The sequence below is a fragment of the Clostridium amazonense genome (assembly GCF_056431285.1).
Map to the genome: position 1 here is coordinate 402,997 of NZ_JBWKMH010000010.1, position 57,671 is coordinate 460,667.

Genomic DNA, 57,671 nt, shown 5'->3' on the forward strand with positions numbered 1-57,671 from the left:
ATAAATTGAGTCATTTAAAGTAGAAATTTTTTTATAATAATCACCATCTAATTCAGTAATAAAATAATCATTGCAGTTGTAAATAAGAGCTAAATTTCTTTTGATATCATGAATAATAAAATATTGATTACTAAATCGAGAAACAAAATGTTTAGATAATAAAACTAATATATTATTATCTGGTTCAATAGAAGCATAAAACTTATTAGTTTCGAATTCTTTAAATCGAACAAAGCCAGTAAATTTATGAGCTTCTAATTGAACAGATTTTGAAATTTTAGAAGCATCTAGAATAAAAGAGTTATTTAAGTACATATCTACGTCAGATTTAAATTTAAAGGCTAATCTAATATAATTATATAAAATCCAATATTTGTTTTTATTATTACTTAGAAAAACATTAAAAATATTTTTTAATGTTTGATTTGTAAAATTTTTTTCCATGGAAATATATACTTTTGAAGATTTTTTGATATCAGTAGTTATTTCTAAAGGGATATCAATTAAATTATTGGTATAACTTTCTTTTATAGATATACTATCAGGCTTTATTTCGTTATAATAGGATTCATAAATGCAGGTAAGAAAACCCTCAAAAGTATTATCAAAAACATATACATACATAAATTAATCACCTACCAATTAAATTTGTCCTGTTATTACTTTAATTTTGTCTTCTTTAGATGGTATTGGAGATCCAAAGAGTGAAAGTTGTTCAAAATTTAAATTACTATTTTTAGTACTATCTTTTTCTAAAATTAATTTCTTTTCAATTTTTTCTCTCTCCATATCAATTTCACCATAATATTTTCCTTTACAGGTTATGAAGTATTTAGCTCTTTTCAAAACTATACCTAGTTTTTTTAAGTCTTCAAAAGAAAGAAAAGACACTTTTCGTGTAAGAACAATTCGTTTTGCAGATTTCAAGCCTATTCCAGGAACTCTAAGAAGCAGTTCATATGGTGCAGTATTTATTTCAACAGGAAACAATGTTAAATTATTAAGGGCATAGAATGTTTTAGGATCTAACTTTTCATGAAAGTTTGGATTATCTTCATTAAGAATTTCATTAGATTTAAATCCATAAAATCTCATAAGCCAATCTGCTTGATAAAGTCTATTTTCACGAAGAATAGGTGGATTATCTATATTAGGAAGATTACCACCATGATTTACAGGAACATACGCAGAGTAATAAACTCTTTTTAAATCATATCCTTTATATAAACTTTCACAAAGTTTTAGAATGCTTAAATCATTATCGTTAGTTGCACCAACTATTAATTGAGTACTTTGACCACCAGGAACAAAGTTTGGTGCTGATTTGAAAATTTTTTTATTTTCTTTAGAATGAATTATTCCATTTTTTATAAAAGACATAGGTTTTAATATGCTGTCTTTATTTTTTTGTGGTGCCAAAAGTTTTAATCCATTAGATGAAGGAAGCTCTATATTAACACTCATCCTATCAGCATACATACCGGCTTCTTCAATAAGTCTATTGTCTGCACCAGGTATAGCTTTAACATGAATATAACCATTAAATTTATATTGAAGTCTCAATGTTTTTATAACTTTTAAAAGAAGTTCCATAGTATAATCAACATTTTGTATAATAGCAGAGCTTAAAAATAAGCCTTCAATGTAGTTTCTTTTATAAAAATTTATAGTTAAATCTACCACTTCTTCTGGCGTAAAAAATGCTCTTGGAACATCATTACTTATTTTATTTATGCAATATTTACAGTCATAAATACAGTAATTAGTAAGAAGAATTTTTAAAAGTGATACGCAACGACCATCAGGAGTAAAAGTATGACAAATACCATTTGAACTACAGTTTCCAATGCCACCGTTAGCATTTTTACGATTACTACCACTTGAAGAACATGATACATCATATTTTGCGGCATCACTTAAAATCTCAAGCTTTTTAAAAATATCCATTGAATCACCTCCAAAAATAAATTTTCTCAAATTTCATTTATATTATTATACAATAAATTATTAAATATAAATCCAAAAGAGTTACAATTTTAAATTTTAATTTATATATTTGTAAGATTACAATTACAATTTTAACATTTAGATCAGATTAATTTATACTAATTAAAATGTGAATAAATAGATTATATGGTTTATGTTTAAAAAAGAGTGATATCATTTAAGTAGTTAGATATGATTCCAAATTATTTATACTTTCATATTTGGAAGGAATTAAGAAAATGGGGGTCTATATTATGAAAAAAATAAGAATGTTATTTAAGTATTTTATATGGCAAGACATTGAAAAGTCACATTTTTTACTTAGAATATTGAATTTAATATTTGCTATATTCTTGAGCTTTTGCACATTAGCATTATTACATGGAATTAATATAAATATAGTTTTTAAAATAGTTATAGGAATTTATCTAATACTAAATTTTATGTCATTTTGGTCAGCTTATTATTTAATTGAAAGAAAAAGTGAATCTGCTAGTTTTATATTTATTATTTTAAAAGGTACTTGTATACTTTTTTCATTTATAATACTTTTAAAGTATGTTTTAAAAAAGGATATTTTAGATTAAAATATGTTTGCAATTTGCAAAAAAAATAATTATGATATTATAATTAACTTAGGATACTACTTAAAATTAAGAAAGAGAGGAAAGTATGAGAGTTGAATATATATCATATATGGATAAATTACCAATAGATATTTCATTAGTAAATGTTAAAGAATATCCAATACATTGGCATAAATCTTTAGAAATTTTGTTTGTTTTAAAAGGTAAAATAAATGTTACTATCGAGTCAGATACTTATGAAGTTGAAGAAAAAGAAATAGAAATAATAAATTCAGAAGAAGCACATAGAATTTTTTGTGATAATGATGAAGATAATGAAGTACTAATATTTCATATTGATTTAAAGTTTTTTGAACAATTTTATGAGGATATGGAAAATATATTTTTTTATGTTAATTCATCTGATGAAGGAGCTCAAAATGAAGAAAATTATGAAGTGATTAGAAGATATTTGTCTATAGTAATTTGTGAATTAGTTCAGAAACAAGATGATTACGATGAAATTATAGAAGATACACTAATAGAACTTTTATATCACCTTATAAATAATTTTCATTATCTAATGTATGAAAAAGAAGAAATTAAGGATAATGATGAGCAATTACAAAGATATCATAGGATAGCAAAATATATATATAACAATTATAATAATAAAATAAGTCTTCAAGATATAGCTCAAAAAGAATTTTTGAGTACACATTATCTTTCACATGAAATAAAAAATACAATGGGTCTTAGTTTTAAGGATTTTGTAAATTTAGTTAGGGTGGAAGAATCTATAAAATTACTTTTAGATACTGATATGACTATATCTGATATATCAGAAGAAGTAGGATTTTCACATAGTAGATATTATAATAAACATTTTAAAAAGCATTATAACTTAACACCAAAACAATATAGAAAAACTTATAAAATAGATGATAAAGACTTAGAAAAAATTAAAAAGATAGAAACGTTAGAAATAAATAAAGAAACATTAGAAATTATATCTGATTATTTAGAGGACTATGAAAGATATGATTATGAAGAAAAAATTATAAGATTAAATATAGATATGGAAAAAAATGAAGGAGTTTTTGAACATAATTATAAAGAAGTAATATATTTAGGATATGGATATGATTTGTTAAAGGAAAATTGTAGGAATTATATAAAGGATATTCAAGCAAATATAGGATTTGAATATGGAAAAATGACTAAGATGTTTTCAAAACATTTGGGTATATTTGAGAATAGCGAATTTATAAACTTTATGTATCTAAAACAAATCATGGATTTTATTTTAGATTTAGATTTAAGACCATTTATAGTTATAGAAAAAGAAAATTTTGAGGATGATAATTTGCTTTATATGTTAAAGTATTTTATTAAATATTTTACAGAAGAATATGGTTGGTATGAATTTAAAAAGTGGAAATTTCAATTTCATAATTCCATAAATGAAAGTTTAAAAGAAAAAATCATTGAATTATTTACGGTTCAATATAGTTTACAAATAGAAGAAACACCATACATTGAACACACAAGTATTAATCCTATATATGATACATCTTATATGCTGCCATATATAATTAATAAGGCGATAAAGAAGGAAGATGGTATTCTTATGAAGGTTGTAGATGTAGTGCAAAAGGAAACTAGCTTTCATAGTCAATTATTTATGGGAGATAGAGGGATATTTAATGGGTTTGGAATAAGAAAACCATCATACTTTGCATATTATCTTTTAAATTTATTAGGAGATACTTTAATAGCATATGGAGAAGGATACATTGTAACAGCAATGGGAGATGATTATCAAATTCTTTTATATACTTATAGTGAAGAATTAGAAAGCCTAGTTGATATTAAGGAATTCAACAAAAAAAGAGGAAGTAAAAATGTTAGTGAAAAGAAATTCTTCCTTAATATAACTAATCTTTATGACGACTATAGAATGACTTTTTATGAGATAGGTGAAAGAAAGGGATCAGCCTTTAATTATTGGTTAAAGCTTGGAAAACCTAATCTTATAGAAGAAGATGAGATTGAACTTTTAAGTAAAGCTGCATTTCCAAAAATAAAATTTAGTTATGCAAAAAAAGCAAATGTATTTCATATTGCACCTAAGATAGATGGGTATGGAGCAACACTAATTTTACTAAGAAAAGTACAAAAGCACCCTTTTTAATGTGCTTTTGTACTTTTTTTAAATATAAAATTTAACCCAATGTCCTTAAAAATGTACATTTTATACAGCTTTTTAGTGAGTGTAAGTATTATTTTGAACATATATAATAGTAGTATAAGATATATAAGATAAAAAAATGTGAAAATAAGTACAAAATAGATTTTAATATTCACATATGGCAAGAAGATATAAAATGCCAAAGTATATCGTAGCAATTTAGATACGAGGTGTATAAAGATGGGGTTAGATAACAAAATATTCTCGGAAGGAAAAATAAGTAGAATATTATTTAAGTTTGCAGTACCCGCAATAATATCATTATTTGTTTCAGAATTATATAATATGGTAGATACTTTCTTTGTAGGAAGAGCAGTTGGTGCAAATGCAATAGGGGGACTTACGATAGCCTTCCCAGTGCAAAGGCTATTAATATCAATAGGGTTATTAATAGCAGTAGGTACATCAACAGCAGTAGCTAGATGTTTAGGTGAAGAAAATTATGATAAATTAAAAGAAAATATAAATAACGCATTTGTTTTAACTATAATATTACTTAGTGTAATTCCAACTATAATATTCATATTTAAAAATCCTATAATAACTAAATTAGGTGCAAGTGATGTAATTTATCCTTATGCTGAAAAATATATAAGTATAATATTAATTGGTGGTATATTCCAAGCATTAACAGTTGTGGCTTGTTATATAATGACAGCTTTAGGAAATACTAAAATAACTTTAATAGCAACATCAATTGGTGCAATTTGTAATATAATAATTGATGCTATATTAGTAAATGTATTGTCAATGGGAGTAGCAGGAGCTGCTATAGCAACTGTTGTATCACAATTTATAAGTTTTATATTTATGGTTTATAAATTTAAAGAAGTAAAAAATACATTAAAGCTTAAATTTGAATTTAAGCTAAGAATTGAAATAGTAAAATCCATAGTAGCAATAGGGTTTTCTACATTCATAATAGAAATATCAGATGCTATAGTATCTGCATTATTAAATAACTTATTAGTTTCTAGTGGTGGTGGCGATAACGCAATTATAATGGTTGGAGTTGTTACAAGAGTTTCAATGTTCTTGTATATAACAGTAATAGGAATAAGTTCAGCTATGCAGCCGATTGCAGCTTATAATTATGGAGCTAGAAATTATAAGAGACTAAAAGAAATAGTAAAACAATCAGTTAAGGGAGCAACAATAACAGCAACTATTTTATGGGTAATAATGATGGTATTTACAAGACCTATAATTGGAAGTTTTTTAAGAGAAAAAGCATTATTAGAAGAGACAGTTGTTGCATTTAGATTATGTATAGCAATTTTCCCAGTACTAGGATTATATTATGTGTCTATATATTTTTATCAATCAATAGAAGAAGCAAAATCAAGTTTTATTTTATCAATATATAGACAACTTATATTATTTATACCAATAGTTGTGGTTTTAGTAAAAATCATAGGAATCAGAGGGGCATTTATAACATTCCCAATAACAGATATAATATCATCTATTACAGGATTTTATTATATAAGAAAAGCTATGGCTATATTAGAATCAGAAAAAAATGCTTACTTAAAAGAACAAGAAGTAAATGGATTAAAATTTTCATAATAAATAATATGTGAAACTTATATTAAAAATGTAGCTTAAAAGCACAAAATTCCTTTGCAAGATTTTTAGTAACTAGCACCTACTAAAAATTAATAATATAAGTATTCACATTTAAAATAAAAATTATGGATTATCTCTAAAATAGAGATAATCCTATTTTTTATGTTCCATAAACTTATAATGCATTTAAAATTGGAACACTATGCAAACTGTGCTAAAATTATTATAAGATAACAAAATGACTTTAAGAGGTGGGGAAATGAACTTAATTGTAGCAATAGATAAAAATTATGGTATTGGATATAAAGGTGAACTTTTAGTTAGCATAGAAGAAGATTTAAAAAACTTTAAAGAAAAGACAATAGATAAGGTTGTAGTCATGGGGCGAAATACTAAGGAATCTTTGCCTAATGGTAAGCCATTAAAGAATAGAGTAAATATAGTATTAACTAAGGATAAAAATTACAGTGCAGAGGGATTTATTGTGTTAAATTCAAAAAAACAGTTATTTGAAAAAATAAAAAAGTATAATAGTGATGATATATTTTTTATAGGCGGGGAAAGTATTTATAATGAATTTCAAAAAAACTGTAAGTATGCATATGTGACTAAAATAGAAAATTGCTATAATAGTGATAAAAAGTTTTTTTGTATAGATAATGATGAAAATTGGATTCAAATTGAGAAAGGCAAAAGTAAAGTTTCAGACAAATGTAAGGCAGTATTTAGTTTCAATTTATATAAAAATAGAAATGTTGAAAATATATAAATGGTTTATCAATTTAATAGTGGAGGATATTTCATGAGTTGGGAAGAAAAAAGAGATTTTGTTGCAAAAAATAATTTAAAGCAAACTTCAAAGAGTTGTGATAGAAGAATAGTGGAAGAAGTCAATGTTAAGAGTGGATTTTCGGTTAGAGATGAATTTGCAAAAGATAGAGATCGAATAATATTTTCAAGAGCCTTTAGACGACTTGAGCATAAAACTCAAATATATACTCATCAAAAAGGAGATCATTATAGAACAAGGCTTACACATACATTAGAAGTTACTCAAATAGCTAGAAAAATAGCAAGAAATTTAAATCTTAATGAGGCACTAGCAGAAGCTATTGCATTAGGTCATGATATAGGTCATACTCCATTTGGACACCAAGGAGAGAGAACACTTGATGAAATAATGATTGGAAAAGATACATTAAGTGATAGAATATATCCATCTATAGATTATGGTGGATTTAAACATAATTTTCATTCTCTTAAAATATTAGATGAATTAGAAGTTAAGTTTAAAAATATACAAGGTATGAATTTGACATGGCAAGTCATGGAGGGAATTCTGAAGCACACTAAAACAAAACGAAATGGGAGCACTTGGCAGATTAAGAGATTTATACAAGATGAAAATTTTCTTAATAACACAATGGATGTACCTTACTCTGTGACATTAGAAGGTCAAATTGTAAATGTAAGTGATGAGATAGCTCAAAGGCAACATGATATAGATGATGGATTAAAAGATAATGCGTTAAATATAAATTATAGTTCTATAGCTATTAAAATATATAAGAAGGTAATTGAAATATTAAAGGATTGTGAAAAGAATAAAAATATAAAGTATATATCTGAAGAAAGTATAGAATCATTAAGTACATTAAAAGACCATATAAAGGAAAATTTATCATTAGATAAAATACATGAAAGCATAATCGCACTTAAAGATTTTGATGACATGAAAAGTTCTGTAGATATTTTAGAAAATATATATAACAATAAATTTGATGACGAGTTTGGAGAGAATAAATATATAGCAGATTATAGTGAAATTTTTAAAATAAATCAATTAACTAGGGATGTTATAGATTTCTTTATAACTGATGTAACAACGAACTCAATGAATAATATTTTAATTAAAGGTGTGAAGTCCAAACATTTAGTCAATAATAGAGTATATTTTAAAAATAAAATTATAGACTTTTCAACTTATGGTAAAGAATTAGATGATGCAATTGAAGAATATATAAAAGTGAAAATATTGAATTCATACAATGTAAATAGGTTTGATGGAAATTCAAGATATATAATCAAACAATTATTTAAAGCATATTATGCAAATCCAAGACAAATGCCTAATCATAATCTTGAAAGATTACAAAATAGCATAAAGAAAGTATGTGAAGAATTATATAGTATTCAGATGTTTATTGATGGTAAGTATGTAAATATTAAAGATATAAGTTTCAATAATGATAAAAAAAGTATCATACAAGAATATACAAATTTACTAAAGTTAAAATTAAATAAAATAAACCTAATAGGATATAACAAAAAAGTTGTAGATAGTACTGAAATTCTTTCAAAACTATCTAAATTTAATATTGAAAATAGGAAAATTGAAGATTTAACTGAAGAAGAAAAATTTTTATATGCAATAAGGGAAATAAGATATTATTATTTATCTACTATATGTACTTATATAGCTGGAATGACAGATAATTATGCAATAGATGAATTCAAAAAACTTTATAGTGGAACTGGACAATAATTTATGTAAGAATCCAAGTTGAAATTTTAAGTTATTCAAATATTAAATGAGAACACTATTAGTAAACGAGACAGGAATTATTTAAAACGCTATTCATAAAAATTTCAAAGAAACTCTAATTAATTTAATTGAAAATGGAAAATTGAAAGTTGAAAATGAATGTAAAAGTTAGATTTCAAATTTTAAAGAATGATTTTTTATTAGATTTGCAAAGCAAATTAGTTGAAAACAATATAAAAACGTAGTTTTTAAGCATTTCTATTTTTAGATATTAGGAACGAAGTGAGTAATATCTACCATAACTTTTCACTTTTCATTCTTAACTCTTACTTGATTCCAAATATAAAAATAGAAATAAACTGTAAGCTAAATAATATCATTTGATAAAGATGTTATTTAAACTTCGAACTTGGAACCCTATATATAATTAAATTGTTAAATTCATGTTATAAATTTTAATAAAAGATGAAATGTATAGAATTTTATTTTATAATAAAATTCTATATGTTAAAGTCAAAAACAAAATTTAAAAATTTATAAGATAAAATAAATTTTTAAATTGAATAAGGAGTGTTAAAATGGAAACATTTTTTAATTTTTTGAAAGGAATGGTTATTGGAATAGCAAATATCATTCCTGGAGTTAGTGGTGGAACTATGGCGGTTGTATTAGATATATATGACAACTTAATTTCATCCATAAGTGATTTTTTAAAAGATTGGAAGAAAAATTTAAGGTTTTTACTTCCTATAGTTTTAGGTGCAGGAGCTGGAATACTTCTATTTAGCAAGTTGCTAAAAAACTTATTAGATAATTATCCAATACCTACAAGCTTTTTCTTTATAGGTCTTATAGTTGGAAGTATACCACTAATAGCTAAAAAGGCAAATGAAACTAAGTTTAAAAAGGTTAATTTAATACCATTCTTTATAACATTTATTTTCTTAATATCATTATCTATAATAGCACCACCAGAAATGAATGAAACAATAATAAGAGAATTATCAGTTGGGGCATTTATTAAACTTACATTAGCAGGTGCTATAGGTGCAGGGGCAATGATAATGCCTGGGATAAGTGGTTCATTTATATTATTATTAATAGGACTATACACAACAACAATTACAGCAGTAGCAGAATTTAACGTACCAATACTAATACCCATAGGAATTGGTGTATTATTAGGATTAGTATTTATAACAAAACTTATAGATAAATTATTAAAAAAATATCCTGGTCCTACATATTTTGGAATACTAGGACTTGTTATTGGATCAATTTTTTCTATATATAAAGGAATAACTTTTGATTTACAAGGAATAGTATCCATTGTTGTATTAATATTAGGAATGCTGTTAGCATACTTTCTTGGTGGAGAAAAAAAGAAATAATAAAAAAAACCTAGCTAAAAATTAGCTAGGCTTTTTTATTAAAAAAGTTAAGTTAAATAAGAAAATTAAATTAATAAAAAGTTATAAGTATAATTTTTATAAAAAAGTTACTTTCAAAATAGATGTTAAATTCAAGAAAAAATATAGGGTAATTTTTACTTGTAAATAAAAAATAATTCATGAAAGCAACTAAAATAGGGCAAATTAACTAAATAATATTTACAAGAATATTATAGCATTAATAGTAGAGGCAAAAATTAAGAAAATTTGAACAATTACAAAAGTGATGTAAATAAATTATTAAAAATATATACTAATTATTAAAAATATGAAATCTATAGAAATAATTAGATAAAAATTTAAAATATATTTCCAGTATAAAAAATTTTTTTATGAAAAATGAATAAAAACATATATGTTTTTCATAAAATAAGAAAAATTAAACAAGGAGGAGTTAATAATGAAAGAAATCATGAAGGTTATAACTACAGTTATGCATATCTTTATAGTTGGTACATTCGTTTCTGGAAAAGACTTAGCTCTTTCAATTGAAGAAGAAAATAAAAATGATTTAACATAAATGCAATATGAATTCAAATTTGAAAGGTGAGATAATATAGATAAAATATAGTAATTCAAATTAATAAGTTTTAAGAGAATGAAAATACAAAAATATAAAGATATGTAAATGGTGATTTGCTTTAGTGTAAATCACCATTTTTAAAATTATATGTTAATATATAACATATAATTGATTTTTATTTTGAAAATTTTATGGGGGTTTTTATGAAGAAATATTCAAGATTTCAAATTATAGCTGAGGATAAAATAGGAATAACTTTAAAAATTTTAGAGAAAATATACATAGAAAATATAAATTTAATATCATTAGAAGTATTTCCTAATAAATTGTATATAAAGATTGAAAAAATTGATAGTGATATTAAATTAAATTTAATAAAAAGCATAGAGAAATTACCAGAGATAAAAAAAATTGAAGAAATTGAGCTTTTAAATCATGAGGAGAATGAAAAAAGATTATTAGCTATAATAGATGCTGTAGATGATGGGATATTAGCTGTAGATAAAAATTATAAAATTGAATTATTTAATAGATATTGTGAGAGTGTATTTCATTATAAGAAAGAGAATGTTGAAGGAAAAGATTTTAGAAAATACATAACAAGCAATGAAAAATTATTAAATTTATTAAAAAGTGGTAGAGAATATACAAATGTAAAATTGAGTAGTGAAAATGAAAATGGAATAAATGAATATATAGCAACGGGTAGAGCTATAAAGGATGATGATGATAATGTGGTTGGAGCAGTATGCTCTATAAGAAATATGAAAAATGCAATAGAGATGGCAAATATAGTTTCAAATACAAAAGATGATGCATTTAAAGAAATAGTAGGGTCAAGCAAGGTTATAGAAAAAACAAAATCTATAGTTGAACTTATTTCGAAGGGAAATTCTACAGTTTTAATAAGAGGTGAAAGTGGAACTGGAAAAGAGCTATTTGCAAAAGCTATACACAATTTAAGTAATAGAAGTAAAAAACCATTTATAGTTGTTAATTGTGCAGCATTCCCAGAAAATTTAATTGAAAGCGAATTATTTGGTTATGAAAAGGGCAGCTTTACAGGTGCATTAAATAATGGAAAAGAAGGGCTTATTCAAAAAGCTAATGGTGGTACATTATTCTTAGATGAAATTGGAGAAATATCTCAGATGTTACAAGTTAAATTATTGAGATTTTTACAAGAAGGAAAAATAAGAAAAATAGGTGGATGTGATGAAAAATTAGTTGATGTTAGAATAATATGTGCAACTAATAGAAATTTAGAGGAAATGATAAAGGCAAATGAATTTAGAGAAGATTTATATTATAGATTAAATGTAATTCCATTAATTATACCACCACTAAGAGAGAGAAAAGAAGATATTCCTCAAATGGTTCAATATTTTATAAGTAAATTTAATAATAAATTAGATAAAAACATATGTTCTATAGAAAATGAATTTATAAATGAATTATTAAAATATGATTGGCCAGGCAATATAAGAGAGTTAAAAAATGTTATAGAGAGAGCAATGAATCTTTGTGGAAAAGATTCATTAAGCACAGAGTATTTAATGTGGGATTATGAATTTAAAAATCATAGCTTTGAAGTGAATTTTAAAGGAGATGAAATAAAATTAAAAAAAGTAGTTGAAATTGCAGAAAAAAGCGCCATAATAGATGCACTAAAAAATCATAATTCAATAAGGGCAACTGCAAAATCATTAGGGGTAACACATACTACTATAATAAATAAGATAAAGAAATATAATATAGAATGGCAATAAAAAATTCCACTGTAAAAAAATGTTACCGGTAAGTGGAAATAAAAAATTCCATGTTAAAAAGTTAGAATGTATTTAATAATAATTTTTAAATTACTTTTAAATTATGCTTTAGTATAATTACTTAAAGAATATATATATAATTTAAAATATGACTTATGCCCTATATGAATTAGCAAATAAAAATATCGTAATGGCATATTTATTGCTTTAAATATTAGTAGAGTACAAAACATACAAGTACTTTTAATTTGCAATTTAGTATAAATTTATTAATTTAATTATAGGGGGATTTGTTATGAGTAGTGGAAATTTACAAAATAAAGGTTTTGCAACAAAGGCTATACATGGAGGAAATAGAAAAAATGAGTTTGGAGCATTAGCAACTCCAATATATCAAACTTCAACATTTGTATTTGATAATGCAGAACAAGGTGGTAGACGATTTGCATTAGAAGAAGATGGATATATATATAGCAGACTTGGAAATCCAACTAATACAGTGTTAGAAGAAAAGCTAGCATTATTAGAAGGTGGAGAAGCTGCTATGTCAATGAGCTCAGGTATAGGTGCAATTACATCAGCAATATGGGCTGCAGTAGAAGCTGGAGATCATATTGTAGCAGCTAAAACATTATATGGATGCACATTTGCGTTTTTAAATCATGGAATAACTAAATTTGGAGTAGAAGTGACTTTTGTAGATGCAACAAATCCTGAAAATATAAAAAATGCTATGAAGGATAATACAAAAGTTGTTTATATAGAAACTCCAGCTAATCCTAATTTAGCTATAGTTGATATAGAAGAAGCAGCTAAAATTGCTCATGAAAGAGAAAATTGTATATTAATGGTTGATAACACATTTTCAACTCCATATATACAAAGACCATTAGAATTAGGAGCCGACGTTGTTATACATTCAGGAACTAAATTTTTAAATGGACATGGAGATGTTATTTGTGGATTTGTAATTGGAAATCAAGAATATATAAATAAGGTAAGATTATTTGGTGTTAAAGATATGACTGGTGCAGCAATGAGTCCATTTGATGCATACTTAGTAATAAGAGGAATGAAAACATTACCTATAAGAATGGAGAAACACTGTGAAAATGCCATGAAGGTTGCAGAATTCTTAGAAACACACAAGGCTGTAGAAAGAGTATATTATCCAGGATTAAAATCATTTGACCAATATGATATAGCTAAGAAACAAATGTCATTACCAGGAGCAATTATATCATTTGAAATAAAAGGTGGATTAGAAGAAGGTAAAAAAGTTATAAACAACACAGAACTTTGCACATTAGCAGTTAGTTTAGGGGATGCTGAAACATTAATTCAACATCCAGCATCAATGACTCATTCACCATATACTGAGGAAGAAAGATTAGAAGCTGGTATAAGTGATAACTTGGTGAGATTAGCTGTAGGACTTGAAAATGTAGAAGATATTATAGAGGATTTAGATAAAGCACTTAATACAATAATTTAACTTAAAAACTTCATTTAAGGTTTGAGTATGAATTAGCCCAATTAAAATTAATATTAATATAAAAAGAACTAAGCTAAAATTTTATGTAAGCTTAGTTCTTTCTTTTAAACAAGTTCAAATGATTCTTTAAACTTTTTATTCTTTATAATAAGTGCTATAAAAAGAATTAAAAGTATGATGCCTTTTAAAATACTACTAATTGTTATTGTCCACCAAACACCATTTAAACCTAGTATAGAAGGTTTTGATAATATTGCTGAAAATGGAACTCTAAGTCCTGTTAAAACTATGCTTATTATAGCTGGCAATGTAGTACGACCAAGGCCATTGAAGGCTCCAGATGTTGTTATCTCAATGCACATAAAAAGTTGGGAAATTCCTAAAATTTCTAAGTATGTTACCCCAAGATTTAATGCTTCTGGTTCATTTATAAATATCTTAAATAGTGGAGTAGCACCTAAAACCAATAGTAATGTAGCAAAAATTCCAATGATACTAACAACACTTAATGCAATTTTATAGCCAGATATAATACGATTATATTTTTTAGCACCATAGTTTTGTCCTATAAAGGCGCTTATTGCAGTAGAAAAACCACCTGCTGTCATCCATGATATGGCCTCTATTTGAGAACCAACTTTTTGAACTGCTATTGCAGTATCTCCATGGAAAGCAATTATACGACCAATCATCATAGAAAATGAACAAAATAAACCATTTTGTAATGCAACTGGAAAGCTTAGTTTTACTATTTTATTAACGTGAGAAGTTTCTATTTTAGAGATTATATTAAATTCAAATAAATGCAAATTTTGCTTTTTTATATGAATTAAAAATAAAATAGTAACAACTAATTGAGCAGAAATAGTTGCAAGTGCAGCACCTAAAACTCCTAAGGATGGTATAGGACCAAATCCAAAAATTAATATTGGGTCAAAAATCATATTAAATATAAGACCTACAGTATTAATTCTAAAAGGAATTTTGCTATCACCAAGTCCATTAAATAAACCAGTTAATATAGGGTTTATAAAATTAAAAACCATACCAAGTGAAATAACTAGTAGATATGTTTCAGCCATGTTTACTACTTCAGGACTATTAAGTTTAAAGAAACCTATAAATTGTTCTTTAAATATCACTAATACTAATGTATAAACTAAAGATAATATAATTCCGAACTGAATGGCGCTTTTAGCATAAAGTTTTGCATCAGTTAGATCTTTTCTACCATAAGATTGAGAAACACAAATTTCAGCACCACTTTTAGAAAGCATCATAAGTGATTGTCCTAGCCAATTAAAAAAACTAGCAGTTCCAACAGCGGCAACAGCTAAGCTTCCCATTCTTCCAATCCATAGCATATCAGTTAGATTATAAGCCATTTGAATGAATGATGTACCCATGATAGGTAGAGCTAGAGTAATCAGAGATTTTAGAATTTTATCATTAGTTAAATCTACTTTCCTATTCAAGGTTAACACCTCCTAAAATTTTGTAAAAAAATAAACTGAAAATATTTAGATTTGCATAAAAATAACGATAAAATAATTATGAATACTTATGAAGTATAACATAAAAAAAAACAACATAAAAGAAGTGAGAGTTACAAAAGTTACAGTATATATTAGAACTAAAATGGTACATATATAAATTAATTTGTGTAAAAATTTAAAAAATTATAAATTTTAAGACGCAACAATGGAATTTATAGATATGTAATGTAAAATTATATTAATGTCAATTAATTGGAGGGGAAATATATGATTGGTAAAGGAAAAAAATTATTAGATGAAATTGAAAAAAACAGAGAAAAAATAGAGGAACTTAAAATAGAAAATGAAATATTGAATGCTATTAATGATAATGTATCCAGCTCATTTTATGTAAAAGATTTAAACGATAAGGTGATTTATTGGTCTAAAGGAATGAAAGATATAACAGGTTTAGATAAGGATGAAGTAAAAAGAGATATAAATGATTTAAGAGATATTAATGGGAATAGATTAAGTAATAAAATAATATCAACTAAATTATACAATAATAACAGAAAGTTTATAGGTGTATTAGAAGAAGTTAAAGGTTGTATAGATGTAGATGAAATAATGGGTTTAGTAGAAAAAAACTCTATGAGATTAGGCGAGTTTTCTAATGATATAGAAAGTTCTATAAAAGCAGTAGCTGAAATTTATGATAAAATAGAAGATAAATCAAGTAGAATTTTACAAGAATCAAAAGATGGATTAATTACTGCAAAAGATGTGTATGAAAAAACAGAAAATTGCACAAAATTTGGTAATGAAGTAAAAACTAATATAGAATCAATAAATTCATCAATGAAGTTATCAGTAGATAAAATTAATGACTTAAAAGGAAAATCAGAACTTATTGTAGATATAGTTACTACAATTCAAGGAATAGCATCTCAAACTAATTTATTAGCTTTAAATGCGTCAATTGAAGCAGCTAGGGCTGGAGAGTCAGGGAGAGGATTTGCTGTAGTTGCAGAGGAAATTAGAAAGCTTGCAGAGGGAACACAGGAGTCAACCAAAGAAATTAAAGAAACAATAGATGCTATAATAGATATTGTAAAAATTACTGTTGAATTTATAGAAAGAACTGATAATGATCTTTTAGCTGGGGTTAATGGTGTTAATAAATTACTAGAGTTTGTTAAAGGAATTGAAGTAGCATCTAATAGTATGTTGAGTTCTATGGAGAAAATAGAGAAACTTTCAATGGAAAGCTCAAATATAACAACAGATAAAAGTAAATCAGTTGTTGAAATAGTTTCTATGAGTGAAAGTTTAAATGAAGTAGTTGCAGATGTTAATAATAGTATAAGAAGTGAAATCCTTAATATAAAATAACTTTTGCATAATATATATAATACTGTATAATTTTATATATATTTATTTTAAAGGTAGGTAATAATGATATGGAGTATACAAAAAATATAGATAAAGCACTTAAAGGATTAGAGAAGGGTGCATTTTTAACAGTAAAAAATGGAGATAAAGTCAATACTATGACTATTGGATGGGGACAAATAGGATATCAATGGAAGAAACCAGTATTCACAGTAATGGTAAGAAAAAGTAGATACACTTATGAATTGTTAGAAAATGCAAAAGAATTTACTGTAAGTATACCAGTTGAAGGAAATGAAGAAATAAAAACTGCTTTAAAAGTTTGTGGAACAAAATCTGGTAGAGAATGTGATAAAATAAAAGAGTGTAAATTGAAATTAGAGGATGGAAAAAGTATAAAAACTCCTATAATAGCAAATTGTGAATTACAATATGAGTGTAGAATTTTATGTAAACATGAATTAGTTTCAGCAGAACTAAATGAAGAGATAGATAGTACAATGTATTCAAATAGTGATTATCATGTATTTTATTATGGAGAAATTGTAAATGCTTATGAAAAATAGTATTTAAGTAATTAATATTATAGTATATAATATTAATTAGATTCATATAATATTATATCATAAGGGAGTAGTTGGCAGCTTATGCTGGTTCAAGGTCAACATACTGGTTTGTATAGATTAGTCTGTACACCTGGTCTTGAATTAAATAATGAGACTTATGTATGATGCAAAGTTTTTTGTATTATACATAAGTCTCATTATTTATTATAAGGCAGATAAAAACAAAATAAATTCTAAAATTTTGGTACATGTTATCTTTTAGACACTGAATTAAGTTGCTATTTCAAAAATGTATTTAAACTTAAATATTATTTAAATTGGAGGAGAAGATTTTGAGTATTTTATCAATTTTATTAACGGCATTAGCTTTAGCTATGGATGCATTTGCAGTATCTTTAAGTATTGGAATGAATTCAAAAAATGAAAAAGCAAAAATAGGCTTAAGAATAGGTTTATATTTTGGTATATTTCAAGGCGTTATGCCATTAATTGGATGGGCTTTAGGGAGAAGTTTCACAAACTACATAGTTAAATTTGATCATTGGATTGCATTCATACTTTTATCAGTTATAGGTGGGAAAATGATTTATGAAGCAATTAAAGAAGAGAAAGAAGTTGTAAATGATTTAGGTGTAAAAATGATGTTATTGTTATCTATTGCTACAAGTATAGATGCATTAGCTGTAGGGGTTAGTTTTGCATTTTTAAACGTAAATATATGGTTGGCTGTAAGCTTAATAGGTATAGTAACATTAGTAATGTGCTTTATTGGGGTTATAATGGGAACTAAATTAGGTGATATATTTGGACGAAAAGCAGAAATTGTAGGTGGATGTATTCTAATACTAATAGGTTTAAAGATTTTATTAGAACATACAGGAATAATAGACTTAGTTTTATAGTGGAAAGAAGAGGAAAGAGTTCCTCTTCTTTTTATTTATATTTAGATATAATTTATGTATATTAAATAAAAATACAAAATATATAAATTTAAACTTGTGATACAAAATATGTAACATAATAAAAATCAATATATATATTAATAATGAGTAGTAATTAGAATATGGAGTATTTATATGAGTTATACAACAGAAAGACAACCGCAAGGAAACATAAAGTGTTATGAAAATTTATTAAGAGAAATTTTAATTGCAGAACTAGTTGCTATTAATGATTATAGTGCAACTATTGCAGAGAGTGACATGAAAGAATTAAACCATGTAATTGAGCATATTTTGGGAGAAGAAAAAGAACATTACGGAATGATTTTGCACCTTTTGAGAAAAATTGATGCTGAAGAATATGAATCTTATAAAAAAGTTGTAAAAGAATCAGATTTTCAAAATAAATCAGTAAAGAACGAAAAAATATATGAAAAGAAAGATAGAAAAATGATTTTAAAACACATAAGGGATAATATAAAAGGTGAATTAGAAGCTATAATACTTTATGAGGAACTTATTACTGAAATACCAGAAAAAGAAGGAAGAAATATATTGCATAAAATAATTATTGAAGAAAAAGAACACACTGAAGAATTAACTGATATATTAATAAAGTTAGATAAAAATGGATATGGGCCAATAAGTAAATAAATCAATAATAGTAAACTATGCTAAAATAGCATAGTTTATTTCTTAATTTATTTTATTGAAAAGTTAATTTATAGTTATATAATTATGATATAAGATAAAAATTCAAGCTTATATATGTTTTAATTTAGAATTTAAAATTAAGTTCATTTAGTATGAAAATAATGTAAAGATGAATTCAAAATAATATAAGGTGCGTAAAATAAGGAAGTGTGTTATATATGTCAGCTATATATAGTGAGAAGTATAAGATAAAATTCTACGAAACAGATTATAGTAAAAAAATTATGTTACATTCAATAATCAATTATATGCAAGAAGTATCTAGCAATCATGCTAATTTATTAGGTTGTGGTTATGACAATTTAGAGGAAAAAGGTCAATTTTGGGTAGTTTCTAAAATAAATTTAGAAATTTTTAAATATCCTAAGTGGAATGATGAAATAGTTTTTGAAACATGGCCTCAAGGGCTAGACAAAATGTTTTTTATTAGGGGATTTAGGATGTGTGATTTAGAAGGCAATACACTATGTTACATAGAAGCAGCTTATTTACTTGTGGATAGAAAATCAATGTTTCCGCATAAACCAACAGAAGCAGATTTGGGATATGAAACTATAAAAGATAGATTTAAACCTTATAAGAGAGTGGGGAAATTTAGGTTAAATGATATAACTGGAGAAAATATAGATGAAAGAAAAATTAGATATAATGATATTGACTTAAATATGCATGTAAATAATTCTAAGTATATAGAGTGGATTGAGGATTGTTTTAAATTAGAAATATTTAATGAAAAAAGAATTAAAAATTTACAAATTAATTTTATAAAAGAGACAAAAGAAGGTCAAAAAGTTGTATTCTATAAATATAATGATAGTGAAAATGTATTTTTTATTGAGGGGATAGAAAAAGATAGCGAAACTAAATTATTTCAAAGTAAAATAGTATTTGAATAAATTTATTAATAATCTATTGAAATTTATAAAATAAAATTGTATCCTTATAGAGTTCTAAATTAATTTTTAGAGTAATTATTTGAATTTTATTTGTTTGGTAAGGGGGCAGTGAAATATGAAGGGAATGACTAATTTACAATTTTTATATCAAAATGCTAAATATAGTGAGACATATTTGGATAATATGTATAGAAAAAAATTAGATACTGGAAAATATGTAATAGATGATAAGTTGGATAGGCTTAAAGATTATAATGAAATCATGCCATTGCAAATTACCAAACAAACGACTAAGAAAAAAATAGATTATTATATAAATGAATGTAGAAAAAATCAAAATTATTTAGGTAAATTTTTGTTATTGACAATTGCTTTTATAATTTATAGCTTAGTTGCATTTAATTTAAATAACAACATTAGTTTAAAATCATTAAATAGTATTGGTATATATGTTACTTTTATTATGATGATGTCTATGTATAAATATACTTTAGTATTTAAAGTTGAATTTTAGAATAACCTATTTATAAAATTATTATATTAGGAAAATGTATTTGAAAAATAAATATATAAAAACTTGAAAAAAATATTAAATTTATGTATATTCAAGAAGAGGTTTATGTAAGGAGGAAGGGATTTTATGAAATACACATATAAAACATCAGGCTGTTGTGCAACAGATATTAATTTTGAAGTAGAAGGTGATACAATTCAAAATGTTGAATTTATCAAAGGTTGCAAAGGTAATACAGAAGGTTTGTCAAAATTATTAGTTGGAATGAAAGTTGAAGAAGCAGTTAAAAGATTAAAAGGAATAGAATGTAGAGGAAACACTTCTTGTCCAGATCAATTAGCTAAGGCTTTAGAAACACTTGTATTAAATAAATAAAATAGATATAGACCAATGTCTATATCTATTTTATTTATTTTATAGTTTATAATCCTTACATTGAATTTTAAAATATTTTTTTGGATATTTACATAATGGACATACATCAGGTGCTTCAAATCCTTCATAAATATAACCGCAATTCATGCATTGCCAATATTCTATTTTGTCTAGACTGTTAAACATAGTATTAGACATAATTCTATCATAGAGTGCCTTGAATCTTTCTTCATGGTGCTCCTCGACTTCGCGAAGTTCTTTAAAAAAGTCAGCTATCTCCATAAAACCTTCTTTTCTAGCTGTTTCTTCAAATTCCTTATAAATTTTTTTGAATTCTTCAGTTTCGCCTTCCATTGAATTCTTTAAATTATCTGGAGTACTTTTAATTTGATTTAGACAATTTTTAAAAACAAAGCGGCTATGAGCTCTCTCATTTTCAGCTGTTTCTTCAAATACTTTAGCCACATATTCATAACCATCATCACGAGCTTTTTCTGCAAAAAGAATATATTTATTAGAGGCTCTAGATTCACCGGAAAAGGTTTTAATCAAGTTTTTTTCAGTTTCGCTTCCATTAAGTGAAGGAACATCAAGTTTTCTATATTTCATTTAAAGAAATCCTCCCAGCATATAAGTACTTACTATTTATAATATGGTATTAAGAAATAAATGTTAATAAATGTTAAAAACATTTTGTGTAATAAATTAAATATATATTATTGGGGCAATAAAATAAGTAGCTATAACAATATATTAAATAAAATATTTTCTAATATGTAAAAAAAAGGTTGGATTATATTAATTAAATTCAAAAAAACATATATAAATTCAAAAAAAGAATAAAAAAGGGGAAAAGAATGTTTAAATTTGTAGTATACTCCATTTTATTGTATAATATTTGTATGATAATTATAAATTATTTGGAGGAGATATGAGTATAAAAAAATATAAAAAAATAGTTTTGGCACTGACAATATTTATATTGTGTGTTACAAGTTTTTCAATTGCATATGCAGGTGTAGAACAGCATCCTAAGTATATAAAAAAACATAAAGTGCTTGTAATAAACTCATATCATTTTGATGAAACTTGGGAAGCTAGTATTTTTGCTGGAATAAAAAAAACATTAAATAATGAATTTAAAAATATAGAATATAATTTTGAATATTTAGATAGTAAAAAATCTATTCTAAATTTTAATGAACTTGAAAAAAATTTTTTGATTAAATTTAAAAAGCAAAAATATGATTTAATAATAGCTTGTGATGATGAAGCATTGGAGTTTTTAAATAAAGTATATGAAAAAATATTTAATAATACACCAGTAGTATACACAAGTATAAATAATGAAAATATTTCAATAAGCAAGGAACTAGAAAAAAATTCTGTTGGATTATTAGAGAAACAAGCTATAGAGAATACTATAGCATTAGTAAATAAAATTCAAAAAAATATAAAAACCTATAACTTTTTATTTGATAATACAACTACAGCGAATATATTTGTTGAAGAAGTCCAAGAAATAAAGTCAAAATATCCCAACATTATATTTAACATTATACAAGAAGATAAAATTGAAGATGTCATTGAAAAAATACAAGGAACAGAAAAAGATGGTGCACTTTTTTTATATGGAGTATATCAAGATGCTAATGGGCAAATTATAGATAGGAATACTATTAGTGAAGCATTTGAAAGTTCTATTAAAATGCCAATTTACACATGGATAGAACCTTATTTTACTCAATCGGTTATTGGGGGATCCATATTAGAAGGTGGGAAAATTGGTGAATTAACAGCCACATTATGTTATAGAATTTTAAATGGAGAATCTATAGAAACTATAGAGAATGTTACTAATAATAATTTTAATTATGATTTTAATTATAATCAATTACAAAAATTTAAAATAAAAAGAAGAGATTTACCTAAAAATTATAAGATGTTTAATCATCCATCACCACTTAGGCAAATTCCATTAGAAGTAAAACTTATAACGATATTAATAATAGTTATTCTTGTTTTTATTGTAATTATGTTGTTTATACAGATAACATATAAAAATAAGTTGTATAAGCAGGCATTAGAATATGAAAATTTAAGAACCGAATTTTTTTCTAATATATCACATGAATTAAGAACACCACTGAATATAATACTTAGCACATTACAATTAAATGATAGATATATAGAAAGTGGAGATGTAATATATAAGAATGAAATCGTTTCAAGCAGAATGGATGCTTTAAAACAAAACAGTATGAGACTGTTAAAACTAATAAATAATTTAATTGATATAACTAAAATTGATGCTGGGTATTTTAAAATTCAAGAGGAAAATTTAAATATAATAGAGGTCATTGAAAATATAACAATGTCGGCAGCTAATTATGTAGAAAGAAAGAATATAACTTTAGTTTTTGATACTGAGATAGAAGAACGATTTATGAGTTTTGATAAAGATAAGATAGAGAGAGTAATGCTAAATTTATTATCAAACTCTATAAAATTCACACCTAAAGGTGGTTACATATATGTAGATATATATGATGGTAAGGATGAAATAAAAATTACTGTTAGAGATACAGGTGTAGGTATACCTAAAAATAAACAACAAATTATTTTTGAAAGATTTAGGCAAGTAGATAATTTAATGACTAGAAATCAAGAGGGAAGTGGAATTGGCTTATCGCTTAGTAAATCGCTTGTAGAAATGCATGGAGGAACTTTAAAAGTTGAAAGTGAAGTAAATAAAGGTAGTACATTTATAATAAAATTACCTATCAAAAGTTCTAATGAAAACAATAATTATAGTAAAATGATTTTAGATGACTCAGCTGAAAAATTAACCATAGAATTTTCAGATATATATAAAGAATAAAGAGATGACTATTCAAAGTAAATTTTGGATAGTCGTCTTTTTATTTCAAAATTACAAGCAATCTTATTTATATATTAAAATTTGTTAAAAAAATTTTAATATATAAAACATGTATAATATATTGAAAAAATAATAAAAATATATTAGAGTATACACTATATTAAAAAAATATACATTTAAGACAAGTTTACCAATTAGAAATATATTTTAGAAATAAAAATACTAGGAGGAATTCAAGTGAAAAGAATAGCAAGTTTAATTTTAGTTGCATTGATGACAATTACATTAAGTGGATGTGGAAAGACTACTGCTAAAAATGTTGCTGTAAATGATGTAATAGTAGCAGTAGAGGAGAAAGTAGAATTTCCTGCATCAGAGAATTATACTGATATGGGTCGTTTTGAACAGGAATATTATGTTAATGGTGCTGATATAGAAGAATTTGTGGTTAAGAAACCTAAAATTAATGTTTCAGCTTCTGAAGTAGCAATAATAAAAGTAAAAGAAGCGGGAAAAGTAGAGGATGTAAAAGCATCAGTAGAAAAACATGTTAAAGATTTAGAGACACAATGGGAACATTATTTGCCAGAACAATTAGAGCTAGTTAAAAATGCTAAAATTGATACTTTTGGAAATTATGTTGTTTTAATAATATCACCTGACGCAGAACAGGTAGAAAACATAATTCAAGAACAACTTAAATAGATTTATAAATAGAAAAGCTGTTAAGCATTTAATGTTTAATAGCTTCTTTATTTATAATCTTAATTTAATTATGATGTTAGACATGTATGGTTAGTAATAAATTTTAGAAAGATGTAAATATTCCATTTATATTATAAAATATTTAATTACCATTGCTTTTGTGACATAATATAGAAGTAATAAAAGATATTTAATATATCTAAAAACGAAAGAGGTGCAAATTTATGAAGGTTGTGAGCGCAGAATTAAAAGCTATAAGATATAATGGGATAGATTTAAAAATCCATAATGGATTAATGAGTATGTTAGTCTCAATGGATAAAGAAAATATAACTTATGATGATATATTAAAACAAGATGTTCATACTAAGGTCATATTACTTACAAGAAAATGTTGTTCATGTTCACCAACGTTAATTTTAGAGAGTGGTGTAAAAAAAGAAGATGATGATGAAATCAATGAGTTAATAAATAGAATTATAGAGCTTATTGGTAGTGATATAGAAGAGCAATTAAAGAATGAAAGATTATAATGATAAACAGTTTGATATTTGTATCAAACTGTTTATTATTATATTAACATCAAATTTCATTAAAGAATTTTTTGGAAAATACGAATTATACAAGTGTAATGATTTGTAAATTTGAGGTGCAAGTATGAAAGAAGAAATATATATTGTTGAATATGAGAACTTTGATGTAAATGAAATAAAAAGTAAATTTTATGAGTGGATAGATACCAGAAAAGATACACCAAGAAATTTTAAAGATGAAATGAGATTAATGGGGATTAAACCATACTATATACCTTGTTATGTATGCAATTTAAAAATTGACTTGAATTATAATATAAAGGTACAGAAAAGGTATAAATTAAGAAGGGGTATGAGCACAATAACTAATGAAAAAGGGCAGTTTTCAGCTAAAGATTACCCTCTTTTTGCATCACAAGTCATTCCTAGGTATGATATGGACCAAATAGCTCCTTTTGATTTTTCTAAAATGAATATAAGTGGGTATGAAAAAAAACAAGCACCTAAAGAAAAGTTTATACAAACTTATGATGATTGTTTAAATCATTATAAAGGAGCAATTGTAAAGAATTTAGAAGAACTTATAAACAATAATCTTTTAAAAGAAAATTCTAAAGAAATGAAGAAGAAATTTCATAGTGAAAATTCACATGAAATTGAAACAATGGAAATATATCAAGTATTAGTACCTATATGGGTATGCAAATATTCATATAAGATGGAAACATATCATTGTATATTAAATGGTCAAAATGATAAAATGTTTGGACATACACCTACTAAAAAGATAGATAAAGTATTTAGATGGATTATAGGAATATTGTTAGTAGCAATTATAATTGTGTTCGCTTTTATATATTTAGAGAAAAGAAAGTAAAAATCAGTAGCAAATATGAAGATTCATAGATGCTACTGATTTTATTTATATATATAAGTTAGATTTTATTTATAATGAATCTGAGAAAGTTTAGATACATGTTGAAATTCTATAGGTTTGCCATTGTATAAAAATTTAACTCCATCAATCCAATCTATATCTAAATCTGATTGAAGAAAAGTATTGATTAAAGTTGTAGAAGTAATTTCTCCACCAGCAGAACCTTGAAAATAATTCTGTGACCATCTAATTCCAGGTATATTAGGGTCAGTTAAGCTTTCAGATAAATTTATTGTAGCAACTTTTTTACCCTCTATAGTTTCTAGACTAGATAGTTCTATTGGCAATTCATTAAATGTTATTTGGGACAATTTAGAACATAAAAGTTTTAAATTATCTTCTATATTTGTAGATGTAGATTTTACATAACAAAGTATTTCAGAAGAATAATCATTTAAATTAGCGGTGTATAAAGGTATATATAGATCATTTTTAACATTATTATTTGTATCTTCCTTTTTTGATAGCTCATCAGTTAAGGCATTCACTTTGTCTTCTAGAGTTTTAATCTGATTTTTTAGTTCTGTAGTATTTTCATTTTTATTTGTATTAGCAGCTAAGCTTATAGACGTATTTGTTTTATTTACACTTGAATTATTTTTAGTATCAGTAGTACAACCGGTTAATGATAAAATTGATACTGTAGATAAAAGGAAAAAAATAGATAAGTGTTTCTTTATTTTTTTAGAATTCATATAAATCACTCCTAAATTGCTATAATTATATTTTAACTCATTAACGTATGTTTAATTAATTATACAATTTTTAAGAATAAGTGAAAAGACATTATAGTTACAAATAGTTCAATCTAAGCAATAATTTACGAAATATTTATAAATAAAAACCTAGAACTAATAAATGAAAATGATTACAATTAAGATAAAAGTAAATAGTAAAAAAATAAAAACAAAAAAACACAAACTTTAAATTACTTAAAAAAGACTTTATTCGTATATTGTCGAATGAAAAATAAATAAATTTTAAAAATGTACTTTAAAAAAAGTAAAAAGTGTATTATAATAAAACTATCGAATATTAAATTGAAACATTAAAATAATGTTCGTATTATTTCCAGGTGTTCAGGGGGGAAAGTGATGAATAACAAAATTTACACAATTTTTGTTGAAAAAAAACCGAACTTTAACTTAGAAGGTCAAGGACTTTTAAAAGATTTTAAGGCAAATTTAAATATAAAGTTATTAGAAAATGTTAGAGTTATAAATAGATATGATATAAAAGGAATAGATGAAAAAGATTATGATAAAGTTAAAAATAGCGTATTAAGTGAAGTAAATGTTGATGATGTTTATGAGGAATTAAATATTAAAGATAAAGAGAATGCGTTTGGAGTTGAGAATCTTCCAGGACAATATGATCAAAGAGCTGATTCAGCAGCACAATGTATACAAATAATAACACAACAAGAAATGCCAAAAGTAAAAAGTTCTAAAATTATAATTTTAGATGGAACGTTAACTTGTGATGATATAGAAAAAATAAAAAGTTACTACATAAACGCTGTAGATTCTAGAGAATGTGATGTTTATAAAAAAGAAACATTAGAAGATGAAGATAGTGATGTTAAACCAGTAGAAATTTTAAATGGATTTATAGGATTTAATGAAGAAGAGTTAAAAAGTTTTTTAACTAAAAATTCTTTAGCTATGACCATTGAAGATATAAAACTTGTACAAGGATATTTTAAAAATGAAGAACATAGAAATCCAACAATAACAGAAATAAAAGTTATAGAAACTTACTGGTCAGACCATTGCAGACATACAACATTTCAAACTGTGCTTGAAAATGTTGAGATAGAGGATGGAAAATTCACAGAAAATATAAAAAAAGCTTTTCAAACTTATAAAGAATATAGAGATGAAGTTTATTGTAAATCAAAAAAAGATATGACTTTAATGGATATAGCTATTATAGGAATGAAAAAATTAAGAAAAATTGGTGCATTAGATGATTTAGATGTGTCAGAAGAAATAAATGCTTGTAGCATAATTGTTAATGTAGATGTAAATGGTAAAGATGAAAAGTATTTAGTAATGTTTAAAAATGAGACACATAATCATCCAACTGAAATAGAACCTTTTGGAGGGGCGTCAACTTGTTTAGGTGGAGCAATAAGAGATCCACTATCAGGTAGAAGTTATGTTTATCAAGCAATGAGAGTTACTGGAGCTAAAGATCCAAGAATGAATATGAAGTCTACATTAAAAGGAAAATTGCCACAAAGAAAAATTACTAAGGAAGCTGCAAAAGGATATAGTAGTTATGGAAATCAAATTGGACTAGCGACTGGACATGTAGAAGAGATATATCATGATGGATATGAAGCAAAAAGAATGGAAGTTGGGGCAGTTATAGGTGCAGCTCCATATGAAAATGTAATAAGAGAAATACCAAGCAATGGTGATAAGATAATTCTTTTAGGTGGAAGAACAGGAAGAGATGGAGTTGGTGGAGCATCAGGTTCATCTAAGGAACATACAGAAAAATCAATAGAAACTTGTAATGCAGAAGTTCAAAAAGGAAATGCACCAACAGAAAGAAAAATACAAAGATTGTTTAGAAAGAAAGAAGTTACTACATTAATAAAAAGATGTAATGATTTTGGTGCTGGTGGTGTGTCAGTTGCTATTGGAGAACTTGCTGATGGACTTCGTATAAATTTAGATTTAGTACCAAAAAAATATGAAGGATTAGATGGAACTGAGATTGCAATATCAGAATCTCAAGAGAGAATGGCAGTGGTGGTTAAGGATAGTGATGTAGATAAGTTTATAAAGCATGCAGAAAAAGAAAATTTAGAAGCATTAGTTGTTGCAGAAGTGACAGAAGAAAAAAGAATGGTGATGAATTTTAAAGGTCAGGAAATTTTAAATTTATCAAGAGCTTTCTTAGATACTAATGGAGCTAAGAATTTTAATGATGTAAAAGTAATTAAGCCTAATGAAGAAAAAATTTATTTTAATGAGAATAAATTTAAAAAGAATAGTTTTAAAGAAACAGTAAAATCAGTAATTAGTGATTTAAATATATGTTCACAAAAGGGATTAGTAGAAATGTTTGATAGTTCTATTGGTGGAAATACAGTGCTTATGCCATTTAGTGGCAAGTATCAAATGACACCAACAGAAGCAATGGTTGCTAAGATACCATTAGAAAATGGAGAAACAACAACAGGAACTATTATGGCTCATGGATTTAACCCATATATATCATCATGGAGTCCTTATCATGGAGCATTGTATGCTGTAATAGAAAGTGTAAGTAAAATTGTAGCTTTAGGTGGAGAGTATAAAAATATTAGATTAACATTTCAAGAGTATTTTGAAAAATTAGGAACAGATAAGGAAAAATGGGGAAAACCATTTGCTGCATTATTAGGTGCTCTTTATGCACAACATGAACTATCTATAGCTGCAATAGGTGGAAAAGATAGTATGTCAGGCACATTTAAAGATTTAACAGTTCCACCAACATTAATATCTTTTGCGGTTGATACAGTAGATGTAAGAAAAGTGGTATCACAAGAATTTAAAAAAGTTGGAAGTGACGTTATATCAATTAATGCAATAAGAAATGAAGAGGAAATAGTTGATTTTGATTCACTTAAAAAGAACTTTGAAAAAGTTAAATCATTAATAGATAGAGAAAAAGTTTTATCAAGTTATACAGTAAAATCTGGTGGAGTATTAGAAAGTATAACAAAAATGACATTAGGTAATAGAATAGGATTTAAATTTAATAATGAATTAGAAATTGAAAAACTTATAAGCCCAGATTATGGAACTCTAGTATTAGAGCTTAAATCTGATGTTGATATAAATAAAGAATTAAAAGAATTAAATTATACAATATTAGGGAAAACAGTAAATGAAGAAAAAATAGAGTATAGAGATGAATTTTATATTTTAAGTGAAATAGAAGATATATTTACAAAACCATTGGAAGAAATTTTTCCAACTAAATATGGTGATGATAAATTAGAAAATGAAAAAATTAATGAATTTGAAGTTAAAAATAAGATTAATGTAAAATCACCAATAATAAAAGTGGCTAAACCTAAAGTTGTAATTCCAGTATTTCCAGGGACAAACTGTGAGTATGATTGTGAAAGAGCATTTAATATAGCTGGTGCGGAATCAGAAATTGTTGTATTCAATAATTTAAATTCCAAGTCAATAGAGGAGTCTATAAATGAGTTAGCAAGATCTATAAGAAATTCTCAAATAATTATGCTACCAGGTGGATTTAGTGCAGGAGATGAACCAGATGGTTCAGGAAAGTTTATAGCTACTATATTTAGAAATGAAAAAATTAGTAGTGAAGTTATGGAACTTCTAAAAAATAGAGATGGATTAATATTAGGAATATGTAACGGATTCCAAGCGCTTATAAAATTAGGACTTGTAACTTATGGAGAAATAAGACAACTTGATGAAAATAGTCCAACATTAACTAATAATGCAATAGGAAGACACATATCTTGTATGGTTAATACAAAAATAGTATCTAACTCATCACCTTGGTTTAGTGAGGTAAGTGTCAATGATATACACACAATACCAGTTTCACATGGAGAAGGTAGATTTTATGCTAATGATGAAATGATTAAAAATTTATTTGAAAATGATCAAATAGCAACACAATATGTAGATTTAAATGGAAATCCAACATATGACATAAAATATAATCCAAATGGTTCAGTATATGCAATAGAAGGAATTACTAGTCCTGATGGAAGAGTCTTAGGAAAAATGGGACATACAGAGAGAATTGGAAATAATGTAATAAAAAATGTTTTAGGTAACCATGAGCAAAAGATAATAGAAAGTGGTGTTAAATATTTTAAATAATTAGCTTAAAGAGGTGTTTTCAACATAATTATGATAAGTATAAATTGAACCCGTATTTATACAAAATTTAAACCCGAAGATTCCGAAAATGTAAAATAGAAAACCTTTTTATAACCATAGAATGAAAACACCTTTTTATATATTAAATTGATAAATTAATAGTTTATATAAAGTGGAGGTATTAAGTATGAGAGTAGCTATAATATTTGGAAGTAAATCTGATACAGAAGTTATGAAAAATGCAGCAAATTGTTTAAGGGAGTTTGAGATAGAATTTGAAGCCTATGTGTTGTCAGCACATAGAGTTCCAGAAAAATTAGAAGAAGTTATAAATGATTTAGAAGCAAATGGATGTGAATGTATAATTGCAGGTGCAGGACTTGCCGCACATCTTCCAGGAGTTATAGCATCAAAAACATTAATACCAGTTATAGGGGTACCTATAAAAGCTGCTGTAGAAGGAATGGATGCATTATATTCAATAGTTCAGATGCCAAAGGCAATTCCCGTAGCAACAGTTGGAATAAATAACAGCTATAATGCAGGAATGTTAGCTGTTCAGATACTTGCAAATAAATATCCAGAAGTAAAAGAGAAATTAGTTAAATATAGAAAAGATATGAAAGAAAAATTCATAAAAGAAAATGGAGAAGGAGTGGATCTTTAAAATGGAAGGAAAAGAATTAATATATGAAGGAAAAGCTAAAAAAATATTTAAAGCAGAAAGAAATGATGAGGTAATTGTTTATTACAAGGATGATGCGACTGCTTTTAATGGAAAAAAGAAAGAAACTATAAATTCAAAAGGAATATTAAATAATAGCATAACAACATTACTATTTGAAATGTTAGAAAAAGAAGGAATAAAAACTCATTTTGTAAAAAAATTAAATGATAGAGAACAACTTTGCAAGAAAGTAGAAATAGTTCCAGTTGAAGTTATAGTAAGAAATATAGCGGCAGGAAGCATGGCTAAAAGATATGGTGTAGAAGAAGGTACAGAATTAAAAACAACAGTATTAGAAATAAGTTATAAAAATGATGATTTAGGCGATCCTTTAATGAATGATTATCATGCGGTTGCTTTAGGAATTACTACATTTGAAGAATTAAATAAAATATATGAAATGGCAAGAAGAATAAATGAAATCTTAAAAGAATTCTTTAAAAAGCAAAATATTAAATTAGTAGATTTCAAATTAGAATTTGGAAGATTTAATGGAGAAGTTATTTTAGCAGATGAAATTTCACCAGATACTTGTAGATTGTGGGATATGACAACTGGCGTGAAATTAGATAAAGATAGATTTAGAAGAGAACTTGGAGATTTAGTAGAAGGATATACAGAAGTTTTAAATAGAATGATAGGTGGAGAAAAATAGGAATTAAAGTTAAGAAAGTCGAAGGGTGATTAGAGTTATGCAAAAGTTAGACAATGGATATATTTATAACAATTTTTCTCCAGATAAATTTAAAGATGAGTGTGGGGTTTATGGAATTTTTAATACTGGAGAAGAAAAAATAGATGTAGCAAAAAGAGTTTATTATGGACTTTATGCACTTCAACATAGAGGACAAGAAAGTGCAGGCATAGTTAGTTATGATGGAGACAAAATGCATGTTCATAAAGATATGGGTTTAGTTTCAGAAGTGTTTAATAAAGAGAGTGTATCTAAGCTAACTGGAGACTCTGCAATTGGACATGTTAGATACTCTACAGCAGGAGGAAGTAATGCTAAAAATGCACAACCAATAATGGGGGAATTTAAACTTGGAAGTATAGCAATAGCTCATAATGGAAACTTAACAAATGCAGATATAGTAAGAGAACTTTTGGAGGACTCTGGATGTATTTTTCAAACATCTATAGATTCAGAAGTAATTTTATATCTGATTGCAAGAAGTGCTAAAAAAGGTGTTCTAAATGCAGTGGTAGATACTATGCAAGCAATAAAAGGTTCATTTGCTATTGTTCTATTAACAGAAAATGAATTGATAGGCATTAGAGATCCATATGGAATTAGACCATTATGTATAGGTAAAATAGGAGAAAGTTATGTTCTAGCTTCAGAAAGTTGTGCATTAGATGCTACAGGAGCAGAATTTGTAAGAGATGTTGAAGCAGGAGAAATTGTAGTAATAAATAAAGATGGTCTAAGAAGTATAAACTTTGCAGAGAAAAGCAAGAAAGCTGTTTGCTCTTTTGAATATATATATTTTGCAAGACCTGATTCAGTAATTGATGGAATAAGCGTTCATAAGTCTAGATTTATGGCAGGAGAAAAATTGTATGAAGAAAGTCCAGTTGAAGCAGATATAGTTGTAGCAGTGCCAGATTCAGGAATATCTGCAGCAATGGGATATTCACATGCTTCAGGAATACCATATGAAGTTGGGCTTATAAAGAATAAGTATATAGGAAGAACATTTATATCGCCAACTCAAGAGGAACGAGAAAATGCAGTAAATGTTAAATTAAATGTACTTAAAGAAAATGTAGAAGGAAAAAGAGTTGTTTTAATAGATGATTCTATTGTAAGAGGCACAACAAGTAAAAGGTTAGTAGAACTTTTAAGAAGTGCAGGAGCTAAGGAAATACATTTTAGAGTATCTTCACCTGTAGTTAAGTTCCCTTGTTACTTTGGTATAGATACACCATATAGAAATGGACTTATTGGTGCAAATATTACAGTAAATGAAATATGTGAGAAAATAGGCGCAGATACATTAGGATATTTATCTAAGAATGCATTGTTAGAATGTTTAGATAAACAAATGGATTTTTGTACAGGATGTTTTCAAGGTGAATACCCAATATCAGCACCAATAAAAATTGAAGATTAAGATTATAAGTTAATAATTATATAAATTAAAATATTAACTTTAAATAATATAAATAGCTTAAAACTTAAATTTAATATATTGAGGTGGTATCCGTTTCCATGCTAAAAACATGCCACCTCAAGCCTACCTAGGGAAATTTATTAACTTAGTGCTCATAAATATTTAAATCACATATATGATTTTAAGTATAGTAGCAAAATTAACAATTAACGATGAACAATTAATAATGAAGGATAAAACTGAAAGCTCAGTTTTTTAAAAATCAATTTGTAGAACAAATTGTTAATAGTATGATTTGATAAAAATATTAAATGAGAATAGTAGTATTGAAAGAAAAAAAGTTTTTCAATTGATAAATGTGTTATTTAAACTTTGAACCCTATAGCAAAGGGATAATTTAAGACATTAGTTTGAAAACACTATATGAGTAGTAAGTTAATAATTTGAAAATCAATTTAATAAATGGTTTGAGAAAGGAAAGAGATTATTATGATAACTTATAAAGAAGCAGGAGTTAATATAGAAGAGGGATATAAAGCAGTAAAATTAATGAAGGAATACACTAAAAGAACTATGACATCAAATGTGTTAAATGGAATTGGAAGTTTTGCAGGAATGGTTGAAATAGGAAATGGATTTAAAAATCCTGTTTTGGTATCAGGTACAGATGGGGTAGGAACAAAGCTTGAAATTGCTATAAAACTTAATAAATTTGATACAGTAGGAATAGATTGTGTGGCTATGTGTGTTAATGATATTTTATGTCATGGAGCTAAACCATTATTTTTTCTAGACTATATAGCATGTGGGAAATTAGATTCAAATATTGCAGCAGATATAGTAAAAGGTGTATCAGAAGGTTGTGTACAATCTAATGCAGCATTAATTGGTGGAGAAACAGCAGAAATGCCAGGCATGTATAAAGATGGAGATTATGATTTAGCTGGATTTGCAGTTGGAATAGTAGATAAAGATAAAATTATAGATGGTAGCAAGATAAAAGAAGGTAACTCATTAATAGGAATAGCTTCTTCAGGAGTTCATAGTAATGGATATTCATTAGTTAGAAAAATTGTTAAAGATTATAGTGAAAAATTAGGTGAAAAAACATTAGGAGAAATATTATTAGAACCTACTAAAATTTATGTAAAATCAATATTAAAACTTATTGAAAGATTTGATATCAAAGGTATGTCACATATAACTGGTGGTGGTTTTTATGAAAATATACCAAGAATGTTTAAGGAGAATTTTACAGCTGTAATAGATAAGAATTCTTTTGAAATTCCAGAAATATTTAAGTATTTAATGAAACAAGGTGTAGAAGAAGAACATATGTTTAATACTTACAATATGGGAATTGGCATGGTTCTTGCAGTAGATAAAAATGATGAAGAAGATGTAATAAAGATGTTAGAAGATATGGGTGAAAAAGCGTATAAAATTGGAACAGTACAAGCTGGGGGTGAAGGCGTTTGCTTAAAATAGCAGTCTTAATATCTGGTGGAGGAACTAATCTTCAAAGCATTATAGATAATGTGAAAAGTGGTTATTTAAATAATTGTGAAATATCATATGTGATAAGTGATAGAGAAAATGTATATGGTATTGAAAGAGCAAAGTATAACAACATAGAAACAATGGTTTTTGATAGAAAAAAATATAAGGAAAACTTGAGTAGTCATTTATTAAAGTTTTTAAAAAACAAAGTGGATTTAATAGTATTAGCAGGATTTACATCAATATTAAAGGCTGATTTTATAGAATGTTTTAAGGGTAAAATTATAAATATTCATCCATCTTTAATACCAAGTTTTTGTGGAAAAGGAATGTATGGAATTAAAGTTCATGAAGCAGCAATAGAGTATGGAGTTAAATTCAGTGGCTGTACTGTTCATTTTGTTGATGAAGGGACTGATACTGGAGCAATAATACTACAAAAAATAGTTCCAGTAATAAACAATGACACTGCAGAAATGTTACAAAAAAGAATATTAGAAAAAGAGCATGAGGCTTTGTCAGAAGCTATAAAACTTATTAGTGAAAATAAAATTAAAGTAAGTGGAAGACAAGTAGAAGTAATAGATTAGTTAAAAGGATAAAGAGAGGTATTGCATTATGATAAAAAGAGCTTTAATAAGTGTTTTTGATAAAACAAATGTATTAGAATTTGCTAAATTTTTAGAGGAAAGAAATGTTGAGATTATATCAAGTGGTGGGACTTATAAATATTTAAAAGAAAATAATGTTAAAGTTTTGGAAGTATGTGAAATTACAAAAGCTGATGAAATGTTAGATGGAAGAGTGAAAACACTTCATCCAAATATTCATGGTGGAATATTAGCTCTTAGAGATAACGAAGAACATATGAAAACTTTAGAAGAAAGAAGTATACAAACAATAGATTTAGTATGTGTAAACTTGTATCCTTTTTTCGAAAAAGTAAAAGAAGATATAACATTTGAAGATAAAATAGAATTTATAGATATTGGTGGGCCAAGCATGTTAAGAAGTGCATCTAAGAATTTTAAAGATGTACTTGTTATAAGTGATATTAATGATTATAGTGAAGTTATGAATCAAATATCAGAAAGTGGAGATGTTGACTACAAAACAAGAAAAGAATATGCAGCAAAAGTATTTAATTTAACATCTGCATATGATGCAGCAATATGTAAGTTCTTATTAGAAAATGAATCTGAAGAAGAGTATTTTACAGCATCTTATGTAAAAGAAAATAGATTAAGATATGGTGAAAATAGTCATCAAAATGCAGTAGTATACAAAAATACTAATGGTCTTGGAATGATGAACAATATAGAAAAGTTAAATGGAAAAGAACTTTCTTATAATAATATTAAAGATATGGATATTGCATGGAAAGTTGTTAATGAATTTGAAGAAATTGCTTGTTGTGGATTAAAACATAATACACCTTGTGGAGTTGCTATAGGTGATAATGTTAAAGATGCATATGTTAAAGCTTATGAATGTGATCCAATGTCAATATTTGGTGGTATAGTTGCATTAAATAGGACTGTTGATAAAGAATCAGCAGAAGAAATGATTAAAATATTCCTTGAAATAGTTATAGCACCAGATTTTACAGAAGAAGCTATAGAAGTTTTAAAATCTAAAAAGAATTTAAGAGTTATAAAATGTACTTCAAAACCAAGTGAGATAAAAGAAGTAGTATCTATTGATGGTGGATTATTGGTTCAAGATAGAGATACTGAGTTAAATACTGAATTAAAGGTCGTTACAAAAAAATCTCCAAATAAAGAGGAATTAGATGAACTTTTATTTGCAATGAAAGTATGTAAATATGTAAAATCAAATGCAATAGTTGTATCAAACAATAAAAGAGCAATAGGTATAGCTGGTGGACAGGTTAATAGAATATGGGCAACTAATGAAGCTCTAGAAAGAGGCGAAGGTGCAGTTGTTTTAGCATCAGATGCATATTTCCCATTTAGAGATTGTGTAGATGAAATAGCAAAATCAAATGTTAGAGCTATAATTCAACCTGGTGGATCAATAAGAGATGAAGAATCAATAGAAGCATGTAATGAGCATGGAATAGCTATGGTATTTAGTGGATTAAGACATTTTAAACATTAAATTGTTTATTTCATTATAAGTTTAAGAGTTTTGGAGGGTCAGTATGAAAGTTTTATTAATAGGCAATGGTGGAAGAGAGCATGCTTTAGCATACAAAATAGCACAAAGCTCTAAGGTAGAAAAAATTTATTGTTCTAAAGGCAATGGTGGAACCGCAGTTGAAGAAAAATGTGAAAATGTAAATTTAAGTACTATTGAAGAATTAGCTAATTTTGCAGAAGAAAATAAAATTGATTTAACAATTGTAGGTCCAGAGAAGGAATTATGTGATGGTATAGTGGATGAGTTTAAATCACGTGGACTTAAAATATTTGGACCAAGTAAAGAAGCAGCAAAGTTAGAGGGAAGTAAAGCCTTTTCAAAAGATTTTATGAGAAAATATGGTGTTAAAACAGCAGAGTATGGAAACTTTGATAACTTAGATGAAGCATTAAGATATGTTGAAAGATGTGAAATACCTGTAGTTGTAAAAGCAGACGGATTAGCAGCAGGGAAAGGTGTAATTATTGCAAGTACTAGAGAAGAAGCCATAGATGCCGTAAAAGAATTAATGGAAAATAGAACTTTAGGTGATGCAGGAAAAACTATAGTAATAGAAGAATTTTTAGAAGGTGTAGAAGCATCAATACTTTCTATAACAGATGGGGAAGTAATAATACCGTTTATATCATCTAAAGATCATAAAGCTATAGGAGAAGGAAATACAGGATTAAATACTGGTGGGATGGGAACAATAGCACCTAATCCATATTGTACAGATGAAGTATTAAAAGATTTTAGTGAAAATATAATGATACCTACATTAGAAGGTATTAAAAAAGAGAATTTAGACTATATTGGAATAATATTCTTTGGGGTTATGATTACTAAAAAAGGTGTATATCTATTAGAATACAATGTGAGAATGGGTGATCCGGAAACACAAGTAGTATTGCCACTAATGGAGAGCGACTTAGTAGAAGTTATAGATAGTGCAATAAATAAGAATTTGAAAAATATAAAAGTATTATTTAAAAATGCATATGCTTGTTGTGTAATAGGAGCATCTAAAGGATATCCTAAAAAATATGAAAAGGGTTTTGAAATAACAGGTATAGATAACTCTAAAGCTAAAACTTTTTTTGCAAGTGTAAAAGAAGAGGATGGAAAGTTATTAACTAATGGCGGAAGAGTTTTAGGAGTTACATCTATAGGAAAAACTCTTGAACAAGCTAGAGCTAATGCATATGCTGGAATAGAAAATATAAAATTTGATGGAATGTATTATAGAAAAGATATTGGTAAATAAAATTTATTTTTTTAATTAAGGGAGAAGAGATTCTCTCTTTTTACTTTTAAAATTAAAATACAAGTCTGTAAACCTATATGATATAATTATAAAGTAATTTACAAATAATTTTAAAGCATGATATATTGGGTAAGGATTATATTTAAACTAAAATTAAAATCGTATAGGTATAATAGTTTATGGTTTATATTTTAAACAGGAGGAGTTTTAAGTGGAATTAGTAAAAAAGTTTTTTAAGGAATGGGGAATTCCTATAGTTTCTGCTGTGATACTTGCATCTTTTATTAATATGTTTGCATTTTTTAATATAAGTGTGCCAACAGAATCAATGTATCCAACTATAAAGCCAGGTGATAAAATATTTTGCACAGTAATACATAGTAAGAAGTCTATAGAAAGAGGAGATATAGTAGTATTTAAGTCTAAAGAATTACAAGAAAAGTTAGTGAAAAGAGTAATAGGACTTCCAGGAGAGCATATAGAATTTAAAAATGATGGAAGTGTTTTAGTTAATGGTAAAAAGCTAGAGGAGCCATATGTACAAAATAATAGTGATAAAGAAGCTGTATTTGATGTTCCAGAGGATTCCTATGTATTTATAGGAGACAATAGAAATAATTCACTTGATGCAAGATTTTGGGTAGAACCATATATAAAATATGATGATATAAAAGGAAAAGCAAGATTTACAGTACTTCCATTTAGTAGATTTGGAAAATTAGAATAGAACTAGATATTTATAAATATCTAGTTTTTATTATATAAAAATTTGAATAACAAAAAAATATAAGTAAGTACTATCCATTATATATTAATATATAATGTTGAATTAAAGATATGTTTAAACGTATAATTTATATATGAAAAGAAGCATGAGATTAAATTTAGTAACGATTTAATTAAGAAGAATTAGAAATTTAATTATATGAGGAGGACGAAAATGAAAAAATTTTTAAAAGAATGGGGAAGCATAATTGTTATAGCTGCAATATTGGCTATTATAATAAATAAATTTGTATTTTTTAATATAAATGTTCCAACAGGTTCAATGCTTCCTACAATACAATTAAAGGATAGAATTTTTTGTACTGTAGTACATAGTCAAAAATCTATAAAAAGAGGAGATATATTAGTATTTAAATCAGAAGAGTTAGAAGAGAAGTTAGTGAAAAGAGTAATAGGGCTTCCAGGTGATCATATAGAGTTTATGGGGGATGGTACTGTATATGTAAATAATGAAAAATTAGATGAACCATATGTAGTAAATAATAGTGATAAAACTGGAATTTTTGATGTTCCTGAAAATTGTTATTTTTTTGCAGGGGATAATAGAGCAACATCTTTAGATGCTAGAGTTTGGCAGAATCCTTATATAGATTATAAATATATAAAAGGGAAAGCACAATTTGTAATATTACCATTTAATAGAATAGGCAAATTAAAGTAATCTAGAAGATAACGATAATTCTGCAAAATAATACAAAATATTTAGAATAATTTTTAAAATTTGTATAAAAATAAAGTAATATTATATTAAATTTGAAAACAATTACAGAATTTCGAAGAAAATTTGATTTCATTATTGAGTTTATTCAGAAAAAGTGTAATAATAAGATTATAAGTTAACAAATTGTTAAAAAAACAAATTATTTTCCAAGAAAGGAAGTTATATATATGGATATGAATAAAAGAATTGATGAAATGCGTGAGGAAATAATAGCTTCTACACAAGAATTAGTTAAAATAAGAAGCTTAGAAGGAGAACCAAAACCAGGAATGCCATTTGGTGAAGATGTAGACAAAGCTTTACAATGTGCGTTAAAAATGTCAGAAAAATTAGGTTTTAAAACAGTTAATGTTGATGGATATGCAGGATATGCTGAAATTGGTGAAGGTGAAGAATATGTAGCTTCTCTTGGACATTTAGACTTAGTACCAGAAGGAGATGGATGGATACACCCACCATATGCAGCTGAAATACATGATGGAAAGATGTATGGAAGAGGAACTTCAGATGATAAAGGACCAGTTGTTGCTTGTTTATATGCTTTAAAAGCTATAGAAGAAGCAAACTTACCAATGTCAAAAAGAATAAGAGTTATATTTGGAACAAATGAAGAAACTGGTGGATTAGATATACCATATTACTTAGAAAAAGAAAAAGCTCCAGTATTAGCATTTACACCAGATGCTGATTTCCCAATAATAAATGGAGAAAAAGGTATAACAATATTTGAACTAGCTCAAAATTTTGCAGTAGCAGGTAATGGTGAAATAGTTATAGAAAGTATAGTTGGAGGAAATGCTCCAAATATGGTTCCAGATTATTGTGAAGCTATACTAACATGTGAAAAAGCAGCAGAAGTAAAATCTGCATTAGAAGCTTTTGCTAAAGAAAAATCATATGAAATGAGTGCTGAAATAGAAGGAAATAAAGTAACTATTAAATCAATAGGTGTTTCTGGACATGGAAGTACACCAGAATTAGGAAAAAATGCAATAATGCAACTTATAACTTTCTTAGCAACACTTGAACTTGGAAATGATGATGTATCAAACTATGTTAAATTCTTTGCTGAAAAAGTTGGAATGGAAGTGGATGGAAAAAGTTTTGGTGTTTATCTTGAAGATGAACCATCAGGAAAATTATCATTTAACTTAGGTCAAATAAATGTAACAAAAGAACGTGGATTAACTGTATTAAACTTAAGATATCCAGTTACTAAAACTTTAGATGATATGATGACTCCTTTATGTAAGACTTTAGAAGGAACAGGAATTATGATGGAAAATCTTAAACATCAAGAGCCATTATACTTTGAAACAACTCATCCATTAGTTCAAAAATTAGCTAAAGCTTATAGTGAGCAAATGGGAGAGGAAGCAAAATTTGTGTCAATAGGTGGAGGAACATATGCTAAAGAAATGCCTAACACAGTAGCTTTTGGACCAACATTCATAGGTCAACCAAGTACAGTTCATCAACCAAACGAATATATAGATGTTGAAGAATTAATAAAATTAGCAAAAATATATGCATATGCACTTTATGAATTAGCAAAATAGAGAAAAACCCCTAAAAATAGGGGTTTTTTTGTTATAAAAAAGATTAAATTAATTATAGATAAAAATATATTAAAGATGATATAATATAAATGGAATGTTAACAATTTAAAAAAAATTAACAAGATATGAGTTATAATCATATAATGGTTTTTATAAAAATATTAAATTATTTTATTAGGCATAATCATACGAATATAGTATGATTATAGATAAAATAATATTGAAAAGTAATATTATCCAAATAGATTAATATCTATTTTTATTCCAAATTGTTATGAGATCAATAAAAATATGTTAATAAAATTTAATATATTCATTTTAAATAACCACACATGATTTAGTTACTAAGATGAAAAATTTCCTAGGAAAATTAATTTAGGACATTCCAAATTGCAACAAAAAAATACAAATAATATTTATTAAATATTAAAAATTTATGGAGAGCGGTAACATGTTAATATTATCTTTAGTATCATTAGCTATTACAATACTCTTGTTATTTTCTAATATTGATAACTGGGGTATAATAAGTTTAATCCTTATTATAGTTAGTTTTATTACTGCTAAGATACAATTAAAAAGAGCATTTAAGTGCGATGATGAATGTAGGTTTTCATTTGTGTGTGTTAGCAAAAAAACGGCTATTAATATATGTTCATCTGTTATAATTTTAAACTTTTTTGAGTTAAGCTTTATAATATTTATTTACATTTTACACAGAATAACTTAAAATTATTAATTATTTTAGTAGTTTGTGAAAATGTATATTTTTTTATCTAAAAATAAAATAATAAATTTTGTAATAAAAATGGAGGCCGTCTTATATAATTAGAAATGATTATATAATAATTTTAATTTACAATAATTAAATATGTAAATAGTTTAAAAGTTTTAAGGGTGGTTTTATGAAAATAAAAGAAATAAAAATAGGAAAATTAGATATGCCTTTAAAGAAATTATATAAGCTGCCAAGCAGGGAAATTAAATCATCAGAAGAGGTAGTTATAAAAATAATTTCAGAAGAAGGTATGGTGGGATATGGAAGTGCAGCTCCAGCTCCTATGATAACAGGAGAAACAGAAAACTCTATTATAGCAGCTATAAAATATATAGAAAAGTATATTAAAGGTAAAGAGATTATGTCTATAGATAGGGTTATGAATGATATGGATATGTGTATAAAAGGAAATCCAAGTGCAAAGGCAGCTATAGACATAGCCATATATGATTTATTAGGAAAAAAATATAATATACCATTGTATAAGTTTTTAGGCGGAACGCAAAAAGAAACATTAACAGATATAACTATATTCCACGATAGTTTGGAAAATATGGTATCAAATTCACTTCACGCAATGCTTGAAGGATATACAAGTTTAAAGATAAAATTAGGATTTGGAACATTGGATGAGGATGTTGAGAAAGTTAAAGCTATAAGGAAAGCTATTAAAAAGTCTGTTAGACTGAGAATAGATGGAAGCGAAGCATGGACACCTAAAGAAGCCATAAAGATAATTAGAAAGTTTGAAGAAGCAGAATTAAATGTGGAATTTGTAGAACAACCTGTTAAGTATTGGGATGTAGAAGGATTGAAACAAGTAAAAGACAATGTAGACACTATGATACTTGCGGATGAATCAGTATTTGGATATTCTACAGCAGAAGCATTTAGAGTTATACAAAATAGAACATGTGATTATATAAATCTAAAACTTATGAAAAGTGGTGGTATTCATAATGCAATTAAAATTTATAATATGGCGGATACCATGGGTATAAAATGTATGATGGGATGTATGATTGAAAGTAAAATAGGAATAACAGCAGCAGCAAGTATAGCAGCAGCAAAGGGGAATATGATAACTTCTGATTTAGACACAATGCTTCAATTTGAGGATGAGCCTATTGTAGGGGGCGTTACTTTTGATCAAAATCGAATTATACTAACAGATGAACCTGGGCTTGGTATAAAAGATATAAAATATTGGAAAGAAATTTAAAAGTAATAATTTATAGGGGGGATGTATTCTCCCTATTATTTTTTTCAATATAAATAAATAGAGTTTAGACTAAAATTAAATTATTATGTGCTTTTATGAGTAAGTTAATTTTATAAAATATAACATATTGAGAAAATAGTGTAAGATTTGAACTATAAGAGTGTATATTTTGACAAAAATTTGATAGAATTTAAATTATAAGAGTAGTTTAAAAATATAAACACTATCTCTATATATAATTATATCACAAATACATATAAATTTGTAGTCTTGAGGTTTAAAGGGAAATTATATATACTAAAAGAATCAATTTGAACATGTCTAAATAGTAGTTATTTACAAGCGTAAAATACTTGTGAAAATTTCTTCTTGTAGAAAGGAATGATGATATGTCTAATAAAGAATTGAATGAAGAATTAAAAAAAGAATTAGAGCTTGAAATCGAAAAAGAAAAATTAAAAGATGTAATTGAAATTATAAATAGCGAAACATTGTCTTATTTAGAAAAGCGTAAACAAATAACTGATTATATAGTACAGTATAGAAAAAATATTATTGATGAATATAAAGAAGATGAAGATAAAATAATAGAATACTTTGATCACGAAAGGTTTGTAAAAGAAGAAGCATTTACTACTATAGACAGAAAACTTAAAGAACTAAACATATTAAAATATTCACCATACTTTGGAAGCGTTGAGTTTAGTGAAGAAGATTTTGGAATAGACAAAATATACCTTGGAAGATTTGGTGTAACTCCAGAAGGGCGTTTCGAACCAGTAATAGTAGATTGGAGAGCACCAGTAGCATCATTATTTTATCATGGATCATTAGGAGAAGCTAAATATAGTGCACCTATGGGAGATGTTGATGTTAATATACTTGGAAGAAGGCAATACATTGTAAAAAAAGGTATTTTAAATGGTATGTTTGATTCAGATATGAATGTAGATGATGATATATTACAAATGGTTCTTAGTAAAAATTCCTCAGAGAAGCTTAAAGATATAGTAATGACTATTCAACAAGAACAAGATAGAATTATAAGAGAAGATAAATATAAAGCGGTTGTAGTTGATGGAGTAGCTGGAAGTGGAAAAACGACAATAGCACTTCATAGAGTGGCATATCTTTTATATAACAATAGACAAATCTTTGAAAATAAAGTATTAATTTTAGGACCTAACCATATATTTATGGATTATATATCAGAAGTGTTGCCAAGCTTGGGCGAGAGTGGCGTGAAGCAATGTACATTCTTGGACTTTGCATCTGAAATAATAGATACTGAAGATGTATTATCACTGAAAGATGTTATGGAAAAAGTTTTAAATGGAGATGAAAACTTTGAAAAAGAAATAGCATATAAATCATCATTAGATTTTAAAGAAGAGTTAGATAATTATATTTCAAATTTAAATAAAAGTTTTTATGAATGCAAATATGTAAAGCTAAGAGAAAAAGTAGTAGTAGATGATGATGAAATGAACAAAATGTTCAATGAATATTTTGTTAATATGCCTTTATTTAAAAGAAGTCAAAAAATAAAAAGAATAATTTATTCTAAAATTAAAGATATAAGAAATGAAGAATTTAAGGTTATAGAAGAAAAATTTAGTAAGATGAAAGAATGTCTTTCAAAAGATGAACTAGAACTTGAAATAAATAATATAGAATTTAATAGGAAATTAGAAATTAGAGAACTTTTAAAAGATGTAATTGAACTAAAAAAATCTCTTAATTATTTAAATAGTCCAAGTGTATTAGAAATATACAATAAGTTAAATGATAATAAAGAACTGTTTGAAGGTGATTTAGCTGCAATATTATATTTAAAAGTAAAATTAGAAGGATTTAAATTAAAAAATGAAGTTAAACACATTGTAATAGATGAAGCACAGGATTATTCTCCATTACAATTTATAGCAGTAAAAGAACTTACAAAATGTAACTCATTTACTATTGTGGGAGATACAAATCAAAGATTATTACCACTTACTAGTTCAAGTGCAATGCTTACATTAGAAAAATATATAAAAGATTTAAATATAAGTGAATATAAATTAGAAAAAAGCTATAGATCTACTAAAGAGATTATGGAATATGCAAATAGTTTTCTAGAAGATAGTGATATAGTACCATTAGTTAGAGCTGGAGAGCCAGTTGAAAAAGTAAGCACTAATAGTAATCAAGAATTTATGGATAAAATATTAAATATTATAGAAAATATGAGAAATGAAGAGTTAGAAAATATAGCAATTATAACTTATAATGAGGAAGAAGCAGAGCAGTTAAATAATATGTTATTTAATAAGTTGAATTATAAGTTAATTACAAAAGAGCATATAAATTATACTCATGGACTTACAATAATGCCATCATACTATGCTAAGGGTTTAGAGTTTGATGGAGTTATAATTGTTAAAACAGACGAGAACGATGAAAATAAGTATTCTAATATGAAAAAGTTAAATTATGTAATGGCAACAAGAGCATTACACAAATTAGCAACAATATCAAAACAATAAGGTAATAGGATGAGAGTTTAAAATCTCATCCTATTTACATAATATTAGGGTAAATTTGTGCATAGAATTATGTTTGCTTATAATAATAAACATGTAAAAATAAAATAAGTATTTTATTTTCATATCTTAACAACATCAAAATTATCATATCACAATACATATTTTGTTAATATAATAATTAAAAAATGAAATAGATAAAATAACATTTATAGGGTTTAAATATAAAAAAATACATTGTATATAAAAAAATAATAAGGTAAAACCTTATTATTTTTTTAATCAGTAATGGAAAAAATCAGTTGCCTTAAAATAAGTTTTAAGCTTATTTTAGCATTGTATAAACATAATATATCACAATATTCAGTATAATAAAATAAAATATTTGTAAAAAGTATAAAAAAATTGTCATATTTAAATTTGAAAACAGTAGAAATATGTTTTAAAATTTAGTATAAATAAAAATACTTAGAAAAAATTAAATATTTCTATTTATAATTATTTAAGAGTTCTTCAAGTTCAATTTTAAGTTTTTTACCATCTAAACTATTTGGATTAATTTTTAATGCTTCATTTACATCATCTAAAACAGATTTATATGTATCATCATAATTAAAGTCTTTTATTAATGTAAATTTAAATTGAGCTCTAGATAAAAAAACTTTATCCATATGTTTTGTACTGTCAAGGGAATCTATATTACTAATGGCAAAATCACAACTTTTAATTTTTTCCTTTAAAATTTCTTCTAAATCACGTTCTATTATTTCAAACATAAAAGTAAACCTCCATATTTTAAATATCTATAATAAAAATATTATTATACAATAACTTTTATTATATGTATAGAGCTCTAAGATTAAAAAGGAAATTACTCTTGTTTTAGTTGAATTTTTATTTAAAATTAAGAATGACTTATAAATTTGAAAAGCTGATGATAAAGAAATTATTTTTAATTCTAACTTGGAACCCTATGAATATATGGTAAAATTAATATGCAATCTTTTATTTCTAAAAAATGATACAAAAATTTATTGCAACTTTGAAGGTTGTTATTAAATTAAATATAAGAAAAGTTAAAAATAATAGTTAAATTTAATTATTATTTTTGCATATTAGATGGGAGATGATATTTATGAAGAATAAGATAATGATACTTAAAACATTATTTATGTTTATGATAGGTATAACAATTGGATGTTTTGTTGGGACATTATACTTAGGTAGAGAGAAAGGCAGTATTTATTATCAAATAGGTTTTATTGTTACGGCAATATTTATAGTATTAAGTATTTATTTTTATAAAAAACAAAAATTTGAGGAAAGAATTATATATGTATCTGAAAGATGGCCATATAATGATGCTGAAAAAGTTGACTTAAAGAAAGTTAAGAAATTTTTTGAGAATATAAGTACTGAAGATTTACATGAAAAAGATTTTTATGTTTTAGATGAGCAAACATGCAATGATTTAAACTTAGATGATGTATTTAAAGAAATAAATATTACAGGCACAACTGCTGGAGAACAAATACTATATTACATGTTGAGGACACCTAAAATAGAAGAAAACGAATTAAAGATAAGAGATGAAAAAATAGAAATGCTTAATAATAACTATGAGTTAAGAGAAAAACTACAAGTTATTTTATTAGGTCTAGGAAAACAAAATAAAGGACAGATAATAAATTTATTTAATAGTAAAAAAGAAGTTAATAAATTAAAAAAAGTGCTATGTAATGTAGCAGCAATATTACCAGTAGTTGCAATAATATCATGCTTTTTTATAGGGGCTAGAGCATATCAATATGTATTATTTACATTTTTTCTAAATGTATTTATTCATTATAAATCGGCTAAAGAAATAGAAGAAGAAGTGAATTCAATAGCTTATGCAGGAAGATTAATAACAGTAGCTAAGAGAATTTCAAACATTAATAATGATGAAATAAGTGATTATAGAAAAAGAATAAAAGAGTTCATAAAACCATTAGGGAAAATTGAGAAAAAGTCAGTATATTTAGCAGCTACCGGAGGTGCAGATATATTAATTGAATATATTAATATTTTATTTCTAACTAAAATAAGGGGATACTATGATGTTATAGACACAATAAAATCTGAAAGGGAAAGTCTTATTAGGTTATATAAATTAGTAGGTGAAATTGATGCACTTATATCTATGGCAAGTTATAGAGAAAGGGTTTCTTGTTACTCAAAACCTAACTTTGCTCAGAAGAATCAATACATATCTATAGAAGGTGGTGTACATCCGTTGATAGCTGAACCAGTTTCTAATAGTGTAACTTTAGATAAAAAAGGAATAGTTTTAACAGGTTCTAATATGTCAGGTAAATCTACGTTCTTAAGAATGATAGGGATTAATGCATTACTTGCTCAAACCTTTTATACAACTTTAACTAAGAATTATAATGCTAGCTTTTTAAGGATTTTTACATCACTTAGCATTTCAGATGATGTGAACACAGGAAAAAGCTATTATTTAGGTGAGTGTGAAGCATTACTTAAGATATTGAATTCAATAAACGATGATGTAACAGCATTATGTATGATAGATGAAATATTTAGGGGAACAAATCCAGTTGAAAGAATAGCATCATCAAAAGAAATAATAAAATATATAATGGAAAGAAATGCAATATCAATAGTTGCAACACATGATATAGAACTTACAGAAGTAGCTGAAGATAAATATGAACACTATTACTTCTGTGAAGATGTAGATGAAAATGAAGGATTAGTATTTGATTATAAAATGAAAAATGGAGTATGTAAAACAGGAAATGCTATAAAATTGTTAAAATATTTAGGATATCCAAGTGAAATTACAAAAGCTTCAGAAAAGGAAGTTGAAAAAAGTTTAAAAAAATAATAGAAATAGCCATGATTATTAATAATTATGGCTATTTCTATTTTAAATTAATTATAAGAGTTTTAAAGTGAATATAACAAGTTAAAAGTTAATAATGTTTTATTGTAATTCAGACAAATAATCTTTTTCATATTTTAAAAGTCTTTGAATTAATTCTTCTGAAGCATTATTAATTTTTTCAAAGTTCATATTAGGTATATAAAGAGCTTCTAAGTCATCATGTAATGCTTTAGAACCATTTATACATGATAAAGCTTTATTTAATAAAATATAAAAAGTATTTCGTACATAATCTATTTCATCTTTATTTTCTTTCATAAAGGTTTCATCTAAAAAGTTATTTAAATCATAGACAATACCAGTAGTTGATAATTTATTTATTTCATTAGAAGTAACAATGGCTGTATCTAGTTCAGGAATTAATACATGTTCTATTTTTTCAGGCATAAGAGGAGTGTGAAGAACTTCTACATAGTAACCTCTGCGGACTGCTTCATCTGCTAAGTAAGATAATATTTCTGTTTTACATGTTCCAGGTCCACCTTTTAAGATATATACATTTTCAACATCTTCTATTAAATTTGGAATGAAGCTTATTACACCTCCAGGGGTAAAAGCAGTAGAGAACAAATGTCTATCATAACCTAAATTTGATACTTTTGTTTTGAAGATAAAATTCTTTAAATCTTCCTTTAAAATATTTATTTCGTTTAAATCTAATGCTTCGCTATTAAATGTATACCAATCTTCATATACATTTCTAGCAGCAGCTAAAAATCTATAAGCACGCTTAAAATTGTTACCTATCTGTTTTTGAATTGAAGCTATTTTATCTCTGCTTTCTTTAAAACCTTCTTCATTCCAAAATTGTCCTAGGTTTAGAACTTCATCAATAGCTCCAGGAGTTATAGGATCTACAACGTGAGGAGAAGTACCATCTAAAATAGCAATGTTTAGTCCGTTAACTACAACACCATCTAAGGAATTGCTATCTGACGAACAATGATGAAATTCAACATTATATCCCTTTTCAAGAAATAAATTTCCTACTTTTTTCATAAGAGATGATTTGCCGGTTCCAGGACCACCTTTTAAGCAAATAATTCTTCTTGCTTTCTCTTGAGGAAGTATATATTTGTAATGAGAATAAAATCCATTAGATGTATTTCCACCTAAAAAGTAATGTTTTTGTTTTTTTGACATAACATAACACCTCTATTCGTAAGTAACTAAATGAATTATAAACATAGAGTATAAGAATTAGATTTTAAAATACTTAATTAAATGCCTAACTTTATTTTAAAACCATTGTATTTAATTTATGCAAAATGTGAGATAAATATATATGTTTAAAAATTATTATAGTGAAAAATTTTAAATTTTTAATAAAACTCTATGTTCATAAATTGAATTATAAATATTTACATAATATAGTATTCTTAAATCAGTAAAAAGTTAACAGTACAAATAAAATATTATCAGAAAATAAATGAATTTAAAAACAAAATATTCTGAAATTATAAAAATTTACATAAAATATACATTTTTCAAGTGTATTGTAAAATAAAAAAATATATAGAATTTAATATTCCATATATTTTTTATAAAGAAAATAATATAATTTTAAGTTAAATTCCAAGATAATCTCTATCTAATGTAATTAGAAGATTATAATGAGGATGTGCTTCTTTTATTTTTTCATTTAATTTTCTTATTAGATTTAGTTCATCAGAGTTAGAAAACTGTATATGAGAATCTATAACCACATCAAATATCAAATTTTTTATATCTCCTTCACCAACAACTCTAAAGTCATGAAAAGATTTTATTATATCAAAATCTTTTATAAGTTCTTCTACAAGTTGTTTATCTTGTAAAATTTCATTGCTGTCAGTATTTATAGGATCCATATGAATTATTAAATAAATATTTAATTCATTAGAAACTTCTTTTTCAGCTCTATCAATTATTTCATGAATTTTAACAACTGAAATATCACAAGGAACCTCTGCGTGAATGGAAGCGATAATTCTTCCAGGACCATAATTATGAACTAATAAATCATGAACACCATAAATTTCATCATAACTTAAAACTGACTTTTGTATACTTTCTACAAGTTCAGGTTCAGGTGCTGAGCCTAGTAATGGGTTTAAAGTATCTTTAATTAAGTTAAAACCAGCATAAAGAATTATTAAAGCAACTATAACACCCATGTAACCATCCACAGGCAACGTTGTAAAGTTAGATATAAATAGAGCAAGTGCAACTGTACTAGAAGAAATTGCATCGCTAAAAGCATCTACAGATGTAGCCTTTAATGCTGATGAATTTACCTTGTTACCTATGTATCTATAAAATGTACCAAGCCAAAGTTTGAATAGTATAGATATTAATATTAATATAAATGGAATTAAAGCAAATTTAATATTAGTAGGGTTTTTTATTCTATCTACAGAAGTAGAAATAAATTGGAAACCTACAAACATTACAAGGAATGCAACAATTAATCCCGATATATACTCAATACGACCATGGCCAAATGGGTGCTCCTTATCAGCAGGTTTTCCAGCTAATTTAAATCCAAAAATAGTAATTAGAGAAGAACCTACATCAGATAAGTTATTAAAAGCATCAGCTATAACAGAAATACTATTACTAAATAAACCAACAGAAAGTTTAATTATGAAAAGGAGAAAATTAATAATTATACCAATAATTCCACCTAAATAGCCATAACTTTCTCTTACAGATTTATTTTTTACATCATCAGAATTTTTAATGAATTTTTTTACAAGTAATTTAGAAAACATATTTTTCCTCCAAATTAATTTTAATGTTATTTAATAAATTATAGCACACTAATATAATATCTCAGATGTTTTAAAAATATTATTTTATTCTAAATTATTTTAATATATAAAATTTAAAGTTAAAATAAGCAAATTGAAGAAAACAAAGTAATAATACTATAAATTACACTATATAATGAAAATGTAAACAATTAAAAAAATGTATAAATATGTTATACTAAAATTGAATAAATTTTTTAACGAGGTGTAAATTATGGGTACAAAATTAGAATTTGCAAAAGAACTTATAGACTTTTTATATGAGAGTCCAACAGCATTTCACGCAGTAAAAAATGTAAAAGAAGTATTAAACAAAGAAGGCTTTACTGAATTATGTGAATGTTCTAAATGGGAGTTAGAAAAAGGTGGAAAATACTACACAACTAAAAATAATTCTGCACTTATAGCATTTACAGTAGGTAAAGGTGAAATAGAACAAGAGGGATTTAAATTAATAGGTGCACATACAGATTCACCAACATTTAGAGTTAAACCAAATTGTGAAATGACAGTTGAAAATTCATATGTAAGATTAAATACAGAAGTATATGGTGGTCCTATATTAAACACATGGTTTGACAGACCACTAGGAATTGCAGGAAGAGTTATATTAAAAAGTGATAATATTCTTTTTCCAAAAACAGAACTTGTTAATATAAATAAACCATTATTAATAATACCTAATATGGCAATACATATGAATAGAGAAATAAATAAAGGTTTTGAGATAAATGCTCAAAAAGATACTTTGCCAGTATTATCATTAGTTAATGAAAAACTAGAAAAAGGAAATTATTTAATAAATTTATTAGCAGAAGAATTAAAAGTTAATAAAGAAGAGATTATAGACTTTGATTTATATCTTTATGAATATGAAAAAGGATCTATAGTGGGATTAAATGATGAATTTATATCAATGGGAAGATTAGATGACTTACAAATGGTTCATGCTGGTATAAATGCGTTAGTAAAATCTAATATAACACAAGCAACAAATGTGATGGTATGCTATGACAACGAAGAAATAGGTAGTGCTACAAAACAAGGTGCAGATTCAGATATGTTATCTAATATCTTAGAAAGAATTGTACTATCTTTAGGAAAAGATAGAGAAGGATTCTTTAGAGCATTAGCAAAATCTTATATAATATCAGCAGATAATGCACATGCTGTACATCCAGCAGCACCAGAAAAACATGATCCAACAAGTAGACCACTTATAAATAAAGGACCAGTTATAAAAATTAATGCAAATCAAGCATATACAACAGATGCTGATTCAGATGCTGTATATGAAATGGTATGTAAAAAAGCTGGGGTACCAGTACAAAAATTTGTAAATCGTTCAGATGCTAGAGGTGGTACAACTATAGGACCAATAAATTCAACACATTTAAATATTCGTTCAGTAGATATAGGAAATCCTACATTATCAATGCACTCTATAAGAGAGCTTGCAGGTGTAGATGATCACACTTATGCTATGAAATCATTCTTAGAATTTTATAATATATAAAGAAAATGGAAACTACAAAATGTAGTTTCCATTTTCTTTATACAAATTAAAAATTTTTAATCAAAATTTTATGTGAAGTTTTTTATTTAATGATGGGAGTACACAAAGAACCATCATTGTAATTAAAGCTATAGTCAACTTTGTATCTAATTGAAAGTTATTTTTATAACCTATAAATGTTATTATAAAAACAGAAACTCCAACTAAAAAGTGTAATATTTTTTGGCTCTTAATAAAGTTAGATTTATTTTTAATAGTTGCACCACTGGCTTCATAAGTATCAGCAAGTTTTTTCCAAGGCATGAAAAAAGCAAAATAAAACTGAACTAAAGCTAGTGATATTAAAATAATTATAAGTAAAGTTGTCATAAAAACCCCTTTCCAGTTCATATCTATCAATATCTAAATTAGAACACTTAAGTTTATTCATATTTGTATATTATACAACTTTATACAAAGGCATACAATGATTTAAACTAATTTAGACAAAGTTGTACTAGTGCCAATAGAAGGCGTTTTTATATTGGTATAAGATGCTATTTTAGGTAAATTATTTAAGGTGTCAATTACTAAAGAACCTTTTATATTGTAGGATTCCTTCAATCCTAAGTCAGAAAAAATCACATTTACTTTTATATGAAAGGTATATGTGTTACTTTTAGGTATTTTATTTATTCTTAAAATAGTACAATTACTATCAAATCCCATATTATATGATTGCAAAATATATTTTTTTTGAAGTTCACTAGAGATTAATGAATTAAAAGCAGAATCGCTCATATAATCTTTTAATTTATAAGAAACATCATCATGTGGAAAATTTTTATTATACTCTTTTGAAGTAGGAAGTGAATTGTTTTTAAAGTCATAAAAAGTTTTCAAAAAATTACTTATTAAAATCTCTTCTTTTGTAGGTAATATTGAACTAGCAGAAAAGAATATGCATATTACTAAATAGAAAGAAACTAAAATAAATTTAAAACTTCTAATAAAATCACCTCGTTTACAAAAAAAGATTACAAATTATGGAATGAATTTACTATAAAGTATATCAGTATAGATAATTAAATTAAACTGATTATAAAATAAGTTTAAATTTTTTACATAAATTTAAAATTGTTGTTTTAAATTTAATATTCATAAAAAAATAAAGATGTTGAAGATTAAACTTAAAATCCAACACCTTTATTTTCAAATATTAAATTTGATAAATTTAAAAATATTCATCATCCTCTGTAGTAGGAATATCTGCACCGCAATTAAATGTATAATCAAATTCTGCATTAGAAATGTTGTTTACAACTATATCATCTTCAACATTATCTGGTAGTTTTACAGAGTCTAACTCAGATTTTGATTCTGGAGTATTTAATGGTGCATCAAGATAATTTCTCATGTTTGGAGGATAGGAAGATTTTTTATTTTTAGTCATGTAAATTTCACTCCTTTAATTAAGCTTTTATATTATTTTGTCTATAAATCACAAAAAAATACTAAAAATCATAAAAACATTGACTAAAATTAAATTGCGGAATATAATATTATAAAATAAGTTCAAATCTATGATAAGAAGTAAGTAAGTTTAAAAACAGATTTTTAGAGAGTGATAGATGGTGAAATTATCGCAATTATGATTAAACTGAATGGGTCTTTGAGAGCAAAGGTGAATTTAAAAGTAGCTTTTGACGGTTCCTTCCGTTATAAAGGTAAGATATGTTAGTATCTGAAAAGATAAGTATTTACTTAAAATTAGGTGGTACCGCGTTAATACACGCCCTATGGAATTTCCATAGGGCTTTTTTATATTTTATTTAAAATAAATTTATGGAGGTTTTTTATTATGGAAGATAAGAAAAAAGTTATTTTCAGTGGAATTCAGCCCTCTGGAAATTTGACATTAGGAAATTATTTAGGAGCAATAAAAAATTGGGTAAAACTTCAAGATGAATATGATTGTTATTTTTGTGTAGTTGATTTACATGCAATAACAGTAATGCAAAAACCAGCGGATTTAAGAAAAAGAACATTAGAAATATTGGCTATATATATAGCATCAGGAATAATCCCAGAGAAAAACACACTATTTATCCAATCACATGTTCCAGCACATAGTGAGTGTTCATGGCTTTTAACTTGTAATGGATATATGGGTGAACTTTCAAGAATGACTCAATATAAGGAAAAATCAAAAAAAAGTGGTGAAAGTATAGGGGCAGGATTATTTACCTATCCATTATTAATGGCATCGGATATTTTATTATATCAAACAGATGTAGTTCCAGTAGGGGCTGATCAAGTTCAACATTTAGAACTTGCAAGAGATTTAGCTGAAAGATTTAATAAAACTTATAGTCCTACATTTACTATTCCAGAAGCCTATTTGAGTAAAACAGGAGCCAAAATAATGGATTTACAAAATCCAGAAAAGAAAATGTCAAAGTCTGAAGATAATCCAAATAGCTATATATTAATTATGGATGAACCAGATGTTATAAGAAAAAAAATATCTAGAGCAGTTACTGATAGTATAGGTGAAGTTAAGTATAGTGATGAACAACCAGGTGTTAAAAACTTAATGACAATACTATCAAATATAAAGGGATATACTTTTGAAGAAATAGAGAATAAATATAAAGGTCAAGGCTATGCTCAATTTAAAAATGATGTAGCAGAAGCTATAGTTGAAGAATTAACACCTGTACAAGAAAGGGTAAAAGCATTATTAGAAAATAAAAGTGAACTAGAAGAAATATACAAAAAAGGTGCAGAAAAAGCTAATTATGTTGCTAATAAAACATTAAGAAAAATGCAAAAGAAAATAGGATTTATTCCTAGATAAAATTATAGTATTAAGCATTACAAATTCGATAATTGTAATGCTTTTTTTTATGTAAGAACTTAATAATAAAAATTTATGAGATAAGTATTGGGGAAATTATTTGTAATTACATTGTTTGTTATATTTTGTTATAAATTTTAATAGTTAAGTTTGTATTATAAATAGAATATTAGTGCAAAATATACTATAAATCGACAAAGTATTCTTGTAGATATAAAATACAGTTATTATTACAAAAAAACATTAATTTATTACAATATTATTGAAAAAATAGATAATCAATCTAGAATTACAATGTAAGGAGTAAGTAATTTAATAAAGGAGAATTTTAATATGGATAAATTATCAAGAAGTATTGATTTATATATAGTAGCAATGATTATGCAAGTGTTTATTATATTTGGATTTTTATATTTTAATCTTCATGACAACACTTTTTTAGATTTTATAATGCTGGGGATAACTGCATTTATAGTTTTAATAGCATATTTCAAAGGTACAATTTGGGGATTATTAAGTGCTACTATAGCTGTGTTTATATATGCTAGTTATTTTTTATATTTATCATTGATACAAAATATAAATATAAATATAAATGTTTACTTATGGGTTATATCAATACCTATAATTTCGTTTTTAACAGGTCGATTTGGAGATAAGTTAAGGGAAATTCAAAATGAGAATAAAGAATTAAAAAATGAAATGAAAGAACTTGTTACTATAGATAAAAAAACTGGACTTTCAAATTTGAAAGGGTTCTATGAGGATTTGGAAAGAGAAATTAGTAGATGTAAAAGACACAAGTTTCCAATGGCTTTAATGCTTATAAAAATAAGTTATTACAATGAACTTTTAGTTTATTTTGGTGAGAGAAAAATGAGAGAAATAATAGGTGAAATAAGTGAGTGTATAGTTAAATCAACTAGAATTGAGGATATTCAATATATGCTTAATGATGATACATTTGCAATACTTTTAATTGAAACGGATGAACTTGGAGGGGAAGTTGTCAATAAAAGAGTAAAGGACGGTATAAAAAATATAAATTTAAAGTTAGATAATCAGGAGAAAAATATTAATGTAGAGGTTAAGGTTGGAATAGTAGAATACAATGAAAATATTCATGATGCTATAGAGTTAAAAAAATTAGCTGAAAAGGAACTAGAATATGATGTATAAGAAAATAATTATAATTTTTTTTATGTGTTTTTTTATATTCAGCAGTAGCATTACAAGTGCATATAGCATTGAACAAAATAATAAAGTACT

The 57,671-nt window shown here is 25.8% G+C and carries 48 protein-coding genes and 1 other annotated feature (2 of these 49 only partly in view); of the genes, 37 read left to right on the forward strand and 11 right to left on the reverse strand.

All coding sequences use genetic code 11. The annotated features are described in order from the left end of the window. Window positions 1-624, reverse strand: partial view of a TIGR03915 family putative DNA repair protein gene (locus AC07E4_RS06220; RefSeq protein WP_040330463.1) — the 5' portion only. Its footprint begins 120 nt before the window's first position; the window shows 624 of its 744 coding nt (coding positions 1-624); the start codon lies at window positions 622-624; the stop codon falls past the left edge of the window. Between the two features lie 18 nt (window positions 625-642). Next, window positions 643-1,947, reverse strand: a complete 1,305-nt coding sequence (locus AC07E4_RS06225) for a putative DNA modification/repair radical SAM protein (RefSeq protein ID WP_478215972.1) — start codon at window positions 1,945-1,947, stop codon at window positions 643-645. A gap of 293 nt (window positions 1,948-2,240) precedes the next feature. Between AC07E4_RS06225 and AC07E4_RS06230 the strand changes: the two genes are divergently transcribed. From AC07E4_RS06230 to megL, 8 genes are all read left to right on the forward strand, one after another. Further along, window positions 2,241-2,573 (forward strand): hypothetical protein, encoded by a 333-nt coding sequence (locus AC07E4_RS06230; protein WP_040330461.1) that lies wholly within the window; start codon window positions 2,241-2,243, stop codon window positions 2,571-2,573. 85 nt (window positions 2,574-2,658) lie between these two features. Continuing rightward, window positions 2,659-4,746, forward strand: coding sequence for a helix-turn-helix domain-containing protein (locus AC07E4_RS06235; protein ID WP_040330459.1), 2,088 nt, complete (start codon window positions 2,659-2,661; stop codon window positions 4,744-4,746). 237 nt (window positions 4,747-4,983) lie between these two features. After that, entirely contained in the window at window positions 4,984-6,372 is a 1,389-nt protein-coding gene (locus AC07E4_RS06240) for an MATE family efflux transporter (protein ID WP_040330458.1), read from the forward strand. A gap of 259 nt (window positions 6,373-6,631) precedes the next feature. Beyond that, window positions 6,632-7,141, forward strand: coding sequence for a dihydrofolate reductase (locus AC07E4_RS06245; protein WP_430828899.1), 510 nt, complete (start codon window positions 6,632-6,634; stop codon window positions 7,139-7,141). A gap of 33 nt (window positions 7,142-7,174) precedes the next feature. Next, entirely contained in the window at window positions 7,175-8,917 is a 1,743-nt protein-coding gene (locus tag AC07E4_RS06250; protein WP_034439384.1) for a dGTP triphosphohydrolase, read from the forward strand. Window positions 8,918-9,495: 578 nt separating this feature from the next. Further along, window positions 9,496-10,308 carry a DUF368 domain-containing protein gene (locus AC07E4_RS06255; RefSeq protein WP_034439382.1) on the forward strand — a complete coding sequence of 271 codons (813 nt, stop codon included), beginning with the start codon at window positions 9,496-9,498 and terminating at the stop codon, window positions 10,306-10,308. 786 nt (window positions 10,309-11,094) lie between these two features. Next, window positions 11,095-12,660 (forward strand): sigma 54-interacting transcriptional regulator, encoded by a 1,566-nt coding sequence (locus AC07E4_RS06260; protein ID WP_034439380.1) that lies wholly within the window; start codon window positions 11,095-11,097, stop codon window positions 12,658-12,660. Window positions 12,661-12,955: 295 nt separating this feature from the next. Then, entirely contained in the window at window positions 12,956-14,155 is a 1,200-nt protein-coding gene (gene megL, locus AC07E4_RS06265) for a methionine gamma-lyase (protein ID WP_034439377.1), read from the forward strand. 104 nt (window positions 14,156-14,259) lie between these two features. Here the strand turns inward: megL and AC07E4_RS06270 are convergent, their stop codons facing one another. Further along, window positions 14,260-15,630, reverse strand: coding sequence for an MATE family efflux transporter (locus tag AC07E4_RS06270; RefSeq protein WP_034439375.1), 1,371 nt, complete (start codon window positions 15,628-15,630; stop codon window positions 14,260-14,262). 288 nt (window positions 15,631-15,918) lie between these two features. On the opposite strand from AC07E4_RS06270, the gene AC07E4_RS06275 reads away from it, so the two are divergent. The 7 genes from AC07E4_RS06275 to AC07E4_RS06305 all read left to right on the forward strand — a co-directional run bounded on the left by AC07E4_RS06275 (window position 15,919) and on the right by AC07E4_RS06305 (window position 21,031). Then, window positions 15,919-17,025, forward strand: coding sequence for a methyl-accepting chemotaxis protein (locus AC07E4_RS06275; RefSeq protein ID WP_034439373.1), 1,107 nt, complete (start codon window positions 15,919-15,921; stop codon window positions 17,023-17,025). Window positions 17,026-17,093: 68 nt separating this feature from the next. Beyond that, window positions 17,094-17,591, forward strand: coding sequence for a flavin reductase family protein (locus AC07E4_RS06280; protein ID WP_034439371.1), 498 nt, complete (start codon window positions 17,094-17,096; stop codon window positions 17,589-17,591). A 332-nt stretch (window positions 17,592-17,923) separates the two neighbouring features. Further along, window positions 17,924-18,493 (forward strand): manganese efflux pump MntP, encoded by a 570-nt coding sequence (locus AC07E4_RS06285; RefSeq protein ID WP_478215973.1) that lies wholly within the window; start codon window positions 17,924-17,926, stop codon window positions 18,491-18,493. Window positions 18,494-18,667: 174 nt separating this feature from the next. Next, on the forward strand, window positions 18,668-19,186 hold the full coding sequence (locus AC07E4_RS06290; RefSeq protein WP_034439366.1) for a ferritin family protein: 519 nt from the start codon (window positions 18,668-18,670) through the stop codon (window positions 19,184-19,186). Window positions 19,187-19,404: 218 nt separating this feature from the next. After that, window positions 19,405-20,142, forward strand: coding sequence for an acyl-[acyl-carrier-protein] thioesterase (locus AC07E4_RS06295; protein WP_034439363.1), 738 nt, complete (start codon window positions 19,405-19,407; stop codon window positions 20,140-20,142). Between the two features lie 115 nt (window positions 20,143-20,257). Continuing rightward, on the forward strand, window positions 20,258-20,656 hold the full coding sequence (locus tag AC07E4_RS06300; RefSeq protein WP_034439361.1) for a hypothetical protein: 399 nt from the start codon (window positions 20,258-20,260) through the stop codon (window positions 20,654-20,656). 126 nt (window positions 20,657-20,782) lie between these two features. Then, window positions 20,783-21,031 (forward strand): TIGR03905 family TSCPD domain-containing protein, encoded by a 249-nt coding sequence (locus tag AC07E4_RS06305; protein WP_034439359.1) that lies wholly within the window; start codon window positions 20,783-20,785, stop codon window positions 21,029-21,031. A gap of 39 nt (window positions 21,032-21,070) precedes the next feature. Here the strand turns inward: AC07E4_RS06305 and AC07E4_RS06310 are convergent, their stop codons facing one another. Next, window positions 21,071-21,640, reverse strand: a complete 570-nt coding sequence (locus tag AC07E4_RS06310; RefSeq protein ID WP_034439356.1) for a rubrerythrin family protein — start codon at window positions 21,638-21,640, stop codon at window positions 21,071-21,073. Between the two features lie 322 nt (window positions 21,641-21,962). Between AC07E4_RS06310 and AC07E4_RS06315 the strand changes: the two genes are divergently transcribed. From AC07E4_RS06315 to AC07E4_RS06330, 4 genes are all read left to right on the forward strand, one after another. Then, window positions 21,963-23,912, forward strand: coding sequence for a sensor histidine kinase (locus AC07E4_RS06315; RefSeq protein WP_478215974.1), 1,950 nt, complete (start codon window positions 21,963-21,965; stop codon window positions 23,910-23,912). Window positions 23,913-24,149: 237 nt separating this feature from the next. Then, window positions 24,150-24,617 (forward strand): DUF4358 domain-containing protein, encoded by a 468-nt coding sequence (locus AC07E4_RS06320; protein ID WP_034439354.1) that lies wholly within the window; start codon window positions 24,150-24,152, stop codon window positions 24,615-24,617. A 224-nt stretch (window positions 24,618-24,841) separates the two neighbouring features. Then, on the forward strand, window positions 24,842-25,150 hold the full coding sequence (locus AC07E4_RS06325; protein ID WP_034439351.1) for a hypothetical protein: 309 nt from the start codon (window positions 24,842-24,844) through the stop codon (window positions 25,148-25,150). Between the two features lie 124 nt (window positions 25,151-25,274). Continuing rightward, on the forward strand, window positions 25,275-26,027 hold the full coding sequence (locus AC07E4_RS06330; RefSeq protein ID WP_034439349.1) for a hypothetical protein: 753 nt from the start codon (window positions 25,275-25,277) through the stop codon (window positions 26,025-26,027). A 65-nt stretch (window positions 26,028-26,092) separates the two neighbouring features. Here AC07E4_RS06330 and AC07E4_RS06335 read toward each other — a convergent pair whose 3' ends face one another. After that, entirely contained in the window at window positions 26,093-26,782 is a 690-nt protein-coding gene (locus tag AC07E4_RS06335; RefSeq protein ID WP_051539947.1) for a GerMN domain-containing protein, read from the reverse strand. A gap of 399 nt (window positions 26,783-27,181) precedes the next feature. Here AC07E4_RS06335 and AC07E4_RS06340 point away from each other — a divergent pair, with 399 nt between their 5' ends. The 13 genes from AC07E4_RS06340 (at window position 27,182) to AC07E4_RS06400 (ending at window position 46,305) form a co-directional block, all read left to right on the forward strand. Then, entirely contained in the window at window positions 27,182-30,958 is a 3,777-nt protein-coding gene (locus AC07E4_RS06340) for a phosphoribosylformylglycinamidine synthase (protein ID WP_478215975.1), read from the forward strand. Between the two features lie 187 nt (window positions 30,959-31,145). After that, window positions 31,146-31,625 (forward strand): 5-(carboxyamino)imidazole ribonucleotide mutase, encoded by a 480-nt coding sequence (purE, locus tag AC07E4_RS06345; protein WP_034439345.1) that lies wholly within the window; start codon window positions 31,146-31,148, stop codon window positions 31,623-31,625. Between the two features lies 1 nt (window position 31,626). Continuing rightward, a complete protein-coding gene (purC, locus tag AC07E4_RS06350) occupies window positions 31,627-32,340 on the forward strand; it encodes a phosphoribosylaminoimidazolesuccinocarboxamide synthase (RefSeq protein ID WP_478215976.1) in 714 nt (237 codons plus the stop codon). A gap of 37 nt (window positions 32,341-32,377) precedes the next feature. Continuing rightward, window positions 32,378-33,802, forward strand: a complete 1,425-nt coding sequence (gene purF, locus AC07E4_RS06355; RefSeq protein WP_051539946.1) for an amidophosphoribosyltransferase — start codon at window positions 32,378-32,380, stop codon at window positions 33,800-33,802. A 489-nt stretch (window positions 33,803-34,291) separates the two neighbouring features. Continuing rightward, window positions 34,292-35,290, forward strand: a complete 999-nt coding sequence (gene purM / locus AC07E4_RS06360) for a phosphoribosylformylglycinamidine cyclo-ligase (RefSeq protein WP_034439340.1) — start codon at window positions 34,292-34,294, stop codon at window positions 35,288-35,290. Beyond that, window positions 35,278-35,892 carry a phosphoribosylglycinamide formyltransferase gene (purN, locus tag AC07E4_RS06365; RefSeq protein WP_034439338.1) on the forward strand — a complete coding sequence of 205 codons (615 nt, stop codon included), beginning with the start codon at window positions 35,278-35,280 and terminating at the stop codon, window positions 35,890-35,892. The genes purM and purN overlap by 13 nt, the downstream gene beginning before the upstream one ends. Window positions 35,893-35,920: 28 nt before the next feature. After that, entirely contained in the window at window positions 35,921-37,423 is a 1,503-nt protein-coding gene (purH, locus tag AC07E4_RS06370; protein ID WP_034439336.1) for a bifunctional phosphoribosylaminoimidazolecarboxamide formyltransferase/IMP cyclohydrolase, read from the forward strand. Between the two features lie 43 nt (window positions 37,424-37,466). After that, window positions 37,467-38,711 carry a phosphoribosylamine--glycine ligase gene (gene purD, locus AC07E4_RS06375; protein ID WP_478215977.1) on the forward strand — a complete coding sequence of 415 codons (1,245 nt, stop codon included), beginning with the start codon at window positions 37,467-37,469 and terminating at the stop codon, window positions 38,709-38,711. A 211-nt stretch (window positions 38,712-38,922) separates the two neighbouring features. After that, window positions 38,923-39,438 (forward strand): signal peptidase I, encoded by a 516-nt coding sequence (lepB, locus tag AC07E4_RS06380; RefSeq protein ID WP_034439333.1) that lies wholly within the window; start codon window positions 38,923-38,925, stop codon window positions 39,436-39,438. A gap of 213 nt (window positions 39,439-39,651) precedes the next feature. Further along, window positions 39,652-40,158 (forward strand): signal peptidase I, encoded by a 507-nt coding sequence (gene lepB, locus AC07E4_RS06385; RefSeq protein WP_034439331.1) that lies wholly within the window; start codon window positions 39,652-39,654, stop codon window positions 40,156-40,158. 227 nt (window positions 40,159-40,385) lie between these two features. Next, window positions 40,386-41,777: a dipeptidase PepV gene (gene pepV / locus AC07E4_RS06390; RefSeq protein ID WP_034439329.1), complete on the forward strand. Its 1,392-nt coding sequence runs from the start codon at window positions 40,386-40,388 to the stop codon at window positions 41,775-41,777. A 905-nt stretch (window positions 41,778-42,682) separates the two neighbouring features. Next, window positions 42,683-43,777 (forward strand): mandelate racemase/muconate lactonizing enzyme family protein, encoded by a 1,095-nt coding sequence (locus tag AC07E4_RS06395; protein WP_034439325.1) that lies wholly within the window; start codon window positions 42,683-42,685, stop codon window positions 43,775-43,777. Between the two features lie 389 nt (window positions 43,778-44,166). Then, on the forward strand, window positions 44,167-46,305 hold the full coding sequence (locus AC07E4_RS06400; RefSeq protein ID WP_034439323.1) for a HelD family protein: 2,139 nt from the start codon (window positions 44,167-44,169) through the stop codon (window positions 46,303-46,305). A 485-nt stretch (window positions 46,306-46,790) separates the two neighbouring features. Here the strand turns inward: AC07E4_RS06400 and AC07E4_RS06405 are convergent, their stop codons facing one another. Continuing rightward, on the reverse strand, window positions 46,791-47,078 hold the full coding sequence (locus tag AC07E4_RS06405) for a hypothetical protein (RefSeq protein ID WP_034439322.1): 288 nt from the start codon (window positions 47,076-47,078) through the stop codon (window positions 46,791-46,793). Between the two features lie 359 nt (window positions 47,079-47,437). Here AC07E4_RS06405 and AC07E4_RS06410 point away from each other — a divergent pair, with 359 nt between their 5' ends. Next, window positions 47,438-49,195, forward strand: a complete 1,758-nt coding sequence (locus AC07E4_RS06410) for a MutS-related protein (protein WP_478215978.1) — start codon at window positions 47,438-47,440, stop codon at window positions 49,193-49,195. Between the two features lie 99 nt (window positions 49,196-49,294). Here AC07E4_RS06410 and AC07E4_RS06415 read toward each other — a convergent pair whose 3' ends face one another. Both AC07E4_RS06415 and AC07E4_RS06420 read right to left on the reverse strand, forming a co-directional pair. After that, a complete protein-coding gene (locus AC07E4_RS06415; protein ID WP_034439318.1) occupies window positions 49,295-50,398 on the reverse strand; it encodes a PRK06851 family protein in 1,104 nt (367 codons plus the stop codon). A 425-nt stretch (window positions 50,399-50,823) separates the two neighbouring features. Continuing rightward, window positions 50,824-52,008: a cation diffusion facilitator family transporter gene (locus AC07E4_RS06420; RefSeq protein ID WP_430828879.1), complete on the reverse strand. Its 1,185-nt coding sequence runs from the start codon at window positions 52,006-52,008 to the stop codon at window positions 50,824-50,826. A 253-nt stretch (window positions 52,009-52,261) separates the two neighbouring features. Between AC07E4_RS06420 and AC07E4_RS06425 the strand changes: the two genes are divergently transcribed. Further along, window positions 52,262-53,563, forward strand: coding sequence for a M18 family aminopeptidase (locus AC07E4_RS06425; protein WP_034439314.1), 1,302 nt, complete (start codon window positions 52,262-52,264; stop codon window positions 53,561-53,563). A 60-nt stretch (window positions 53,564-53,623) separates the two neighbouring features. Here the strand turns inward: AC07E4_RS06425 and AC07E4_RS06430 are convergent, their stop codons facing one another. The 3 genes from AC07E4_RS06430 to AC07E4_RS06440 form a co-directional block, all read right to left on the reverse strand. Continuing rightward, complete coding sequence (locus AC07E4_RS06430; protein ID WP_034439312.1) at window positions 53,624-53,932, reverse strand: hypothetical protein; 309 nt, start codon at window positions 53,930-53,932, stop codon at window positions 53,624-53,626. A gap of 102 nt (window positions 53,933-54,034) precedes the next feature. Next, the gene (locus AC07E4_RS06435) at window positions 54,035-54,445 is read right to left on the reverse strand and encodes a hypothetical protein (RefSeq protein ID WP_034439311.1); all 411 of its coding nucleotides are present in this window, start codon (window positions 54,443-54,445) and stop codon (window positions 54,035-54,037) included. A gap of 331 nt (window positions 54,446-54,776) precedes the next feature. Continuing rightward, a complete protein-coding gene (locus tag AC07E4_RS06440) occupies window positions 54,777-54,995 on the reverse strand; it encodes a hypothetical protein (protein WP_034439309.1) in 219 nt (72 codons plus the stop codon). 121 nt (window positions 54,996-55,116) lie between these two features. After that, window positions 55,117-55,345 (forward strand) — a binding site (T-box leader). Window positions 55,346-55,403: 58 nt separating this feature from the next. Between AC07E4_RS06440 and trpS the strand changes: the two genes are divergently transcribed. From trpS to AC07E4_RS06455, 3 genes are all read left to right on the forward strand, one after another. Next, the gene (gene trpS / locus AC07E4_RS06445) at window positions 55,404-56,402 is read left to right on the forward strand and encodes a tryptophan--tRNA ligase (protein ID WP_034439307.1); all 999 of its coding nucleotides are present in this window, start codon (window positions 55,404-55,406) and stop codon (window positions 56,400-56,402) included. Between the two features lie 333 nt (window positions 56,403-56,735). Further along, window positions 56,736-57,581 (forward strand): GGDEF domain-containing protein, encoded by an 846-nt coding sequence (locus tag AC07E4_RS06450; RefSeq protein ID WP_430828875.1) that lies wholly within the window; start codon window positions 56,736-56,738, stop codon window positions 57,579-57,581. Continuing rightward, window positions 57,571-57,671 carry the start of a hypothetical protein gene (locus AC07E4_RS06455; protein ID WP_478215979.1) on the forward strand. It continues 1,360 nt past the right edge of the window, so the window shows 101 of its 1,461 coding nt (coding positions 1-101); the start codon lies at window positions 57,571-57,573; its stop codon lies beyond the right edge, outside the window. Before AC07E4_RS06450 ends, AC07E4_RS06455 begins: the two co-directional genes overlap by 11 nt.

Excerpts from the sequence above, each read along its gene's own strand:
- AC07E4_RS06225 (WP_478215972.1), bottom strand. The coding sequence starts at position 1,947 with ATGGATATTTTTAAAAAGCTTGAGATTTTAAGTGATGCCGCAAAATAT.
- AC07E4_RS06230 (WP_040330461.1), top strand. The coding sequence starts at position 2,241 with ATGAAAAAAATAAGAATGTTATTTAAGTATTTTATATGGCAAGACATT.
- AC07E4_RS06235 (WP_040330459.1), top strand. The coding sequence starts at position 2,659 with ATGAGAGTTGAATATATATCATATATGGATAAATTACCAATAGATATT.
- AC07E4_RS06240 (WP_040330458.1), top strand. The coding sequence starts at position 4,984 with ATGGGGTTAGATAACAAAATATTCTCGGAAGGAAAAATAAGTAGAATA.
- AC07E4_RS06245 (WP_430828899.1), top strand. The coding sequence starts at position 6,632 with ATGAACTTAATTGTAGCAATAGATAAAAATTATGGTATTGGATATAAA.
- AC07E4_RS06250 (WP_034439384.1), top strand. The coding sequence starts at position 7,175 with ATGAGTTGGGAAGAAAAAAGAGATTTTGTTGCAAAAAATAATTTAAAG.
- AC07E4_RS06255 (WP_034439382.1), top strand. The coding sequence starts at position 9,496 with ATGGAAACATTTTTTAATTTTTTGAAAGGAATGGTTATTGGAATAGCA.
- AC07E4_RS06260 (WP_034439380.1), top strand. The coding sequence starts at position 11,095 with ATGAAGAAATATTCAAGATTTCAAATTATAGCTGAGGATAAAATAGGA.
- megL (WP_034439377.1), top strand. The coding sequence starts at position 12,956 with ATGAGTAGTGGAAATTTACAAAATAAAGGTTTTGCAACAAAGGCTATA.
- AC07E4_RS06275 (WP_034439373.1), top strand. The coding sequence starts at position 15,919 with ATGATTGGTAAAGGAAAAAAATTATTAGATGAAATTGAAAAAAACAGA.
- AC07E4_RS06280 (WP_034439371.1), top strand. The coding sequence starts at position 17,094 with ATGGAGTATACAAAAAATATAGATAAAGCACTTAAAGGATTAGAGAAG.
- AC07E4_RS06290 (WP_034439366.1), top strand. The coding sequence starts at position 18,668 with ATGAGTTATACAACAGAAAGACAACCGCAAGGAAACATAAAGTGTTAT.
- AC07E4_RS06295 (WP_034439363.1), top strand. The coding sequence starts at position 19,405 with ATGTCAGCTATATATAGTGAGAAGTATAAGATAAAATTCTACGAAACA.
- AC07E4_RS06300 (WP_034439361.1), top strand. The coding sequence starts at position 20,258 with ATGAAGGGAATGACTAATTTACAATTTTTATATCAAAATGCTAAATAT.
- AC07E4_RS06305 (WP_034439359.1), top strand. The coding sequence starts at position 20,783 with ATGAAATACACATATAAAACATCAGGCTGTTGTGCAACAGATATTAAT.
- AC07E4_RS06310 (WP_034439356.1), bottom strand. The coding sequence starts at position 21,640 with ATGAAATATAGAAAACTTGATGTTCCTTCACTTAATGGAAGCGAAACT.
- AC07E4_RS06315 (WP_478215974.1), top strand. The coding sequence starts at position 21,963 with ATGAGTATAAAAAAATATAAAAAAATAGTTTTGGCACTGACAATATTT.
- AC07E4_RS06325 (WP_034439351.1), top strand. The coding sequence starts at position 24,842 with ATGAAGGTTGTGAGCGCAGAATTAAAAGCTATAAGATATAATGGGATA.
- AC07E4_RS06330 (WP_034439349.1), top strand. The coding sequence starts at position 25,275 with ATGAAAGAAGAAATATATATTGTTGAATATGAGAACTTTGATGTAAAT.
- AC07E4_RS06335 (WP_051539947.1), bottom strand. The coding sequence starts at position 26,782 with ATGAATTCTAAAAAAATAAAGAAACACTTATCTATTTTTTTCCTTTTA.
- AC07E4_RS06340 (WP_478215975.1), top strand. The coding sequence starts at position 27,182 with ATGAATAACAAAATTTACACAATTTTTGTTGAAAAAAAACCGAACTTT.
- purE (WP_034439345.1), top strand. The coding sequence starts at position 31,146 with ATGAGAGTAGCTATAATATTTGGAAGTAAATCTGATACAGAAGTTATG.
- purC (WP_478215976.1), top strand. The coding sequence starts at position 31,627 with ATGGAAGGAAAAGAATTAATATATGAAGGAAAAGCTAAAAAAATATTT.
- purF (WP_051539946.1), top strand. The coding sequence starts at position 32,378 with ATGCAAAAGTTAGACAATGGATATATTTATAACAATTTTTCTCCAGAT.
- purM (WP_034439340.1), top strand. The coding sequence starts at position 34,292 with ATGATAACTTATAAAGAAGCAGGAGTTAATATAGAAGAGGGATATAAA.
- purH (WP_034439336.1), top strand. The coding sequence starts at position 35,921 with ATGATAAAAAGAGCTTTAATAAGTGTTTTTGATAAAACAAATGTATTA.
- purD (WP_478215977.1), top strand. The coding sequence starts at position 37,467 with ATGAAAGTTTTATTAATAGGCAATGGTGGAAGAGAGCATGCTTTAGCA.
- lepB (WP_034439331.1), top strand. The coding sequence starts at position 39,652 with ATGAAAAAATTTTTAAAAGAATGGGGAAGCATAATTGTTATAGCTGCA.
- pepV (WP_034439329.1), top strand. The coding sequence starts at position 40,386 with ATGGATATGAATAAAAGAATTGATGAAATGCGTGAGGAAATAATAGCT.
- AC07E4_RS06395 (WP_034439325.1), top strand. The coding sequence starts at position 42,683 with ATGAAAATAAAAGAAATAAAAATAGGAAAATTAGATATGCCTTTAAAG.
- AC07E4_RS06400 (WP_034439323.1), top strand. The coding sequence starts at position 44,167 with ATGTCTAATAAAGAATTGAATGAAGAATTAAAAAAAGAATTAGAGCTT.
- AC07E4_RS06405 (WP_034439322.1), bottom strand. The coding sequence starts at position 47,078 with ATGTTTGAAATAATAGAACGTGATTTAGAAGAAATTTTAAAGGAAAAA.
- AC07E4_RS06410 (WP_478215978.1), top strand. The coding sequence starts at position 47,438 with ATGAAGAATAAGATAATGATACTTAAAACATTATTTATGTTTATGATA.
- AC07E4_RS06415 (WP_034439318.1), bottom strand. The coding sequence starts at position 50,398 with ATGTCAAAAAAACAAAAACATTACTTTTTAGGTGGAAATACATCTAAT.
- AC07E4_RS06420 (WP_430828879.1), bottom strand. The coding sequence starts at position 52,008 with ATGTTTTCTAAATTACTTGTAAAAAAATTCATTAAAAATTCTGATGAT.
- AC07E4_RS06425 (WP_034439314.1), top strand. The coding sequence starts at position 52,262 with ATGGGTACAAAATTAGAATTTGCAAAAGAACTTATAGACTTTTTATAT.
- AC07E4_RS06430 (WP_034439312.1), bottom strand. The coding sequence starts at position 53,932 with ATGACAACTTTACTTATAATTATTTTAATATCACTAGCTTTAGTTCAG.
- AC07E4_RS06440 (WP_034439309.1), bottom strand. The coding sequence starts at position 54,995 with ATGACTAAAAATAAAAAATCTTCCTATCCTCCAAACATGAGAAATTAT.
- trpS (WP_034439307.1), top strand. The coding sequence starts at position 55,404 with ATGGAAGATAAGAAAAAAGTTATTTTCAGTGGAATTCAGCCCTCTGGA.
- AC07E4_RS06450 (WP_430828875.1), top strand. The coding sequence starts at position 56,736 with ATGGATAAATTATCAAGAAGTATTGATTTATATATAGTAGCAATGATT.